This is a genomic window from Mesorhizobium sp. M7A.F.Ca.MR.245.00.0.0 (assembly GCF_003997415.1).
Classification (GTDB): domain Bacteria; phylum Pseudomonadota; class Alphaproteobacteria; order Rhizobiales; family Rhizobiaceae; genus Mesorhizobium.
In genome coordinates this window covers 7032-63678 of the sequence record NZ_RZTE01000032.1, presented here as the reverse complement: position 1 = coordinate 63678, position 56647 = coordinate 7032, and the positions used below count along the sequence as shown (strand labels likewise).

The 56647-nt window shown below is 62.9% G+C and carries 53 protein-coding genes and 5 pseudogenes (2 of these 58 only partly in view); 36 read left to right on the top strand and 22 right to left on the bottom strand.

Features of this window, described 5'->3' with window-relative positions; all coding sequences use genetic code 11:
* The 14 genes from EOB80_RS25710 to EOB80_RS25645 form a co-directional block, all read left to right on the top strand.
* Window positions 1-704, top strand: the 3' end of a protein-coding gene (locus EOB80_RS25710; RefSeq protein ID WP_127330597.1) for an acetoacetate--CoA ligase. The gene continues 1243 nt to the left of window position 1, outside the view; the window shows 704 of its 1947 coding nt (coding positions 1244-1947); the start codon falls outside the window, past its left edge; the stop codon is at window positions 702-704.
* Window positions 701-1852: a thiolase family protein gene (locus EOB80_RS25705; protein ID WP_127330595.1), complete on the top strand. Its 1152-nt coding sequence runs from the start codon at window positions 701-703 to the stop codon at window positions 1850-1852. The genes EOB80_RS25710 and EOB80_RS25705 overlap by 4 nt, the downstream gene beginning before the upstream one ends.
* The gene (locus EOB80_RS25700) at window positions 1852-2292 is read left to right on the top strand and encodes a zinc ribbon domain-containing protein (RefSeq protein WP_127330593.1); all 441 of its coding nucleotides are present in this window, start codon (window positions 1852-1854) and stop codon (window positions 2290-2292) included. The genes EOB80_RS25705 and EOB80_RS25700 overlap by 1 nt, the downstream gene beginning before the upstream one ends.
* Window positions 2289-2741 (top strand): MaoC family dehydratase, encoded by a 453-nt coding sequence (locus EOB80_RS25695; RefSeq protein WP_127330591.1) that lies wholly within the window; start codon window positions 2289-2291, stop codon window positions 2739-2741. Before EOB80_RS25700 ends, EOB80_RS25695 begins: the two co-directional genes overlap by 4 nt.
* Window positions 2742-2746: 5 nt before the next feature.
* A complete protein-coding gene (locus tag EOB80_RS25690) occupies window positions 2747-3982 on the top strand; it encodes an MFS transporter (RefSeq protein WP_245466443.1) in 1236 nt (411 codons plus the stop codon).
* A gap of 72 nt (window positions 3983-4054) precedes the next feature.
* Window positions 4055-4891: a GntR family transcriptional regulator gene (locus EOB80_RS25685; protein ID WP_127330589.1), complete on the top strand. Its 837-nt coding sequence runs from the start codon at window positions 4055-4057 to the stop codon at window positions 4889-4891.
* A gap of 197 nt (window positions 4892-5088) precedes the next feature.
* Window positions 5089-5865 (top strand): glucose 1-dehydrogenase, encoded by a 777-nt coding sequence (locus tag EOB80_RS25680; RefSeq protein ID WP_127330587.1) that lies wholly within the window; start codon window positions 5089-5091, stop codon window positions 5863-5865.
* 27 nt (window positions 5866-5892) lie between these two features.
* Window positions 5893-6552 carry an L-fuculose-phosphate aldolase gene (locus EOB80_RS25675; protein WP_127330585.1) on the top strand — a complete coding sequence of 220 codons (660 nt, stop codon included), beginning with the start codon at window positions 5893-5895 and terminating at the stop codon, window positions 6550-6552.
* Between the two features lie 63 nt (window positions 6553-6615).
* The gene (locus EOB80_RS25670) at window positions 6616-7617 is read left to right on the top strand and encodes a sugar ABC transporter substrate-binding protein (RefSeq protein ID WP_027035479.1); all 1002 of its coding nucleotides are present in this window, start codon (window positions 6616-6618) and stop codon (window positions 7615-7617) included.
* 69 nt (window positions 7618-7686) lie between these two features.
* The gene (locus EOB80_RS25665) at window positions 7687-9213 is read left to right on the top strand and encodes a sugar ABC transporter ATP-binding protein (RefSeq protein WP_164762720.1); all 1527 of its coding nucleotides are present in this window, start codon (window positions 7687-7689) and stop codon (window positions 9211-9213) included.
* Window positions 9210-10241, top strand: a complete 1032-nt coding sequence (locus tag EOB80_RS25660; RefSeq protein WP_127330583.1) for an ABC transporter permease — start codon at window positions 9210-9212, stop codon at window positions 10239-10241. The genes EOB80_RS25665 and EOB80_RS25660 overlap by 4 nt, the downstream gene beginning before the upstream one ends.
* Window positions 10238-11152: an ABC transporter permease gene (locus EOB80_RS25655; RefSeq protein WP_245466442.1), complete on the top strand. Its 915-nt coding sequence runs from the start codon at window positions 10238-10240 to the stop codon at window positions 11150-11152. The genes EOB80_RS25660 and EOB80_RS25655 overlap by 4 nt, the downstream gene beginning before the upstream one ends.
* A 90-nt stretch (window positions 11153-11242) precedes the next feature.
* The gene (locus tag EOB80_RS25650) at window positions 11243-12208 is read left to right on the top strand and encodes a sugar kinase (protein WP_127330581.1); all 966 of its coding nucleotides are present in this window, start codon (window positions 11243-11245) and stop codon (window positions 12206-12208) included.
* Complete coding sequence (locus EOB80_RS25645) at window positions 12205-12972, top strand: SDR family NAD(P)-dependent oxidoreductase (RefSeq protein ID WP_127330579.1); 768 nt, start codon at window positions 12205-12207, stop codon at window positions 12970-12972. Before EOB80_RS25650 ends, EOB80_RS25645 begins: the two co-directional genes overlap by 4 nt.
* A gap of 304 nt (window positions 12973-13276) precedes the next feature.
* Here the strand turns inward: EOB80_RS25645 and EOB80_RS25640 are convergent, their stop codons facing one another.
* The 5 genes from EOB80_RS25640 to EOB80_RS25620 form a co-directional block, all read right to left on the bottom strand.
* The gene (locus EOB80_RS25640; RefSeq protein ID WP_245466441.1) at window positions 13277-13969 is read right to left on the bottom strand and encodes an N-acyl homoserine lactonase family protein; all 693 of its coding nucleotides are present in this window, start codon (window positions 13967-13969) and stop codon (window positions 13277-13279) included.
* 104 nt (window positions 13970-14073) lie between these two features.
* Window positions 14074-14997, bottom strand: a complete 924-nt coding sequence (locus EOB80_RS25635; protein WP_127330577.1) for an NAD(P)-dependent oxidoreductase — start codon at window positions 14995-14997, stop codon at window positions 14074-14076.
* A 73-nt stretch (window positions 14998-15070) separates the two neighbouring features.
* The gene (locus tag EOB80_RS25630) at window positions 15071-17026 is read right to left on the bottom strand and encodes a (Fe-S)-binding protein (RefSeq protein WP_127330575.1); all 1956 of its coding nucleotides are present in this window, start codon (window positions 17024-17026) and stop codon (window positions 15071-15073) included.
* Window position 17027: 1 nt separating this feature from the next.
* Entirely contained in the window at window positions 17028-17996 is a 969-nt protein-coding gene (locus EOB80_RS25625) for an electron transfer flavoprotein subunit alpha/FixB family protein (protein WP_127330573.1), read from the bottom strand.
* Between the two features lie 3 nt (window positions 17997-17999).
* Complete coding sequence (locus EOB80_RS25620) at window positions 18000-18764, bottom strand: electron transfer flavoprotein subunit beta/FixA family protein (protein ID WP_127330571.1); 765 nt, start codon at window positions 18762-18764, stop codon at window positions 18000-18002.
* A 314-nt stretch (window positions 18765-19078) separates the two neighbouring features.
* Here EOB80_RS25620 and EOB80_RS25615 point away from each other — a divergent pair, with 314 nt between their 5' ends.
* The 11 genes from EOB80_RS25615 (at window position 19079) to EOB80_RS25565 (ending at window position 31286) form a co-directional block, all read left to right on the top strand.
* Window positions 19079-20290 (top strand): substrate-binding domain-containing protein, encoded by a 1212-nt coding sequence (locus tag EOB80_RS25615; RefSeq protein ID WP_164762719.1) that lies wholly within the window; start codon window positions 19079-19081, stop codon window positions 20288-20290.
* A gap of 74 nt (window positions 20291-20364) precedes the next feature.
* Window positions 20365-21906 (top strand): sugar ABC transporter ATP-binding protein, encoded by a 1542-nt coding sequence (locus tag EOB80_RS25610; RefSeq protein ID WP_127330567.1) that lies wholly within the window; start codon window positions 20365-20367, stop codon window positions 21904-21906.
* Window positions 21903-22853, top strand: coding sequence for an ABC transporter permease (locus EOB80_RS25605; protein ID WP_127330565.1), 951 nt, complete (start codon window positions 21903-21905; stop codon window positions 22851-22853). Before EOB80_RS25610 ends, EOB80_RS25605 begins: the two co-directional genes overlap by 4 nt.
* Before the next feature lie 2 nt (window positions 22854-22855).
* Entirely contained in the window at window positions 22856-23824 is a 969-nt protein-coding gene (locus tag EOB80_RS25600) for an ABC transporter permease (protein ID WP_127330563.1), read from the top strand.
* Window positions 23825-23860: 36 nt separating this feature from the next.
* Window positions 23861-25534, top strand: coding sequence for a GMC family oxidoreductase (locus tag EOB80_RS25595; RefSeq protein ID WP_127330561.1), 1674 nt, complete (start codon window positions 23861-23863; stop codon window positions 25532-25534).
* A gap of 1 nt (window position 25535) precedes the next feature.
* A complete protein-coding gene (locus tag EOB80_RS25590) occupies window positions 25536-25943 on the top strand; it encodes a hypothetical protein (protein ID WP_127330559.1) in 408 nt (135 codons plus the stop codon).
* Between the two features lie 29 nt (window positions 25944-25972).
* Window positions 25973-26350 carry a carboxymuconolactone decarboxylase family protein gene (locus EOB80_RS25585; protein WP_109661499.1) on the top strand — a complete coding sequence of 126 codons (378 nt, stop codon included), beginning with the start codon at window positions 25973-25975 and terminating at the stop codon, window positions 26348-26350.
* A gap of 35 nt (window positions 26351-26385) precedes the next feature.
* Complete coding sequence (locus EOB80_RS25580) at window positions 26386-27846, top strand: aldehyde dehydrogenase (protein WP_206516846.1); 1461 nt, start codon at window positions 26386-26388, stop codon at window positions 27844-27846.
* A gap of 25 nt (window positions 27847-27871) precedes the next feature.
* Window positions 27872-29374, top strand: a complete 1503-nt coding sequence (locus tag EOB80_RS25575; RefSeq protein WP_127330555.1) for an aldehyde dehydrogenase family protein — start codon at window positions 27872-27874, stop codon at window positions 29372-29374.
* 12 nt (window positions 29375-29386) lie between these two features.
* Complete coding sequence (locus EOB80_RS25570) at window positions 29387-30301, top strand: SMP-30/gluconolactonase/LRE family protein (protein ID WP_127330553.1); 915 nt, start codon at window positions 29387-29389, stop codon at window positions 30299-30301.
* 58 nt (window positions 30302-30359) lie between these two features.
* A complete protein-coding gene (locus EOB80_RS25565) occupies window positions 30360-31286 on the top strand; it encodes a LysR substrate-binding domain-containing protein (RefSeq protein ID WP_112619573.1) in 927 nt (308 codons plus the stop codon).
* A 60-nt stretch (window positions 31287-31346) separates the two neighbouring features.
* On the opposite strand, the gene EOB80_RS34615 is transcribed toward EOB80_RS25565, so the two are convergent.
* From EOB80_RS34615 to EOB80_RS25555, 3 genes are all read right to left on the bottom strand, one after another.
* Window positions 31347-31493 (bottom strand): hypothetical protein, encoded by a 147-nt coding sequence (locus EOB80_RS34615; protein ID WP_164762718.1) that lies wholly within the window; start codon window positions 31491-31493, stop codon window positions 31347-31349.
* 107 nt (window positions 31494-31600) lie between these two features.
* A complete protein-coding gene (locus EOB80_RS25560) occupies window positions 31601-31858 on the bottom strand; it encodes a hypothetical protein (RefSeq protein WP_127330551.1) in 258 nt (85 codons plus the stop codon).
* Window positions 31855-32070 carry a hypothetical protein gene (locus EOB80_RS25555; protein WP_127330549.1) on the bottom strand — a complete coding sequence of 72 codons (216 nt, stop codon included), beginning with the start codon at window positions 32068-32070 and terminating at the stop codon, window positions 31855-31857. Before EOB80_RS25555 ends, EOB80_RS25560 begins: the two co-directional genes overlap by 4 nt.
* Window positions 32071-32151: 81 nt before the next feature.
* Here EOB80_RS25555 and EOB80_RS34610 point away from each other — a divergent pair, with 81 nt between their 5' ends.
* Complete coding sequence (locus EOB80_RS34610) at window positions 32152-32307, top strand: hypothetical protein (protein WP_164762717.1); 156 nt, start codon at window positions 32152-32154, stop codon at window positions 32305-32307.
* Window positions 32308-33300: 993 nt separating this feature from the next.
* On the opposite strand, the gene EOB80_RS35910 is transcribed toward EOB80_RS34610, so the two are convergent.
* The 4 genes and pseudogenes from EOB80_RS35910 to EOB80_RS25535 all read right to left on the bottom strand — a co-directional run bounded on the left by EOB80_RS35910 (window position 33301) and on the right by EOB80_RS25535 (window position 36382).
* The gene (locus EOB80_RS35910; RefSeq protein ID WP_206516844.1) at window positions 33301-33828 is read right to left on the bottom strand and encodes a hypothetical protein; all 528 of its coding nucleotides are present in this window, start codon (window positions 33826-33828) and stop codon (window positions 33301-33303) included.
* Between the two features lie 901 nt (window positions 33829-34729).
* Window positions 34730-35134 (bottom strand): hypothetical protein, encoded by a 405-nt coding sequence (locus tag EOB80_RS35905; RefSeq protein WP_281058094.1) that lies wholly within the window; start codon window positions 35132-35134, stop codon window positions 34730-34732.
* 43 nt (window positions 35135-35177) lie between these two features.
* Window positions 35178-35549 (bottom strand): annotated as a pseudogene (locus EOB80_RS35900) (ribose ABC transporter permease); the annotation flags it as partial.
* 338 nt (window positions 35550-35887) lie between these two features.
* Window positions 35888-36382: an ATP-binding cassette domain-containing protein gene (locus EOB80_RS25535; RefSeq protein ID WP_206516843.1), complete on the bottom strand. Its 495-nt coding sequence runs from the start codon at window positions 36380-36382 to the stop codon at window positions 35888-35890.
* Between the two features lie 240 nt (window positions 36383-36622).
* On the opposite strand from EOB80_RS25535, the pseudogene EOB80_RS25530 reads away from it, so the two are divergent.
* Window positions 36623-36952 (top strand): annotated as a pseudogene (locus EOB80_RS25530) (carbohydrate ABC transporter permease); the annotation flags it as partial.
* A 55-nt stretch (window positions 36953-37007) separates the two neighbouring features.
* On the opposite strand, the gene dhaL (EOB80_RS25525) reads toward EOB80_RS25530, so the two are convergent.
* The 8 genes from dhaL (EOB80_RS25525) to EOB80_RS25490 form a co-directional block, all read right to left on the bottom strand.
* Window positions 37008-37658 carry a dihydroxyacetone kinase subunit DhaL gene (dhaL, locus tag EOB80_RS25525; protein ID WP_127330547.1) on the bottom strand — a complete coding sequence of 217 codons (651 nt, stop codon included), beginning with the start codon at window positions 37656-37658 and terminating at the stop codon, window positions 37008-37010.
* Between the two features lie 58 nt (window positions 37659-37716).
* Window positions 37717-39813, bottom strand: a complete 2097-nt coding sequence (locus EOB80_RS25520; protein ID WP_127330545.1) for a bifunctional sugar-binding transcriptional regulator/dihydroxyacetone kinase subunit DhaK — start codon at window positions 39811-39813, stop codon at window positions 37717-37719.
* A 268-nt stretch (window positions 39814-40081) separates the two neighbouring features.
* On the bottom strand, window positions 40082-40744 hold the full coding sequence (dhaL, locus tag EOB80_RS25515) for a dihydroxyacetone kinase subunit DhaL (RefSeq protein WP_127330543.1): 663 nt from the start codon (window positions 40742-40744) through the stop codon (window positions 40082-40084).
* Between the two features lie 11 nt (window positions 40745-40755).
* Window positions 40756-41748, bottom strand: coding sequence for a dihydroxyacetone kinase subunit DhaK (locus EOB80_RS25510; RefSeq protein WP_127330541.1), 993 nt, complete (start codon window positions 41746-41748; stop codon window positions 40756-40758).
* A gap of 22 nt (window positions 41749-41770) precedes the next feature.
* Entirely contained in the window at window positions 41771-42541 is a 771-nt protein-coding gene (locus tag EOB80_RS25505; RefSeq protein ID WP_127330539.1) for an SDR family oxidoreductase, read from the bottom strand.
* A 60-nt stretch (window positions 42542-42601) separates the two neighbouring features.
* The gene (locus EOB80_RS25500; RefSeq protein WP_127330537.1) at window positions 42602-43588 is read right to left on the bottom strand and encodes a substrate-binding domain-containing protein; all 987 of its coding nucleotides are present in this window, start codon (window positions 43586-43588) and stop codon (window positions 42602-42604) included.
* An 85-nt stretch (window positions 43589-43673) separates the two neighbouring features.
* Window positions 43674-44678 carry an ABC transporter permease gene (locus EOB80_RS25495; protein WP_127330535.1) on the bottom strand — a complete coding sequence of 335 codons (1005 nt, stop codon included), beginning with the start codon at window positions 44676-44678 and terminating at the stop codon, window positions 43674-43676.
* Between the two features lie 40 nt (window positions 44679-44718).
* Window positions 44719-46197, bottom strand: a complete 1479-nt coding sequence (locus EOB80_RS25490) for a sugar ABC transporter ATP-binding protein (protein ID WP_127330533.1) — start codon at window positions 46195-46197, stop codon at window positions 44719-44721.
* Between the two features lie 248 nt (window positions 46198-46445).
* On the opposite strand from EOB80_RS25490, the pseudogene EOB80_RS25485 reads away from it, so the two are divergent.
* A pseudogene (locus EOB80_RS25485) lies at window positions 46446-46622 on the top strand (RpiB/LacA/LacB family sugar-phosphate isomerase); the annotation flags it as partial.
* An 811-nt stretch (window positions 46623-47433) separates the two neighbouring features.
* Here the strand turns inward: EOB80_RS25485 and EOB80_RS25480 are convergent.
* Together EOB80_RS25480 and EOB80_RS25475 are read right to left on the bottom strand one after the other, a co-directional pair.
* A pseudogene (locus EOB80_RS25480) lies at window positions 47434-48425 on the bottom strand (IS481 family transposase).
* A gap of 239 nt (window positions 48426-48664) precedes the next feature.
* Window positions 48665-49339: a GntR family transcriptional regulator gene (locus EOB80_RS25475; RefSeq protein ID WP_127323185.1), complete on the bottom strand. Its 675-nt coding sequence runs from the start codon at window positions 49337-49339 to the stop codon at window positions 48665-48667.
* Window positions 49340-49628: 289 nt separating this feature from the next.
* On the opposite strand from EOB80_RS25475, the gene EOB80_RS25470 reads away from it, so the two are divergent.
* From EOB80_RS25470 to EOB80_RS25435, 8 genes and pseudogenes are all read left to right on the top strand, one after another.
* Window positions 49629-50756: a BMP family ABC transporter substrate-binding protein gene (locus EOB80_RS25470; protein WP_127321987.1), complete on the top strand. Its 1128-nt coding sequence runs from the start codon at window positions 49629-49631 to the stop codon at window positions 50754-50756.
* 29 nt (window positions 50757-50785) lie between these two features.
* On the top strand, window positions 50786-51916 hold the full coding sequence (locus EOB80_RS25465) for an ABC transporter permease (protein WP_127321991.1): 1131 nt from the start codon (window positions 50786-50788) through the stop codon (window positions 51914-51916).
* Window positions 51916-52842 carry an ABC transporter permease gene (locus EOB80_RS25460; RefSeq protein WP_127321988.1) on the top strand — a complete coding sequence of 309 codons (927 nt, stop codon included), beginning with the start codon at window positions 51916-51918 and terminating at the stop codon, window positions 52840-52842. Before EOB80_RS25465 ends, EOB80_RS25460 begins: the two co-directional genes overlap by 1 nt.
* Before the next feature lie 14 nt (window positions 52843-52856).
* Window positions 52857-53558, top strand: a complete 702-nt coding sequence (locus EOB80_RS25455) for an isochorismatase family cysteine hydrolase (protein ID WP_127321989.1) — start codon at window positions 52857-52859, stop codon at window positions 53556-53558.
* Between the two features lie 10 nt (window positions 53559-53568).
* Window positions 53569-55092, top strand: coding sequence for an ABC transporter ATP-binding protein (locus tag EOB80_RS25450; protein WP_127321990.1), 1524 nt, complete (start codon window positions 53569-53571; stop codon window positions 55090-55092).
* Window positions 55092-55760, top strand: a complete 669-nt coding sequence (locus EOB80_RS25445; RefSeq protein WP_127330531.1) for an isochorismatase family cysteine hydrolase — start codon at window positions 55092-55094, stop codon at window positions 55758-55760. The genes EOB80_RS25450 and EOB80_RS25445 overlap by 1 nt, the downstream gene beginning before the upstream one ends.
* Window positions 55753-56103 carry a cupin domain-containing protein gene (locus EOB80_RS25440; protein ID WP_127330529.1) on the top strand — a complete coding sequence of 117 codons (351 nt, stop codon included), beginning with the start codon at window positions 55753-55755 and terminating at the stop codon, window positions 56101-56103. The genes EOB80_RS25445 and EOB80_RS25440 overlap by 8 nt, the downstream gene beginning before the upstream one ends.
* A pseudogene (locus EOB80_RS25435) lies at window positions 56100-56647 on the top strand (allophanate hydrolase); it runs 1222 nt beyond the window's last position. The gene EOB80_RS25440 and the pseudogene EOB80_RS25435 overlap by 4 nt, the downstream one beginning before the upstream one ends.

The following is a 56647-nucleotide window of genomic DNA, read 5'->3' as shown; positions in this document are numbered from 1 at the left end:
GCGGCACCGAGATCATCGGCTGTTTCCTGCTCGGTTCGCCGCTCCACGCCGTTCGCCGTGGCGAACTGACGGTGAAGGGGCTTGGCCTTGCGGTGGCGGTGATGGACGAGCGTAACGCGCCGGTCATCGGCCGGCAGGGCGATCTCGTCTGCACCGAACCGTTCCCGTCCATGCCGCTGACCTTCTGGGGCAAGGACGGCGACGCGCGCTACCACGCCACCTATTTCGCCGCACGCCGGGAAATCTGGACGCATGGCGATGTCGCCGAGGTGAGCCTGCATGGCTCGGGGATCATCCATGGCCGCTCGGACACGACGTTGAAGCCCGGCGGCGTGCGCATCGGCACGGCCGAAATCTACGCCGTCTGCGAAACCTTTGCCGAGATCGAGGATTGCCTGGTGTTCGGCGCGCCGGTCGAAGGCGATGAGGAGATCGTGCTTTGCGTCAAGCTCAGCGACGGTTTTGAGCTGACGCCTGAGTTCGCTGGGCAGATCCGCCGCGCCATTCGTGCGGGCGCATCGCCGCGCCACGTGCCGCACCGCATCCATGCGGTGCAGGCCGTGCCCTACACGCTCAACGGCAAGAGGGTGGAAGGGGCCGCCCGCACCACACTCGAGGGCAAGCCGGTGAAGAATATGGCTTCGCTCGCCAATCCCGCATGCCTCGAGGAATACCGCGCGCTCGACCGGAGCAAGGCGGCATGATCCGGGCCAAGGGAGCGATCGTCGGCATCGGCGAATTGAAACCGCAACGCCTGACCAGCGGCGTGGCGACGCTGGAGATGATCGCCGAGGTCTCCCGTCTGGCCGTGCTCGATGCCGGGCTGGAGCCGGCGGCGATCGATGGGCTGCTGGTCGGGCCGCAGGTCGGCGAGACGCCGCAGCATGTTCCGGCGACCGTCGCTGAGTATCTCGGGCTGGCGCCGGCCATGGCCAATGTCGTCGACCTCGGCGGCGCTTCGGGTGCCGGCATGGTCTGGCGCGCAGCGGCGGCGATCGAGGCCGGCATGTGCGAGACAGTGCTGTGCGTCCTCGCCAACAACCGCGAAGAGGTTGCACCGCGATCGCCCAACCGCAATCCGATCCGCGAGTTCGACGTGCCGTTCGGCGCTTCGGGCGCCAATATCTCCTACGCGCTGCTGATGCAGGCGCATATGGCGGCGCATGGCTCGACCGCCAGGGATTTCGCGCTGATTGCCGCGGCGGCACGGGCCAACGCACAGCTCAACCCAGACGCGATCTTCTTCGGCAAGCCGGCGGATGTGGAGATGGTGCTGGCCTCGCCGATGATCTCTTCGCCGCTGCATCTCTATGAAATCGTCATGCCAGTCGCCGGCGGCGAGGCAGTTGTCGTCACCTCGGCCGAGCGCGCGCGTTCGCTGCGCAAGCGTCCCGTGCATTTGCTGGGGGCCGGCGAGAAGGTCACGCATCGCGCGGTCAGCCAGGCGCCCTGCCTCACCTCCGGTCCGCTGAAGAGCGCCATGGCGCGGGCCTTCGCGCAGTCCGGCACCAGGGCCGATGACATGGATCTCCTGTCGCTCTACGACTGCTACACGATCATGGTCGCCACGACGATCGAGGACGCCGGTCTCTGTGCGCCGGGCCAGTTTGGCGCGTGGCTGCGCGACCACGATCTTTCGCACCAAGGCGACAAGCCGCTCAACACGCATGGCGGCCAGCTCGGCTTCGGCCAGCCCGACCTTGCCGGCGGCATGACGCATGTCGTCGAGGCGGTGCGTCAACTGCGCGGCGAGGCGGGCGAACGCCAGATCGGCAAGGCCGAGCTCGCGCTGGTCACCGGCAATGGCGCGACGATGAGCGAGGCGACCGCGCTCGTGCTGGGAGCCGCCTGATGTCCGTCGATCTCAGTGCACTCAAGACCCCCGGTCCGACGATCACCACGCTGACCCAGCCGTTCTGGGACGCGGCGGCGCAAGGGCAGCTTAAAATCCAGCACTGCGAGGACTGCGGCAAGGCCGTGTTCTATCCGCGCCCGATGTGCCCGCATTGCTGGGGCAAGCGCCTGGTCTGGAAAGAGGCGTCGGGCAAGGGCCGACTGAAATCCTTTTCGCAAGTGGGCAAGCCGGGCCATCCCGGCTGGCTGCCGGCCGCTCCCTATGTGGTCGGGCTGGTCGAATTGGCCGAAGGCCCGACCATGCTGAGCTTCATCCTGACCGGCGCGCAGCCACCACACGTCGGAGACGCGCTGCTGCTCGCACCGACAGCCATCGGCGGTCGCGTGCTGCCAGCCTTCAAATCAGTGGAAACCGCAACAGAGGAGAAGCCGCAATGAGCACCGAGACGAAAGATGGCTGGGTAGGTGTGGTCAAGGGTCGTCCGGAAGTCGGCGCCTTGGCCGAGCGCACGCGCCGCACGCGCGCCAGCGATATCGAGGCCTTCACCGACATCACCGGCGACCGCAATCCGCTGCACTATGACCGCGCGCTGGCCGAGAAATCGGTGTTCGGCAAATTGATCGTCCAGGGCGGCGTCACCTCAGGCATCCTCAATGCGCTGGTCGCCGAAGACCTGCCTGGACCAGGGACCGTGTTCCTTGAAGTCGCCTGGAAGTTCGTCAAGGCCGTAGGCGTTGACGAGGAGATCACCGGACGCGTCGAGGTCAAAGAGGTGCGCCCTGACAAGCCGATCTGCAAGATCGAGACATCAGTGCGCAACGGCCAGGGCGAGCTTTGTCTCACCGGCACGGCCACGGTGTTCACCGTTCCGCTGCTAGGCGCGTGAGTGCGGTGGACGACAGCCGTCCTGGCATGGCGGCCGACAGCGAACGCTGGCGCGTGCTGTCGCTGCTTTGCCTGGCTGTCGTTCTGTCGCTGACCACCTGGTTTTCGGCGACCGCCATCCTGCCCGAGCTGAAGCAGGAACTGGCTATCGGTTCTGGCGCCGAGGCGTGGCTGACCAACGGCGTCCAGGTCGGCTTCGTGATCGGCGCGCTGGCGGCGAGCCTGGTCAACCTTCCCGACCTGGTGCGGCTCAGCCGCCTTATGGCCGCCGCAGCTTTTGTTGCCGCGCTCGCCAATGCCAGTTTGCTGTTTCATCCCGACCCGGGCGGTGCCATCGCCGCGCGCATCGTCACCGGCGCAGCACTTGCCGGGGTCTATCCGCCGGCGTTGAAGCTGGTCGCAACCTGGTTCACGCGCGACAGGGGGCTGGCGCTCGGCGCGGTCATTGGCGCGCTGACCATTGGCTCGGCACTGCCACATCTCTTCCGCGCCGCCTTGAGCGCGCTCGACTGGCGGCCGGTGGTCGCCGCAGCCAGCCTGGCGACGGCGATCGGCGCACTGCTGTTCCTGCAGTTCGCCAGGGAAGGGCCTTATCCCTTCGGCAAGGCGGTGTTCGAGCCGTCGCGCATCGGCCAGGTGTTTCGCGAAAAGCCGCTGCTGCTCGCCAATCTCGGCTATCTCGGACACATGTGGGAACTCTATGCCATGTGGGCGTGGCTGCTTGCCTATACGCGTGCCGCCTTCGAGGCGCAGGCCGTTGGGACGACGGCAGCCGCGTCGCTATCGACCTTCTTCATCATTGCGTCCGGAATTCTCGGCTGCCTGCTCGGAGGCTATCTGTCGGACCGGATCGGCCGAACGGCGACCACAGCCGGCATGATGATCGTCTCGGGAAGCTGCGCACTGCTCATGGGCTTCCTGTTCACAGGGCCGCTCTGGCTGTTCATGCTGGTTGCCATCGTCTGGGGCATTTCGGTGGTCGGCGATTCCGCGCAGTTTTCAGCTGCCGTCACCGAGCTTGCCGACCGCCGCTTCGTCGGCACGGCGCTGTCGGTGCAGCTCGGCGCCGGCTTCGCGCTGACGGTGCTGGCCATCTGGTTGACGCCGCGCTTCGCCGACCTTGTCGGCGGCTGGCGCTGGGCCTTCCTGCTGCTGGTTCCCGGGCCGCTTCTTGGAGCCGTGGCCATGCTGTGGTTGCGAAACTTGCCGGAGAGCGTGAATATGGCTGGCGGGCTCCGTTAGGGAGGACGCTGCCGCTTCTTGAGTCGCGGCAAATCATTTTGCGGCGGGAGCGAAATGGAACAAACGACCAGAATGCGTGGGCGTCCTCGCTACGACCAGGAAGATGCCGGAGCGGCCGAGGCGTTCCGCTCGATCGGCTCCAAGGTCGAGCTCAACCGCGACGAGGCGGCACCGCTGTGGGTGCAATTGCGCAACCAGGTCGAGGAAGCCATCAACACCGGTCTGCTGGCGGCCAATTCGCGCATCCCTTCCGAGCAGGCGCTGTGCGACTTCTTCGGCGTCTCGCGTCCGGTCGTGCGTGCCGCGATCGGCTCGCTGTCCAGCGAAGGCCGCATCATCAAGATGCCGCGCAAGGGCATGTTCGTCGCCGCACCGCGCGAGCATGTCGACTTCATGACCGCCAATCTCGGCGTGTTCGACGACCTGACGGCGAAGGGCCACAAGGTCTCGACGCGCACGCTCGAAATCTACCGGTGCCCGCCGAGCGAGAAAGAGTCCAAAGTCTTCGGCATTCCCGCCAATGGCAGCGTGGTCCGCATCAGCCGCGTCTACATGACCGACGGCGCGCCGATCACCATGACACGCATCAGCCTGCCGGGGCACAGGGTGCCGGGGCTTGAAAACATCCTTTCGGAAAACCAGTCGATTTTCGGCACCATCCGCGCGGTGTTCGGCCTGACGGTGAAGCGCGCCGACCGTTGGCTGCGCGCGGCATTGCCCACCAAGGAAGAGGCCGAGGAGATGGGCGTCGCCGCCAACACACCGCTGATCGAAATCGAGTCGATCGCCTATGATGCCGACGGTGCGGCGCTCGAATATTACGAGGCCTTCTACAACTCTTCCGTCGCCCGCATCCACATGGCGGTCGAGCAGCCGTCGGCGACAGTGAACGGCGTCGATCGCACCTGAATATGATCCGTCAAAACATTCTGTTTTCTGGTTATAACCAGATTGACGAACCCGGGAAGCTTCTGTAACGTCCTTGCCATGGGTCGGGAGGAGCCTGACCCCTAACGCATTATCAGGATCGATCGGCTTGCGACGCCACGTTGGTGTCGAGGGGAAGGTTTTGCCCGCGTTCAAGCCTCGCCTGATGGAGGATTAGCATGGACTACCGGTCGCAATTCGACCTGACGGGCGAGGTTGCCGTCGTCACCGGCGGTGCCAGCGGCATCGGTCTGGAGGCCGCCAAGGCGCTCGGCACCTGCGGCGCGCGCATCGTCCTGCTCGACATGAATATGCAAGGCCTGGATGCAGCCGCCGAGGCGCTTAAGGGGGCCGGTGTCGCCAGCGTCGATGGCCGCGTGCTCGACGTCACCGATCCACGTGCCGTCGAGGCGATAGCCGCCCGGATCGTCAGCGATTTCGGCCAGGTCGACATACTGGTCAACAGCGCCGGCATCGCCCGCCTCAACACCGCGCTCGACACATCCGACGAGGAATGGCGCCAGGTGATGGATGTCAACGTCAACGGCGTCTACTGGGCCTCGCGTGCCTTCGGCCGCTCCATGGTCGCCCGCAAGAAGGGCTCGATCGTCAATCTCGGCTCGATGTCGGGCCTGATCATCAACCGTCCGCAGACCGCGCCCTCCTACATGGTGAGCAAGGGCGCCGTGCACATGATGACCAAGGCGCTTGCCGTCGAATGGGCAAAATCAGGTGTGCGCGTCAACGCGCTCGCGCCAGGTTATGTCGGGACGGAGATGACGCTGAAAATGCGCGAGCGCCCCGAACTCTTCAACACCTGGATCGACATGACGCCGATGGGCCGGCTCGGCGAGCCGCACGAGATCGCTTCGGCGATCCTGTTTCTCGCCTCGCCGGCGTCGAGCTACGTCACCGGCGCGATCCTGTCGATCGATGGCGGCTACACGGCCTGGTGACGGGCCGAGCAAGGATTGGAATATCGCATGATCGTTTCGGACCTAGAGGCACGCCAGGCAATCATCGACGCCTGCCTCGAGATGAATGCGCTGGGCATCAATCAGGGTACGTCAGGCAATGTCAGCCGGCGCCATGGCGAAGGCATGCTGATCTCGCCGACCAGCACGCCTTACGAGACACTGGTGCCCGAGGACATCGTCTTCATGGCCTGGGACGGCGAGGTCGACGGGCGCCTGCCGCCCTCGAGCGAATGGCGCTTCCATCTCGACATCATGAAGGCGCGGCCCGAGGTCAACGCGGTCGTCCACGCGCATCCGACCTACTGCACGACCATCGCCATCATGGGCCGGAAGATACCGGCGATCCACTACATGGTCGCGGTCGCCGGCGGCAGCGACATTCGCTGTGCGCCCTACGCCACCTTCGGCACGGCGGAGCTCTCGGCGCATGCGGTGGAGGCGCTGCGCGACCGCAAGGCCTGCCTGCTTGCACAGCACGGCATGATTTCGGTCGGCTCCAGCCTCAGCCAGGCGATGTGGCTGGCGGTCGAGGTGGAAACGCTGGCGCGCCAGTATCACGGCGCCCTTCAGATCGGCGAGCCGCCGATCCTGTCCGAGGAAGAGATCGAAAACGTCATCAGCCGCATGGCCAGCTACGGCCTGCGCGACAAGGAGGCTGCTGCCTGAGCGGCGGTCATCTGACAGAATCCTCCGGGAAGGTCCGGAGCGATCAACAAGGGAGGAAATGAAATGACCGGATCAATGAAAGGCCTCGTCAAAGCGCTCGCTTTGGGGTTGGCGGCGGCTTGCAGCCTGGCTGCCATCTCGAGCGTGAGTGCCGAGGAACTGTCGCTGAAGGGCAAGCGCATCGGCGTTTCCGCCATCGGCACGGACCATTACTGGGACCTGATGGCGTTTCGCGGCATCCAGGACCGCGTGAAGGAGCTCGGCGGCGAAGTCATCGCGCTCGATGCCGGCCGCAAGGACCAGCAGCAAATCGCGCAGCTGCAGACGCTGATCGCGCAGAAGCCCGACGCCATCATCGAGCAGCTCGGCAACCTCGAAGTGCTGAACCCGTGGCTGCAGAAGATCCGCGACGCCGGCATCCCGCTGTTCACCGTCGACACCGCGACGCCGCACGCGATCAACAACACCACGTCCAACAACTACAATATCGGCGCCGAGATCGCTCTGCAGATGGTCGCCGACATGGGCGGAAAGGGCAATGTGCTGGTCTTCAACGGCTTCTACAGCGTGCCGGTCTGCAAGATCCGCTACGACCAGCTGAAATATGTGCTGACCTCGTTCCCCGATGTGAAGATCGTCGAGCCGGAACTGCGCGACGTCATCCCGAACACCGTGCAGAGCGCCTATTCCAACGTCACCGACATGCTGACCAAATCGCCCGAGAAGGGCTCGATCGGCGCGGTCTGGGCCTGCTGGGACGTGCCGCAGATCGGCGCCACGCAGGCGGTCGAAGCCGCCGGCCGCAACGAGGTCAAGACCTACGGCATCGACGGCAGCCCGGAAGTCATCAAGATGGTGATGGATCCGAAGTCGTCCGCCGGTGCCGTGGCAGCGCAGCAGCCCTATGAAATCGGCAAGACATCGGTCGACAATGCCGCCAGATATCTTGCCGGCCAGAAGGTCGCGCCCTTCACCTTCGTGCCCGCGGTGCTGATCAACAAGGAAAATGCCGCCGAAAAGGGAAAGCCGTTCCTCGACGCGGCCGAGAAGGCTGGCGTTAAATAGGCTGAGCGAAACGGCGGGCGGGCATCCAGCGAAATGGCTGCCCGCCACCATCAACCAGGATTGACGGCCATGCAGACAGCAAAGCGTGAAATTGCTGTATCGATGAGCAATATATCGAAGCGGTTCGGTCCGGTGCGAGCGCTGGAGAACGCGAACCTCGAGATCGTGCGCGGTTCGATCCTCGGCCTTGTCGGCCAGAACGGCGCCGGCAAGTCGACGATCATCAAGGTGCTGGCCGGTATCATCAAACCGGACAGCGGCACTATTGTCATCAATGGCGAGACCGTTACCGCCCTTTCGCCGGCATCGGTCGAAAAACTCGGCGTGCATTTCATCCATCAGGACAGGCTGCTGGTGCCGACCGCAACCGTCGGCGAGGCGGTGTTCCTCGGCCACGAAATCGGCTTCGGCCCCTTCGTCAGCCGCCGCGCCATGGAGCGCAAGGCAGCCGATCTGTTGCAGCGGTTCTTCGGCATGGAATTGCCGGCGGGAACCCTGGTCAAGGACCTGACGACGGCACAGCAAAAAGTGGTGCAGATCACGCGGGCGCTGGCGCAGAAAGCCTCGGTGCTGGTGCTCGACGAACCGACGGCGGCCCTGGTCAAGCGCGAGGTGGACAGCCTGTTCGACGTGCTGCGGCGGCTGCGCGACGACGGCATCGCGGTGGTCTTCATTTCCCACTACATGCAGGAAATCGAGAAGCTCTGCGACCGCGTCACCGTGATGCGCAATGGCACCGACGTCGGCATGGTCGACCCGCGCGAGACATCGATCGATGAGATCATCTCGATGATGATCGCCCGCGATGTCGGCGAGATGTTTCCCAAGCGTTCCGTCGTCTTGGGCGCGCCGGTGCTCGAAGTCGCCAATCTGCGTCTCGGCGGCGGTTTCGAAAACATCGGCTTCAACATTCGCGCCGGCGAGATCGTCGGCCTCACCGGCCTGCTCGGATCCGGCGCCAAGGAAATCGTGCAGTGCCTGTTCGGCCTCAAGACCGCCGAGGGCGGCTCGATCAAGGTCGAGGGCAAGGCGCTGTCGCTGTCGACGCCGGTCAAGGCGGTGCGCAGCGGCATCGCCATGCTGCCCGAGGATCGCCGCGCCCATGGCGTGGCGCTCGGCCTGTCGGTTCGCGAGAATGTTTCGCTGGCCAGCCTGCGCCGCTATTCGAGAAACGGTCTGGTCAGCCGCGGCAACGAGAACCAGGCGGTCGATGGGCTGATCAAGGAGCTGTCGATCAAGACGCCGCATCGCGATGCGCTGGTGCGCGAACTCTCCGGGGGCAACCAGCAGAAGGTGGCGATCGCCAAGTGGCTCAGCTGTCAGTCGCGGGTCTATGTGCTGGACGAGCCGACGGTGGCCGTCGATGTCGGCGCCAAGGTCGAGATTTACAATCTGTTGAGCCGGCTGGCGGGCGAGGGTGCGGCGATCCTGCTTCTATCGTCCGACCTGCTCGAGCTGGTCGGCGTCTGCGACCGCGTGCTGGTCGTCTATCGCGGCCGGCTTGCCGGCACCTTCTCCGGCCCGTCAATGAACAGCGACGCGCTGCTCGCGGCCTCGTCAGGCGCCCGCTCGAATGCTGATGGGTTGGCGGCATGAGCGCGACAACTCTCCACACCGAGGCCGGCGCGTCCGACGAAACCCGCGCCACCGGCAAAAGTGCTGGCCGGCGCTTCGCCACCATCGTCGTGCGTCTCGGCGCGATTGCCGCCTTTGCTGCGATCATGGCCTATTTCGTCGTCTTCGCGCCGGGCTTCACCTCGACCTTCAACCTCATCAACGTGGTCGAGCAGTCGGCGATCCTGGGCGTACTCGCCTATGGCATGACGACCGTCATCATCGGCGGCGGCTCCGATGTCACCGAAGGCGGTATCGACCTGTCGATCGCCGCCAATATGGGGCTGTGCGCCGCCGTCTACGCGACGCTGTTGTCGATGGGCTATGGCGACTTCCTGTCGGTCCTCGCGGCCATCGCCGTCGGCATGGCCGTCGGGGCGCTGAACGCCCTTGCCGTGGTCGGTCTCGGCATCCTGCCGCTGCTGGCGACGCTTGCCGTGCTCAACGTCGCCGCCGGCATGGAACTCACGCTTACCCAGAACACTGTCGTCGGCGCATCCTCCCCGCTGCTCGGCTTCCTGGTCTCGGGGAGCTTCCTCGGCATCTCGGCGCTCGCCTGGGCGCTGATCGTGTTCTCCGCGATCATCATCGCAATCATCCATGTCACGGCATTCGGGCTGCGGCTCTACGCGGTCGGCGGGCACCCCGAGGCTGCACGAGCGGCCGGTCTCAGCGTGCCGTTCTACGTGTCCTTCACCTATGTGCTGAGCGGCTTCTGCGCGGCGGTGGCGAGCATACTCACCGTTTCGCGGCTCTCGGCCAGCACGCCCGGCTCCGGCGAACTGCTTTTGTCGGTGCTGGCGGCCGCCCTGCTCGGCACTGTCTTCTCCCGCCGCTTCGTGCCGACCATGGGCGGCACGCTGCTCAGCGTGTTGTTCATCGGCCTGCTCGCCAACGGCTTCCAACTGCTCAACGTTTCAAGTTACTGGGTAAACGGCGTGCAGGGCGCGCTGATCCTGCTGGTGGTGGCCATCACATCCTTTGCCCGCGGCTCGGAGGGTTCACGATGAGCAACTCGGCCAATGACCGCGCCAAGATGGGCCTGCGCGCCTTCCTTGCCAAATACAGCATGCTCATCGCTTTCGCGGCGATCGTCATCTTCTTCGCGGTGGCGAGCCCGACCTTTCTGACGCCGGCGAACCTCTTCAACGTGCTGGTCAACAACGTCGTCATGCTGGCGATCGTGGCGCTCGGGCTCACCATTGTCATCTCGTCCGGCGGCATCGATCTGTCCATCGGCGTGTCCGTCGACATGGCAAGCATGGTCTTCGTCATGCTGCTCGCCGCCGGCTATGGCGGGGTGGTCGGCGTCGGCGGCGGGCTGGGTGCCGCGCTGGTCGTCGGCATCCTCAACGCAATTCTCATCACCAGGCTCAACATCAGCCCGTTCCTGGCGACGCTTGGCGTGCTGTTCATCGGCCAGAGCACGCAGCAGCTTGCCACCAGCGGCGGCCAGCCGATCTACCTCACCAGCGGCTATGCCGGCGACCAGTTCAACGCCATCGCCCGCACCGCTCTGTTCGGCGTGCCGACACCGGTGATCGTGCTGATCTTATCAGCCATCGCGGTCCACGTGCTGCTGCACCGCTCCGTTTTCGGCCGCTATGTGCAGGCGATGGGCGCGCAGCCCGGCGTCGCCTGGTATTCCGGCATCCGCGTGCCGCGCGAATTGTCGATGGTGCATGTGCTTTGTGCGCTGCTGGCGGGCGTGACCGGCATCCTGCTGTCGGCGACGGTGAAGTCCTACGTGCCCCTGTCGGGCAACGCCTTCCTGCTCGACGCCATCGGCGCCACCTTCATAGGCACGACGCTCAGCCGCGAGCGCAAGCCCTCGGTGGTCGGCACGCTGCTCGGCGTGCTGTTGCTTGCCATCGTCAAGAACGGGCTGCTGCTCGTCGGCTGGAATTTTTACTGGCAGTAGGTCGGCATCGGCGTGCTGGTCTTCCTGGTGCTGGCCGTGAGCTTCGGCCTGCGCCGCGCCACCCATTGAGTTCGAAAGGTCAAGTCAGCCATGCCACAATTCGACATCAGCTCGATCGGCTTCTATGTCCTCGACATTCTGGGACGCCCGGTTTCGCGCATCCCCGAAGGTGGCCGCGCCGACTATATCGAGGAGATCCGCATGACCGTCGCCGGCACGGCCGGTGCGACCGGCATGGACTGCGCCATCCTTGGCCTGAAGACGCGGGCCGTCACCACGCTCGGCACCGACGACATGGGCGACTGGTTCCTCGCCAAGCTCAAGGAATATGGCCTCGAGTGCGGCCTGGTACGCCGCGACGGCAGCCTCCAGACGTCCTCCACCATCCTGCCAGTGCGGCCGAATGGCGAGCGGCCGGCATTGCATGTGCCGGGCACAGCCACTTTGTTCGAGGTCGCCGATGCCGATCTTGATGCCGCACTCGACGCCACCGTCGTCCATGTCGGCGGCACCGGCCTGCTGAAGCGCTTCGACGGCGAGCCCACCGTCAGGCTGCTGAGGCGGGCCAAGGAGCTTGGCCGCGTCACCACCTTCGATCTCATCCAGGCGACGCCGGAAACGTGGCGGCTGGTCGAACCGTGCCTGCCCTATATCGACTATTTCGTGCCGAGCATCGACGAGGCCGGCGAGATGGCGCATGACCGCGATCCGGCCCGCGTCGCAGCCTTCTTCAAGGCCAGGGGCGTGAAGAACTGCATCCTCACGCTTGGCGCCGACGGCGTCCATGTCTCGCCCGAGCATGGCGAGGATTTTCATCTGCCGGCCTTCGAGGTCGAGGTCTTCGACACCACGGGCTGCGGCGACTCCTTCACCGCGGGCATCATCGTCGGCATCGTCAAGGGTTGGGACCTCAAGCAATCCGCGCGTTTTGCGAGCGCCGTCGCCGCCAAGGTGGCGATGGGACTCGGTTCCGACGGCAAACTCGTTTCATTCGACGACACGGTGGCGGCGATGAACTCGCTCCCCGTCAAGACATCAAAGGTGGAAGCAGCATGACCATTCTTCCTGAGGCCAAGGGCAAGACGGCCCTCGTCACCGGCGCGAGCCGCGGTATCGGCAGAGCGCTCGCGAAGGGGCTCTCCGAAGCGGGTTTCGATGTTGCCATCACCGATTTGCCGTCGCAGGCGGCGGAACTCGACGTGACCAGGGGCGAGATCGAGGCGGCCGGCCGCAAGGCCTATGTCTACACGATGGATGTCAGCAAGAAAAAGGAGATCGAAGCGACGGCGCAGGCGTTGCTTAAGGCCGCTGGCAGCATCGACGTGCTGGTCAACAATGCCGGCATCCTGAAGCCCAGCCTGCTCCAGGACCTCGACGAGGCCAACTGGGACGCGCATTTCGATATCAACGCCAAGGGCGTGCTGATGATGTGCCAAGCGGTGCTGCCGCATATGCGCGCCAAGAAATCGGGCCGGGTGATCAACATCGCCTCGATCGCCGGCCGCCAAGGCGTGCCGACGCAGGGCCACTACGCGGCGACTAAGGCGGTGGTGATTACGCTCACCCGCGTGCTCGCACAGGAAGTCGGCATGGACGGCGTCACCGTCAATGCGATTTGCCCTGGCATCATCCTGACCGAGATGGGCAAGAACAATCTGGGCAGCGAGGCCGCGATCCGCCACTGGGAAGAGGTCGCGGCGCTGAAGCGTCTTGGCGCGCCAGAGGATGTCGTCGGGCCGGTACTGTTCTTCGCTTCGGACCTGTCGGCGTTCGTCACCGGACAATCGCTCAATGTCGACGGTGGCATCTACTACCACTGATCCTCGCAGGGCTGGCCTACGTGGTCGCCATGCCGGCCCTGGCGTGACGCCAACGAGACTATGTTGATGTAAGGTCGGTTTTCTGCCCAGATCATCCTGGAAGCTGCCAGTCCGCTCCACGGCCCAAAGGCGTCGGACCGCAATGCGCCTCATTGCAGCCGTTCCGCTGATCCGCGCCATCCTCCAAAAGCGGACGTCGATTGTTTCAATGCACGGACAAGTGTGGAAACTTGTTCATACGAGATCTCTTGGTTGTCCAAAATCTGTGGGATGTGCCGCAGAGACCTCTTGCCACGGCAACGCGTCAGCCTTTGGGTCGGTTTAACGCAACAATGTCCTCTACATCCTGGCGGCTACGCGCGAAGCGCTTCAGCACTAGCGGGTCGTGTCCAGGAACAATGTGAGCGGGGGAACTGGCGAGTTGTTTCATACGCTCGACCCCGAAGATCACATCGCTCAGCCGGTCGAAGACGGGAAAAGGCTTTTCGCGTTCCATGTTGGCGTAGAAATGGGCCGCGTCGGACGCGATCACGACCGCGCCATTGTCGGTTTCCACCCGCACCACCTGCAATCCGCGCGAGTGGCCGCCAACCTTGTGGAGCGTTATGCCGGGCGCGATCTGCGACTCCGGGTCATGAAAGCAGATCTTCCCCGCATACAGTCGCCGCACCATGGTGGTGACGTCTTCGGCCTCGAAGGGATGACGCATCGCATGGTGGCACATGCAGCGGCCGGTCGCGAATTCCATTTCGGCGTCCTGAAGGTGGAAGGTCGCGTTCGGGAACAGGCGATGGTTCCCGCAATGGTCGTAATGCATGTGGGAGATGATGACGTCGCTGACATCCGCATGATTGATGCCGATTGCCGCCAGGCCGTCATCGACGGGTCTGACGACGCTGCGGCCCCGTCTGTCGCCGGTCGGCTTGTCGAAGCCGGTGTCGACGATGAAGGTGCGCTTCTGCCCGACGATCGCCCAGACGAAGTAGTCCAGCGGCATGGGAACGTCATGCGTATCGCCGCCTAGGAAATTCTCGCCCGAGCGGCGCTCGAAATGACCGTAGCGAACGGCATGGATTTCATAACGTTCGGAGTCACCCATGATCAGCTCGCTTTGGCGACATCTGGGGTCTGGGCTGAGCCGACCTCCACATGCGCCCATGTCTCAACCGTTTTGACCATACAGGTAAAATCGGAGTCCGGCCCGTAGAGCTGGTTCGTTACGCTCAGCAACTGGCGCACGGCACTGCCCACCACCATGGGTACGCCCATTGCCTCCGCCTCGTCCACGCACAGCCGGACATCCTTGAAGGACAGGCCTGTGGCGAAACCGAAATCGAAGGTGCGCGGCAGGACGGATTTTGGGAACTTGTCCTCGGTGGCGCTGTTGCGGCCGCTCGAGGCGTTGATGACGTCGATCATCACCTTGGGATCGAGGCCTGCCTTGACGCCCATTACGACCGCTTCGGAGGAGATCGCAAGTGCCGCCGCTGCAAGCAGGTTGTTGGCAAGCTTCATGGTCTGGGCGGAGCCCTGAACCTCGCCCATGAAGAATATCCGGCCGAAATTCTCGATCACCGGGCTCGCCGTTTCAAACGCAGCCTTCGGCCCCGACACCATGACGGCGAGCGTGCCGTTGCGCGCGCCCTTCAATCCACCACTGACGGGCGCGTCGATCATGGCGATGCTCCTGGCTGAAAGGCCTTCGGCAACCTTGGCGGCCATTCGCGGACCCGTCGTCGAGATATCGACGAAGATGCGAACCGCCTTGCCCTCGGCGATACCGCCTTCGCCGAGCACGACCTTTTCCAGGATCTGCGGGCTGGGCAGGCTGGCAAAAACGATCTCCGCAATATCGGCGACATCGCGCGCGCCGGCGGCGGCTTTCGCGCCCGCGTTAGTCAATTCCGCCACGGCTTTGCTGTCGACGTCGTAGACCGTCACTTCGTAACCAGCCTTGATGAGACGGGTCGCCATCGGCGTGCCCATTTTTCCGATGCCAACAAAGCCGATTTTCAGGGTCGACATGATCGCTCTCTCCTCTTTCAGGGCCGATGCCCATGCAATGGTGTTTGGTCTCGATCTCCTGGATCGCATTCTGTCAGGTCGTTTCCACCGTGGGTATTTCGAGCGCCTGGCTTGTACGCGGCACAAGAAGTTCCGCTATGTCCACGGCCTTCAATCTGTCGGCCACGCCGAGCGCATCGATCGCGGCGGTGTACATCACCTTGTCCTTCGGGCAGGCGACGACGAAGTACGCGACGTCGCCCAGGCTCAGCGCTTCACGGATACGATTCTCACTCGGACGCTCGGTCACGCCGTCGTCGCCCTGCCAGATGCGGCCGCCGCCGGCGCCGCAGCAAAAGGAATTCTCGCGGCAGCGCGGCATGTCATGAAGCGTGTAGCCGGCGGCGCGGATCAGATCGCGCGGCGCATCGAAGCCACCATTGTAGCGTCCAAGATAGCAGGGATCATGATAGGTGACCCTGGCGCCATCGGCGACATGCAGGTCGAGTTTTCCCGCCCCGATGAGTTCCGCCAGCAGCGCCGTATAATGCAGCACCTCGAACGCCGCGCCGAAATGCTGATAGTCGTTCTTCAGCGCATTCAGGCTATGCGGATCGGTGGTCATGATTCGGTTGAAGCTGCACGCCTTGATCTCATCGATGTTGGACTGCGCGAGCGTTTCGAACAGACCTTCTTCGCCGGCACGCCGCACATCATTGCCGCTGTTGCGCTCGGCATCGAAAAGAATGCCGAAGTCGACCCCGGCTGCGGTCAGCAGTTCGGCAACCTTGCGGGTGATTTCCTGAACGCGCGGATCGTAGGAGGCGTAGTCCCCGACGAACCATAGAACGTCGACGGGTTCCTCGCGTGCATCCTTGACCGGAAAGCCGAGCTCCCTGGTCCAGCGGGCTCGCATCTTGGAAGGCTTGCCCATGGAATTGCCGAGACGGGTCAGGTTCGATAACGCCTCCTGCAGACCGGGGCCGACACGGCCTTCGTCGACCAGATGACGGCGCATGTCGATGATCTTGGGTAGATGCTCGATCTCGACCGGGCATGCCTCCATGCAGGCACGGCAGGTGGTGCAAGCCCACAGCGTCTCCTCGGAAATCACACCGCCGACCAGCGGGGCCGCCGAAGATCCCGCGGCAAGCGCGTCGCGCATGTCGGTGATCAGCAACTTCGGGCTGAGCGGCAGACCGGCCGCATAGGCTGGGCAGACCGCCTGGCAACGGCCGCATTCGGTGCAGGACAGAAGGTCGAGCTGCTGTTTCCAGTCGAACTGTCCCAGGCTGTCGATGCCCGGAGCCTCGCGTGCTTCCGGGACCGCGGGCGCCAGGCCGCGCGGTTCGAGGCTGCGGAAGTAGATATTGGGCGCGGCAAGAAACATGTGCCGGTGTTTCGAACCGGGGATATAGACAAGGAACGCCAGAATGGCGCCGACGTGAGCCCAGTAGAACAGCTCTTCGCCCTGATGTGCCGGTATGCCGGCACGATTGAGCAATCCAGCCAGCGCCGATGCGACCGGCCGCCACGAGCCGTCTGCGCCACCGGCTATGCGTGCCGCCGCCTCAAGCAACAGGGACGCCACGATCAGGACGATCAACACATAGATGATTGCCGCATCACTGCCGCTCGAGCCGTCGAAGCGGGCAGGCCGCAGCACGTAACGCTGATAGAGCGCAAGTCCGACGCCGACCAGCATCAGCACCGAAAAGATATCCTGCAGAGCGGCAATCCAGGTTTGGCCACCGATGGGCGCAAGTGAGAACCCTGGAAACAGCCGCGAGCCGAAGGCATCGATCGTGGCGGTGAACAGCACGAAGAACGAAATGAAGATGATTGCGTGAAGCACGCCGGAAAGCGGCTTGCGGAGCATTTTCCGGTGCATGCCGATGGCGACCATCACGCCCTGGAGGCGCAGCATCGGGCGGTCGAAGCGGGCCGCTGCCGGTGCATTGGCAAGAGCAAACGCGTAACGGCGCGAGCGCCAAGCCGTCAACGCGAGTGCTGTGATGACCAGGGTCCAGAGTGGCAGGGTCGATGCCATCTCAACGGCCAGAGCCGGCCCGCAGCCTGTCGCTCAGATTGGCGACGAGATCGAACAGGTCACAGGTCGCACCGTAATGCGCGACATTGAAGATAGGGGCCTTTGGATCAGTGTTGACGGCAATGATGAGGTCGGCCTGCGACATGCCCTCGAGATGTTCGGGCGCACCGGACACGCCGAGCGCCAGATAGAGCTTCGGCTTCACCTTCTGGCCGGATTTGCCGACCTGGCGCAGCTTCGGCAGCCAGCCATTGTCGACGACAGGACGGCTGCCGGCGATCTCCGCCCCCAGCATCGTCGCCAGATTGCGCGCAAGGTCGATGCTTGCCTCGTCGCCGATACCGCGGCCCACGCACACGATCCTCTCGGCTGTCGTCAGGTCGACGTCGGCATAATCCGGCACGTCGATGGCCACCATTCTCACCTTGCCGCTGGCGAGCGTGGGTTCGGCATCGATCGTCTGCACGCTCGCGGCGGCGATCGGGCCCGGCGCTGCCTCCGCGAAGGCGCCTGGGTTGATCATCAGAATGGCGGGCAGTTGCACCTCGCAGTCGGCGAGTATCTTGCCGCCATACATCTGCGCGACAACCGTCAGGTTTTCACCGTGCCGCTTGATTTCGTTGACATAGGAGATGAGCGGCCAGCCGGTTCGCGCCGAAATGTCGGCTGCCACGTCCAGCCCGTTTGCCGAATAGGGAACCAGGACCAGGCCGGGGCTCTCGGCGGTGACGACTTCGCGCAGAAGCACCGCATAGGTCTCGGCGGGAATAACATCCGCTTTTGTGGCGCGGGCCACTATCAGGCGATCGGCGGCACCGAAGAGAGAGGATGCGGCTTCCGCTTTACCGCCGGCGAAAAAAGCGACGACCTCGTCGCCGGCCTGGGCGAGTGAACGCGCCGCCGCGATCATTTCGAGGGAGAAGGCTTCGATCTTGCTGGAGTGGCCTTCGGTACAGGCAATCAATTTCATGACTTAATTCCTCGCCAGGCCCTTGGCTGCCAAGATGCCGACCAGCCGATCCGCGACTGTCTCGGCATTGCCGCCAAGGTTCTCGCCGGCGCCGCCCTGGACTGGCAGGCGCAATGTGATGATCTCGGTTGAACGCTCGAAGCCTGACGATTCGGGCGCGGCGCGGCCGATGGGCGTCTTGGATGCTTCGCGAAGCTTGCTGCCGGAGACATAGCGTGGCGCCTTCGACGCTGTCTGAACGCCCAGCACCGCCGGCGTGGCCAACTCATAGGTGACGGCGACACCGGCGCCGCGCTCTTGCGTGACCCGAAGCACGGCGCCGTCCGCAACGATACGGTTGGTTCCCGACACATGCGGCCAGTCGAGCAGCGCGCCGACATAGGGCGCGAGCTGGCCGAAGACATCCTCGCTCGATTGAACGCCGCACAGAACCAGGTCGGCCGACTTTGCCCGCGCCATCGCCGCGATGGAAGCCGCAATCTCACGTGAGGAGATCATGGCACCCTCCTCGGCCTGAAGCGCCACGACTTCGTCGGCGCCGCGTGCGGCAGCCATCTGCAGGACACGGTTGGTGCCTTCGCCGACAGCTACCGCCGTCACCTTCGCGCCGCCGGCTTCCTTGAGCAGGATTGCTTCCTCGAGGGCATGATCGTCGAAATCGTTGAGCTGGAAATCCAGCCATTCCCGATCGATGCTGCGGCCGTCCTCGGCGAGTTGCAGCTCGCCCGCGGAATCCGGGATCATGCGCAAGACAACAAGAATATTCACGGCCTCTCCTCCGACGGAACGCACCTCAAGCGCCCGGCACCGGTTGCTAGATAAGTCGTATTCTTCGCTGCCCCCAATGGTCAAAAAGGTAATAGCAGCTATTACAAGACGGCAGATTGACGATTGTGGGTAATCGACTGCTAATTTGCGCCAAATCGCTTTCAGTCGAATTTTTCTGAATTGGAGGTTGTCAGGAAAATAGTCGTGCGGTTTGCCCGGGATATAGACATCTATTGTTTGTTTATACTGTCTCGCGTGCGAGAATGTCTGAGGAGAATTTAGACGCTCTGTCGAGCGTTCAGGAGGAGGAACCAATGTCAATAAAGACCATATTAGACCACAAGATCTCGCGTAAGAGCTTTATCCGGGGAATGCCAGCCGTGGCGGCAGCCATGGCCGCCGCACCGGCCATCCAGCTCGCCCAGACCAGCGCAGCCGTCGCCGCAGAGCCGGAAACGAAGCCCGGCTACTATGGCGCGCCGCGCACCTGGATGTGGAACCCTAATGCGAACACCATGGTCGACACCTCGAAATGGAAGAAGGCGGGTCCCTATACGATCGGGTTCTCCAATGCTTCGATTTCCAATGCTTGGCGCGTCGCCTTCCAGCATGGCGTGCTCTGGTCCGCCGGCCAGCATCGCGACGAGATCGCCCATCTTCTCGTCACCGACGCCAATGACGACCCCTCCAAGCAGATCGCGGATATCCAGGATCTGATCAGCCAGGGCGTCGACATTTTGCTCATTGCCGCCTCGACCGAGGACGCGCTCGATTCCGTCGTCGGACGCGCAACCGAACAAGGCATCCCCGTTGTCATGGTCGATCGCAAGGTGAAGACGCCGGCCAACTACATCACCTACGTCACGGCATCCGACTGGGCATTGGGCCGTCTCGAGGCGCAGTGGTTGTGCGAGACGCTGGGCGGCAAGGGCAACATCGTTATGCTGCCCGGCATCGCCGGGTCAAGCGTCGCGGAAATCCGCATCAAGGCGAACGAGGAAGTGTTCTCGAAATTTCCCGACATCAAGGTGCTGGAGAAGCAGTATTGCGACTGGAATCCGGCAACAGGCAAGTCGGTGATGGCCGCGCTGATCCAGAAGCACGGCAAGGCCATCAACGGCGTCCTGGCCGACAGTGCGCTTCAGGGCTACGGCGCGATCGAAGCGTTTCTTGACGCCGGTTACAAGGACGGCGAATTTCCACCGATGACCGGCGGCGACGTTGCCCGGATGTATCAGCTGGCCAACCAGCACAACATCAAGATGGTCGGCATCGATTATCCGACGTCGATGGGCATCACCGGCATCGAGACCGCGCTTGACGTGCTCAAGGGCATCTCGGTCCCGGACAAGGTCGAGGTCAGCTTCCAGGTCGTCACGTCGCCGGGTGCGGATACGATCTCGGTCAAGGGCGACAGGCATCTGCTCGACCATGTCAGCATGAGCGATCCGGGCGATCTGTCGCCAAGCAACGGGCTGCCCGCCGGCTATAATCCGAGTACATTCAATCCCGACTATCCGAAGTAAGCTTCCCAAGCGAGCCGGTGCGCGCCCATCCTGGACGCGCACCGGACGTGCATTGAACAGTTCGAGCACCGGATATGTCAGCGTCTGTTATTGAGCTCAGCCAGATCGAGAAGGACTATCCTGGAGTCAAACCCCTGGACAAGGTCGATTTCGCCGTGCAGCCAGGCGAAATTCACGCCCTTCTCGGCGAAAATGGCGCAGGCAAGTCGACGCTGATCCGCGTTATGGGCGGCGTGACCAAACCGAATTCCGGGACCATGACCTATCTCGGCAAGCCGGTTTCCTGGCAGTCGCCGAAGGAAGCACGCGCTGCCGGCATCCACGTGATCCATCAAGAGCTTGCGCTTTTTCCCGAACTTTCGGTCGCCGAGAACATTCTGGTCGATACGCAGCCCCGCGGCAGGTTTGGTCTCATTTCGAACCGCGCCCGCCACGTCCGCGCCGCTGAAATCCTCGCACAACTCGGCGTAGATATTCCAACCCACGCCAGGATTGACGAATTGCCGCTTGCCGATCAGCAAATGGTCGAGATCGCGAAAGCCCTGGTCGGCAGGGTGCGGCTTCTCATCCTGGACGAACCGACAGCGGTCATCGCTGGCCGCGAGGTCGATCTTTTGTTCGAGAACATGCGCAGGCTGCGCAACGAAGGCGTCGGCATCGTCTACGTCTCCCACAGGCTTGAGGAGATATTCGAAATCGCCGACACGGTGACCATACTCAAGGACGGCCAACTCGTCGGCACCAGCTCGGTAAGCGCGCTCACGCGTGAAGAGATGATCACTCGAATGGTTGGCCGCCGGCTCAGCCAGATCTATCCGCCGCGGCGTATGGCACCGGCGGGCGGTCCGGATGTGCTCACAGTTCGCAATCTCAAGGCCGGTCCGCGCGTCCGCGACGTCAGCCTCAACGTCAAGGTTGGCGAAATCGTCGGCGTGGCCGGCATGGTCGGTTCGGGGCGCACAGAGGTTGCCGAGGCTATCTTCGGCACGCGAGCCGTCGAGAGCGGGGTGATCGAATTTGATGGCAAGCCATTTGAGACAATGCTTCCGAAGGGTTCGATAAGGCATGGGCTCGGTTTTCTAACCGAGAGCCGCAAGGACGACGGCCTGTTTCTCGGTCTGCCGATTTCCGCCAATATCGTGGCGCCCGACCTCGACGGCATAACGAAACATGGCCTGATCGACAGGAAGCAGGAACGTGCTGTGGCGATGCAGCAGATCCAGGATTTTTCGGTAGCGACGCCGTCGCCTGACGTGAAGATCGGCAATCTCTCTGGGGGAAACCAGCAGAAGGTGCTGTTCAGCCGCTGGTCGCGGATCGCCAGCAGGCTGCTTATCCTCGACGAACCGACGCGCGGGGTTGATATCGGGGCCAAGGTGGAGATTTACCGCATCGTGCGACGGCTGGCGGATTCTGGCGTCGGTGTGCTGATGATCAGTTCAGAACTGCCCGAAATCGTCGGTCTCTCCGACAGGGTCTTCGTCATGGCGCAAGGCCATGTCGTCGGCGAAATCAAAGGCGATGCACTCGGCGAGGAGGCGATCATGGATCTCGCCGTGCGATCTGTCGGGCACCGCGAGGCGGAAACGGATCAGCGAGCGGAGCCGGTCGGATGAGCGCGATCACGGTGGATCTTCGCCGCAACCGGCTGTTGCTTTCCTATCTGATCGTGGCAGTGCTGCTGGTGCTGCTTGCTGTCGTCGGCGGCTTGTTGTCCGATCGGTTTCTGACCTGGCGCAACATCGGCAATCTGTTCCAGCAGCTCATCGTGCTGGGCATGGTCAGCCTGGGTCAGACGTTCGTCGTGCTGATGGGCGGCATTGATCTGGCGATCGGTTCGCTGGTCGGTGCGCTCACCGTCTTTCTGGCGAACTTCCTCGAATGGCGTCCGGATCTGGTCTGGCTTGCACTGCCGCTGGCATTGCTCGCCGCGACCGCTGTCGGCGCGCTCAACGGATTGCTGACGGTCGTGCTGCGCGTCCATCCCCTGATCGTCACGCTCGGCATGTCCTCGATCATCTTTGGCGCAACGCTGATGTACCGCAAGGAGCCCGGCGGCTCCGTACCGCGCGCCTTCGCGGATATTGCCTATGCAAAGGTCGGCGGTATTCCGTTCAGCGCCATCGTGCTCGTGGTGATTTTCGCGCTCGCCGGGCTTTGGCTGCAGCGCACGCGCACGGGCCGCAGCATCTACTTCGTCGGCGGCGATCGGGAAGCGGCGCGGCTGAATGGGTTGCCGGTCGATCGTATCGTGGTGCTTGCCTACGCGCTGTCGGGCCTGTGCGCCGGCATAGCGGCGATTTTCCTGACCGCCCGCACCGGCGTTGGCGACCCGCGCATCGGCGCCGCGCTGACGCTGCAGTCGGTCACGCCAGTCGTGGTCGGAGGCACCATTCTGGCCGGCGGCAGAGGCGGCGTGCTCGGTACTTTCCTCGGCGTGCTGCTCGTCACCATGCTCAACAGCCTGCTGAACTTCGTCAATGTCTCGTCCTACTATCAGTGGGTCATCCAGGGTCTCATCATCATCATCGCGGTCGGCATCCACACCACAAGGCGGAGATAGTGATGGCGCCTCTTGATACCCCGATGCCGCGATCGCAAGGCATGTCCCTGGCCTCAGTCTTCGAGCGCTACGGGCTGATGATCTTCCTGGCCGTGCTGATGACCGTTGCGGCTCTCGCTTCACCAACCTTTCTGCGGCCGGCCAACCTGGTCAATGTGCTGACGATCGCGGCACCGCTTGGCATGGTCGTCGTCGGCCAGACCTTTGTCATCCTGGTGCGCGGATTGGACCTCTCCGTGGCCTCGCTGATGGCAACGGTGGCCGTGCTGGCGACCGCTTTCAAAGCCACGACCAATGAGGCGATTCCGATGATCTTCATCGCCGCGATCGCCCTGTCGGCCGCGGTGGGTCTGGTGAACGGCTGGCTCGTCGCCAAACGCAATGTCAGCCCGTTTCTCGCAACGCTGGCGATGATGATCATCCTGCAAGGCATTCGTTTCGCCTATACTGGCGGCGCGCCGATCAGCACCTTGCCGCCGGGCATGGGCTTTCTGGCCTCCGGACGGATTTTTGGCGTGCCCGTCAATCTGATCACCCTGGCATTTCTGGCAATTGCGTTCGGCATCGTGCTGCACCGGTCACGCCTCGGCCGTGAGATTTTCATGGTCGGAAGCAATCCGAAGGCCGCGTTCCTCAACGGCGTCGCGCCCGATCGCGTGGTCATCCTCTGCTACGTCATCTGCTCGGTCTGCGCGGGAATAGGCGGACTGTTCCTGCTCGGTTATGTCGGCACCGTTTCGAACTGGGTTGGCCAAGGCTACGAACTGGACTCCATCGTTGCCGCCGTGATGGGCGGGGTCGCGCTTACCGGTGGGCGCGGCAACATCTTTGCGGCGCTGCTTGGCGTGGCCGTTCTGGTGGTGATCAACAATCTCGTGCTGCTGCTCGGATTTCCGATCGAGATGCAGCTCATCATCAAGGGTGTCATCATCATCGGCGCGGCGGCGTTTTACCGGACGCGGCTCGCCTGACCCGATGCTGCCATTGGACCCCAAGGGAGGAAGAAAATGACCGTTGAAGTTCTGGCGGATCGCAATGCACGGGCAAGGCGCGACGAGGAAGTGGATGTCGTGATCGTCGGGGCCGGCCCATCCGGCTCGGTCGCCGCACTTCATCTGGCGCGCGCCGGCATTTCCGTCGTCGTGCTCGAGCAGGGCGAATGGCCGGACTATGCCGCCTATACCGGCGCGCGTCCGGAACACGAGCTTGTCAGCACCAAGCTCTGGCATCCCAATCCCAACGTCCGCGACAATCCCAACGACTATCCCGTCGACACGTCGACGACGGATATCAACCCGTTGATGTTTGCCGGCGTCGGTGGCAGCGCGACCCTCTACGGCGCGCAATGGATGCATTTCCTGCCGTCCGACTTCCGCGTGCGCTCGATGGATGGCGTGGCCGAGGACTGGCCGTTCACCTACGAAGACCTGTTGCCCTACCAGCTCGAGATCGAACGCGAAGTGGGCGTTTCCGGTCTAGCCGGCGATCCGGCCTACCCGCCGCGCGGCGCCTATCCCTTTCCGGCGCTCCCCATGGGCTCCGTCGGCCAGCGCGGTGCGCTGGGTATGGAGAAGATGGGCTGGCACTGGTGGCCCGGCAGCAACGCCATCCCGTCGGAGAAGTTCGGCGAACTCAATCCCTGTGTGCGTCGCGGAACCTGTCTGACGGGCTGTCCGGAGGGCGCGAAATCGACGACCGACCGGTCGCATTGGCCACTGGCCCTGAAGGCCGGCGCGCGGCTCGTCACCCGTGCACGCGTGAAAGAAATCGAGACCAACGACCAGGGGCTGGCGACCGGTGTCGTCTATGTCGATGCAAACGGTCGCGACCGGCGCCAGCGCGCCAAGGTGGTCATCCTGTGCGCCAATGGCGTCGGCACGCCACGGCTGCTGCTGATGTCGGGAGGAGCCGGGAAACCGGACGGCCTTGCCAACTCGTCGGGCATGGTCGGCAAGCGGCTGATGATGCATCCCTTTGCAAGCGTACTGGCCTCTTACCAGGATCCGCTGGATTCCTGGCGCGGTCCCTTCGGCCAGCAGGTCTATTCGCTGGAATTCTACGAGACCGACGAAAGCCGCGGCTTTGTACGCGGCTCGAAATGGAACTGCATGCCGTCGGGCGGACCGGTCGGTGTATCCGGCGCGACCGGGTCCAAGGTCTATGTCGCCGAAAGCGGCCGGTTCCAGGATTTCTGGGGCGCCAACCTGCATGAAAATGTAGCGCGCCGCTTCGGCCACTCGCTGATCTGGGGCATTGTCGGCGAGGATCTTCCGGAGGAGAGCAACCAGGTGGTGCTGTCGAAGGATCTGGTGGATTCCGATGGGCTGCCGGCGCCGCAGATCGTCTACAAGGTCAACGAGAATTCCAACCGGCTGCTGAAGTTCAACATCGACCGCTGCCTGGAATCGGTGCGCGCCGCCGGCGCCATCGAGACGCTGGTTTCGACGCCGGTGCGTGAATCCGGTTGGCATCTCATAGGCACCACCGTCATGGGCGACGACCCGAAGCGCTCGGTCGTCGATCAATGGGGCGCCTGCCACGACGTGCCGAACCTCTATGTCATGGATGCGTCGACCTTCCCGACCTCGGGCGCTACCAACCCGACGGCGACCATCATGGCCGTCGCGCTGCGCAACACGCGCCGCATGATCGCCGAGCGCCGCAACCAGAAGGTGGCCTGACATGTCGAACGAAAACACCTTCTTCGCGCTCGCAGACTTCCTGATCCCCGCGCATGGCAAGATGCCGAAGTTCAGCGACGTCTGCCGCTACGCCGATGTCGAGAAGTCGCTGGATTTTCGTGTTGATCTGAAGCCGGGCTTTGCGCGCGGCATCGCGGTCGGTCCGGCCAACGGCGCCGAGGCTCGTCTGGAAAGCCTCAACAAGGAGGATGGCGAAGCCTTCTCGGCGATCACCACGATTGCCATTGCCACCTACTACATGAGCCCGCGCGTGCGCGAACTGATCGGCTATCCCGGCCAGGAGAACGTCCCCTACGATTCCAAGGCGACGCAGATCTACCTGACCAACGGCTCGCTCGGCCACGTCATCGCGCGGGGCCGCAAATATCGGCCGACACCCGGCCTTTGATCTCCCAAGCAACTGGAAAGGACCATCCAATGGGCAAAGACGTGTTCGACAAGGGTTTTGAAATCCGCAAATCGGTTCTGGGCGCCGAATTCGTCGAGAAATCCTTCGCCAGCGCCGACGATTTCAATCGTCCGCTGCAGGAACTCGTGACGGAATATTGCTGGGGCGCTGTCTGGGGCCGTGACACGCTCGACAAGAAGACCCGCAGCATGCTGAACCTCGCCATGCTTTCCGCGCTCAATCGTCCGCACGAACTGAAGATGCATGTGAAGGGCGCGCTGACCAACGGCGTGACCAAAGACGAGATCCGCGAAGTCCTTCTACAGGTCGTGATCTATGCCGGCGTGCCCGCAGGCGTCGATTCCTTCCGGGTGGCGCGCGAAGCCATGCAGGAAGTCGGAGCATGACAACCCGTCCGCCGCTGGCCACGGAAAAGCTCTCGATGCTGATCGGCGGCCGCGCGGCCGCCGCGCAGTCGGGCGATTTTTTCGAATCCTTCGATCCCTTCACCGGCAAGGCCTGGGCGCTTGTTCCGCGCGCTGGCGTAGCCGATGTCGATGCGGCCGTGCAGGCAGCAGCGGCCGCGTTTCGCGGCGAGTGGCGGACGATGATCCCAAGCGCGCGTGGGCAGATCATGACGCGCTTTGCCGACCTCGTGGCGGAGGAGGCCGAAAACCTGGCCGTTCTCGAAACCCGCGACAACGGCAAGCTGATCAATGAAATGCGGATGCAGTGCAAATACATCCCGCAATGGTTCCGCTTCTTTGGCGGGCTCGCAGACAAGATCGAGGGACGGGTCATCCCGATCGATAAGCCGGGCGTGTTCAACTACACGCGCCGCGAGCCGCTCGGGGTGGTGGCCGCGATCACACCGTGGAACTCACCCTTGATGCTGGCGACGTGGAAGCTTGCTCCAGCGCTCGCGGCCGGCAACACGATCGTCTGGAAGCCGTCGGAATTCTCGTCGGTCTCGGCGTTGTTCTTCGGCCGGCTTTTCGAGAAAGCGGGCTTTCCCAAGGGCGTCGTCAACATCGTCACCGGCTTCGGCCATGAAATCGGTGACCGCCTCGTCACCCATCCAGATGTCGCGAAAGTGGCATTCACCGGTGGTGATGCAACCGGCCGCCGCGTCTATCAGGCTGCCGCCGGCGGCCTCAAGAAGGTCACGCTCGAACTCGGCGGTAAATCCGCCAACATCGTTTTCGCCGACGCCAAGATGGAGGCAGCCATTCCCGGCCTCGTTTCCGGAATCTTTGCCGCGACGGGGCAGACCTGCATTGCAGGTTCTCGCGCGCTTGTGCAGCGCTCCGTCTACGACCAGGTGACGGAAAAGCTGGTCGCCTTCGCAAAGACCGCGAGGATCGGCGATCCGCTCGATCCCGAGACCCAGGTCGGTCCGATCACCACCTTGCCCCAGCGCGCGAAAGTGCTCGACTACATCAGCATCGCCAACGGTGAGGGCGCTGCGCAATTGCTCGGCGGCAAGATACCCGAGGACAAATCGATTGCCGATGGCTGGTTCGTGGAGCCGACGATCTTCGGCAACGTGAAGCAGTCCATGCGCATCGCCCAGGAAGAGGTCTTCGGACCGGTGCTGTCGGTGATTCCCTTCGAGGATGAGGATGAGGCGGTGGCCATCGCCAACGACACCATCTACGGGCTTGCGGCCGGGATGTGGACGCAGGACCTAGGACGTGCAATCCGCTTGCCCGAGCGGCTCGAGGCCGGCAGCGTCTGGGTCAACATGTACCGCGCCACCAGCTATCTCTCGCCTTTCGGCGGCTACAAGCAGTCGGGCATCGGCCGGGAGAACGGCCAGACCGCCATCTACGAATATCTTCAGGAAAAAAGCATCTGGATCGATGCCGGGAATTCCGTTCCCGCGCCGTTCGTCCAGCGCTGATCGAAGAGACCGTTCGGAGGAAGTCATGAACATACGTTTCGATGCCGTGCCACCACTCGATCCCAAGGTGGCGGCGTTCGTCGGCGGCAAGCACGCGATGCTGATCGGCAGCGCATGGCTGCCGGCGGCCTCCGGACGGTCGCTCGACGTCATCGACCCCTCGAATGGCCGGGTCATCGCGCAGGTGCCGGCCGGTGATGGCGCCGATGTCGATCTGGCGGTCAGGGCCGCGCGAACGGCGATCGACGGTCCATGGTCGAAAATGGTGCCGGCCGAGCGCGCCAGGCTGATCTGGAAACTCGCCGATCTGATCGATGCCAATGTCGATATGCTGGCGACGCTCAATTCCTATGAGAGCGGCAAACCGATCGGCGATTCCCGCAATGGCGAGGTGCCGTTCACGGCCGAGACGCTCCGCTACTATGCGGGGTGGGCCACCAAGATCAATGGCGAGACGATGACGGTCAACGCACCGGGCGACTGGCATGCCTACACCCGCCGCGAGCCGGTCGGCGTCGTCGGCCAGATCATCCCGTGGAACTTCCCGCTCAGCATGCTCGCCTGGAAGGTGGGGCCGGCACTGGCGGCCGGCTGCACCATCGTGCTCAAGCCGGCCGAGCAGACGCCGCTCGGAGCGCTCTACTTTGGCAAGCTGGTTCAGGAAGCCGGCTTTCCGGAAGGTGTGGTCAATATCCTGACCGGCTTTGGCGAAACGGTTGGCGCGGCGATGGCGGCCCATCCCGATATCGACAAGGTGGCTTTCACCGGTTCGACCGAAGTCGGTCGGCTGATCGCTCGCGCCGCGACCGGCAATCTCAAGAAGGTCAGCCTTGAGCTTGGTGGCAAGGCGCCGACCATCGTGCTGGGCGACGCCGATATCGACATGGCGGTGGCCGGCGCCTCGAGCGCGGCATTCTTCAATGCCGGGCAGAGCTGCGGCGCGGGAACGCGTTTCTTCGTTCACAAGAAGATCTACGACAAGGTCGTGTCCGGGATCGCGGCGCGCGCCGAAAAGCTGAAGCTCGGCGCCGGGCTTGACCCTGCGACGGAGCTTGGCCCCGTCGTCTCTCAGCAGCAGATGGAACGCATCACCCGACTGATCTCGGAAGGCAGGAGTGACGGCGCCGAGATCGTCACGGGCGGCGGGCGTGCGGGTGACGTCGGCTATTTCGTCAAGCCGACGGTGATTTCCCGGACGCGGCCGGACATGTCGGTGATCCGCGAAGAGATATTCGGACCGGTGGCCTGTGCGATGCCTTTCGACGACGAGGACCTGGACAAACTCGCCAAGGATGCCAACGACACCGAGTATGGCCTTGCCGCATCGATCTGGACCAACAATCTGGGCACCGCGCATCGGCTGGCCGCAAAGATTAAATCCGGCACGGTCTGGGTGAACTGCCACAACTTCAATGACGTCACCATGCCCTTCGGCGGGTTCAAACAATCGGGCTGGGGGCGCGAACTCGGCGAGCAGGCGCTCCAACTCTACACCGAGACCAAGACCGTCGCGATCCGGCTGCCATAGGCGAGGTGGCCGATGTCCTGCTACGAAATGATCGACGCGCGGTTCGGCGACCTGATCGATCCGGTCGCATTCCTCGAAACCATCCATTCGGGAAATCGCTGGGCGGAGGGACCGGTCTATTTCGCCGATCTTCGCTCCCTGATCTGGAGCGATATCCCCAACGACCGCATGCTGCGATGGGACGAGGACACGGGGGCGGTTTCGCTGTTCCGAAGCCATGTCTGCAACCCGAACGGCAGCACACGCGATCGCAACGGAAGGCTGATCACATGCATGCAGGGGGAGCGCCGCGTCGTGCGTACCGAATGGGACGGCTCGATCACCGTGCTGGCCGCCTCTTTCGATGGCAAGCCTTTGAACTCGCCGAACGATGTGGTCGTGAAATCCGACGGCAGCATCTGGTTCACCGATCCTAATTATGGGATCATTTCAGACTATGTCGGGCGCAAGGGCCTACAGGAGCAGGCTGGCTGCCGCGTTTACAGGATCGATCCGCAGTCGGGGATGATCACAGTCGTTGCCGATGATTTCTCCATGCCGAACGGGCTCGCCTTCTCGCCTGACGAGAAGCACCTTTATATTTCGGACTCCGGCTTCCTCACCGACCGCAGCGCTCCACATCACGTCAGGCAGTTTGACGTCGACGGCGACAGATTGGTAAATTCCCGCGTCTTCGCAAACATATCGCCAGGCATTCCAGATGGCTTTCGCGTTGATATCGCGGGTAATCTCTGGATCAGCGCATGGGATGGCGTACAATGCCATACGCCCGAAGGTGAACTCATCGGGAAAATTCAGGTGCCGGAAATGGTTGCGAACCTGGCCTTTGGTGGGCCGCGCAACAATCGGCTGTTCATCACGGCGACAACGTCTGTCTATGCCGTGTTCTTGAATGTCCGAGGCCAGAAGTACCCGTTCGGCATGTGACACGGACGCCGATGGGTCAGCCCGGAGGCTCTGCAGCAGCGGACGGTTGGGGTGAGAGTTGGACACGAAGCAGCTACAGGTATTCATCGCCGTCGGTGCGGCTGGCAGCTTCTCAAAGGCCGCTCTCGACCTCAATGTCACCCAGCCTATGGTCACGCGCCATATTCGCGGGCTTGAGGAGGAGCTCGGCGTTGAGCTGTTTTATCGCAACGGCCGCGGTGTCGTGCTGACCGAGGCGGGCGTGCTTTTGAAGGCTCATGCCGACGAGATCGTCGAGCGGATGCGGCTGGCGCAAAATGCCGTCTCGAACCTCAAATCCTCGCCGAAGGGAAGGTTGGTGCTGGCCGTGCCGCCTTCGGTCGGCACCGTGCTCACGGTGCCGCTGGTCAAGAAGATCAAGAACGAGTTTCCCAATGTCGCGCTGCAAGTCATCGAAGGCTTCAGCGGCCATATCCTGGAATGGCTGATCGCCGGTCGCATCGATGCCGCGGTGCTCTACAATTCGCCGAACCATCCTTCCGTGCTGACCGAACCGCTCGCCGATGACGAACTGTTTCTGATCGGACCGGTCTTGTCCGAGCGCGTGTTGCCGCGCGGGCCAGTCGGCCTCAACATCTTCGCTGAGCTGCCGATGATACTGCCCAGCCGCCCGCACGGGCTGCGGCGGCTCATTGATAATACCCTGGCGGAGCATGGCATCTATCCGCGTGTCGAGATGGAGCTGGAGGCGATGCCTTCAACCTTGCTGCTGGTCGAGGAAGGTACTGGCTATACGGTTCTGCCCTATGCTTCCGTGCATCTCCTTGTCGAGGCTGGCCGCATCGAGGTCTGGCCATTCGACCCGCCGATTACCCGACAGCTGATCCTCGCGACCTCCTCGCAGCGACCAATGTCCTCGAACTTTCGCCCACTCTTCCGCGCGGTACGCACGGAACTGCGAGACATCATTTCCACCCACATCTGGAAACCATTGACGCCATCTTGAAAACCGATGGGCTCGGACTTGCCTGGTGCAGATAGAAGCCTCGGCGGCGACGTTCGGTTATCATTGTTCGTCGATTCGATCGATAAATTCATCCGCCGAAGCGACCGTAGGCGCGGCCAAACAAAGGGCCAATGCGCCCAAGATGAGGGTTTTTATTTCGAATCCCTTAAAAGGAAAAACGCCCTTAGTTGGGTAAACCTTGTTCAACGACTTTCGTTCCGCTGCCATCGTGTCGCGCGCCGGGTCAAGCAGGCTTAAGCGATGCTCGGCGAACGGGGTTGGAATCGCTTCCGCTTCCTCGGCGATCGAGGGACTCAGAGCCCGAGTGTCTGACCCGCTTCGAGGCGAAGGAACGCCGACGAATTCCTGAAAACCGCTTCCTGAAAAGCGTCGACGGCAGAGCCCTGGGTAACATCAACCAGCACGGCGGCCGCACGCTCAACCTTGTCGGCCGCTTCGTCAACCTTGTCGGATCGCATCAGCGTTCGATCATGGAGCATCGACAACCGCGCTGCGTGGTAAAGCACGCTTCGCTTGTGACCGTCCGAGTCCAGTGGTTCGAACAATATCATGGTCTAGACTCCTCAATGGGTGTGATCTTCAGCAGCCGCCGGCGGGCTGCTTGCGCTCGGGCCTGCCCGGCTCTTATGCGGCTGCACAGTGCAAGGCTGATCGCAAGCCCGTGCTTGCCGTCGAGCATCGTCTTCGCCTGATTGAGGGAGAGTTCGGCTCTCTTCGCGCGTTGTCTGGCGACCGCCATTTCCAAATTCAAAAGTTCAACCATTCCTCGGCGTCCTGATTGCCATCCCTCCATTAGCAAACCGTCATTTATCGCTTTGGTTCCGATTCCGGGGAGGGGGGAAGCATGACGGACCCGCTCGGCATCCTCGCCGATCATCTGCAGGGCCTCGCCGATCAGGTAGCTGCTGCTCTACAGCTGCGCCGGCAATGCAGGCTGAACGCAACGAACCTGTCGATTTTCAGCCGCTCAGACATTACCCCGACTTCAGCGACGACCTGACGCGGCTCGTTGACCTTGGCCTGCGGGCCTAAGCCATCCCTCCGACATCGCGCTGTGTCATTCGCCCGCGAAAAAGGGGTGAAGTCCGAACGCGCGAGCTGACTGAGATCGGAATTCCCCGCTGCTATCTCGCCCGCATGTGCGACGGCATGCGACGCTGCCGCGTTGGCTTTGCTGTGCGCCATTGCCGCATATGCCAAGAAACAGAGAGCGCAATAGGTCTGCTAGCCCCCAATTTCGAGCAACTCTGTCGCTTGGCGGCACGGTGCCGCCTATGTCGCACTGCGGCGTTCCCCAAGGGCGTGAATTGATCAGGCTGCCCTATCCATCACTAGGGGGACGCCTGAACTGCAGCCATCTTTGCGATAAGAGTCCAAATCGGCACCCGATCGCTTCGTCACATGGAAAAGCCCGCCCTCCTTGCCAAGTCGTGGACCGATCTCGCCGCGTAGCTGCAAAGTAGCTGCAGAAAAGGCCCGGACCCAAAGGACGGGCCAATCACTACGAGAACACCGGTAAAGCGGTGGCAACTACCGGCTGGCTGGCGGAGCGACGCCGTGGGCCTGTCGTTACCGAGCCACATGACCTGATTTCAGTCACCCATCTTTTTAGCCATCGCGCAGAAATCCGCATGCGACTTGTTAATCGTGGTGTCGCCGCAGGCCGGCTCACCCGTTTGTTGTAGGTGAATGCCTCGTCATCGTTGGACCAAACATTCAACCTCAGGGGCGCCTATCTCGCGCAAGATCTCGATACGCATGTGGCCGTCGACCAGCAGGTACTTTCCCGGCGTGTCTTTGTCCCTTGCGATCACGGGCAGTTCCACAAGTCCGATCTCGACGGACGAGCTGACCTATTGGTATTTGGGAGTTTCCCTGGCGCTTTCGGTGAACAGGTGAAGCGGCTGGATATCTTCAAGCCGAAGGCGAATCGTATCGCGCTCGAAAGCGGATTTTATGTCCGGAATAGTAGGAGTCATGCTTAGGCTCCGATCTACCGGACACTGACGGTCAGGGGCGTCTCCAGCTGATCAGCTACCGATTGCCACCGATCAGCGAAATGGCCGTATGCGGTCTTGATTTGAACACCGACAGGCAGTTCGGGGCATTCATTCTCCCATTGCTGCCCCAGTTCACCCAGCCGGACTGGCGCCGTTGGACGATCTGGAAGGCGCCGGATGGCTGCGACGTCCACCAGACCATGGCGCGGCCGGTAGTCGTGTCGAATTCCACCGTCTTGTCGGCCGGGCCGGGATATCGTTTCGTGCTCGACCGCCGACACGTCGACCGGCCGATCCGTCAGCACCCACTGGCGATCCGTGAGGTCGGCCTTCACATGGCATGCCGCGCGCACGCGGGCCAACCGTTCACGCAGCTCGTCTTCGCCGACTACGCCCTCCCAGTTGCAGAACAGGCGCCAGTAGAGATCCCAATGGGCGGATTCGATGTCGCTGAGGCTGGAACGGAATTCCTCAAATTTCCGGCTCTGGTTGGTCGAATCGGCCACCGTGTCGGCCACCATGGCCACGAGCTCGCCGGCATAAGGGTCCCCCGCGCGGTAGCGCGTCCCGCCATAGGCGGCGAAGCGGTCGAAGACCAGCTTGCCCCTTGCCGCCCTCGAACTCGTCGCCGACGGTGATCTTGTTGGTGACCGAGCAGCCATTGATGACGGTCTGGAAGGGATCGACCTGGTAGCGGCGCTGGAAGAAAGGCGTCCCGTGGGTGAAGATCCAGTCGATCGAAGCGCTTGCCCTTGAGTTCGTCGAGCAGCCCGTCCGGGATCGTGCCGTGCATGCGGTAATGATGGAGAACTGGGCCGCGTTCCAGCGTCTCGATCTCGACGGTCGTGTGCTCGGGAGGGTTGATTAGTCCGTTCTCGGGCGCGAAGAAAGGCCCGTAGAAACCGCCGATGGCATTGTTGCCGGAGGGCAGCAACTCGAAATCGTCTACCAAAGAACGGAAGTGGCGGATACCCCACTTGGAGGAGCCCAGGCCCTGCGCGCTGCCGGAGCAGAGCTCGAGATCGAATGCGCCGGTGTCGAGGCGGACGAAGCAATCAGCCTCCTTGCCTTTTAGGACCTTGATGCCGGGAATGTTGGCTGAATTAGGCTTGCATGGTTCTTCCAGCGCTAGCCGCAACTGGCCGCTGAAACTCACGGTCGCGATGAAACGCATTTCGCCTGCCCTGGTGTCCCGCGTCAGGCGCTGGTAAAGTACCCGGTTGCCGGCCTCGTCGCGCGCCCACCAGAGGGGCTTGCGTAGGTTCGCGGCGACGGAAAAGACGATCGGTTCGCGCTTGCGCTGGCGGGCAAGTGGATCCGTGATGGCGACGGCAAGGGTCATGGAGAATTCTTCCAATTCAAGAGTGTGAGCGGGGAAGGGCAAGGCCGGCCCTGCCAGGCGCGAACGGCGGCGCCTGGACGTTATCGGTCTGATGCGCCGGGAGGTCTGTTCCTGCGGAATTGGAAGAGCCCCGGCCGCTGCTTCAGGCTGTCGATGGCGACGGCTAGGATGATGACCACGCCCTTGATCAGCAACTGGGTGAAGAAGGGCACGTTGAGCAGGATCAGGCCGGTGCCCAGAACGCCGAGGATCACCGATCCGATCAGCGTGCCGACGATCCGGCCGCGGCCGCCGGCGAGGCTGGTGCCGCCGAGCACCACCGCCGCGATCGCGTCGAGCTCGTAACCGGTGCCGGCCGTTGGCTGGGCCGAGATCACGCGGGCGGCGAAAATAACGCCGCAAGTCCGGCACAGGCGCCGGCCAGGACATAGACGGACGTGACGACCCGCTTGACGCGTACGCCGGCGAGCTTGCCGCCTCGGCATTGCCGCCAACGGCATAGACGTGGCGGCCGTAGCGCGTGCGTTCCAGGATGAACCAGACGATCAGGTAGACGACCACCATCACGATGACGGGCACCGGGATGCCCCAGAGGTATCCGTTGCCGATGCCCTTGAAATTCAGGGAGCTGGAGACTATCGGCTGGCCTTCGGTGATGGTGTAGGCGAGGCCACGCAGGAACGTCATCGTGCCGAGTGTGACGATGAACGGCGCGAGCGAAAGATAGGCGGTCAGCACGCCGTTGATAAGGCCGTAGGCCGCGCCGACCGCAAGGCCTATGCAGACGGCGGCGGGCGCCGGCACCCCGGCTATGGCTGCGATGACGGAGACCACGCCGGAAACGGCGACGATCGATCCGACGGAGAGTTCAATGCCACCGGTCAGGATGACAAGCGTCATCCCCGCCGCCAGAATGGCGTTCACCGATATGGAGCGCGCAATGTTGAGGAGGTTATCGACGCGGTTGAAGTTTGGCGCGGTGGCCGACATCAGAATGACCAGCGCGAGCAGCACCATCAGGATGCCGGCGCGATCCCACCAAGTCGAACGGGACGCGTTCGGGAACGGCCGCCTTTGGCTGGGCGATTTCATCTCGAGCGGTGTTCACGGCTGGACTCCTATGTTTCCGCTACGGGCCGCGGTGCCCGTCGCGTAAAGCATCACTTCTTCTTCGGAGGTTTTCTCCGAGATCAGTTCGGACACGATCCTGCCTTGGCGCATGACCAGGAGGCGATCGCTTATGCCGATAGCTTCCGGTAGGTCCACGATATGACGAGGATTGCCTTGCCGGCGCGCGCCAGCTGATCGATCTCCTCGTAGATCTCCCGCTTTGCGCCGATGTCGACGCCGCGGGTGCCCTCAAGGATCAGCACCCTGGAATCGCGAAGCAGCCATCGCGCGAGCGCTGCTTTCTGCTGGTTCCCTCCGGACAGGGCTTTCACCGGCAGCGAGAGAGCGTTGAGCCTGAGACCCAGCCGTTTCATCTGTGTCAGAACTGCATCGCGCCGCTCTGTCCGGTTGACGACGCCTCCCGCCACGAAGCGGTCGAGCGAACTGATCGCAATATTGTCCTCCACCGAATGGTCGAGGAACAACCCTTGCTCCTTGCGGTTCTCTGGCACCATGCCGATGCCGTCGGCTATTGCCTCGAACGGATCCGCAGGACGGCTGGGGCGACCTCCAATGCGGACCGAACCGGCTGTGCGAAGGTCGGCGCCGAACGGCCACCGCATCGGGGCCTCGCTCGGCATGGGCTACATGGAATGCGAGGACGGCGTCGACGATACCTAGCTCGCAGCCGCGCCACTTGAGATCGAAGTCGCGTGGAAGCGATACACCGCTATCGCGCAGCTCACGCCTTGGTACGACCCCAAGGGAGAGCGTTTGAGACTGTAATGCCAAGGCTTGGTCTCGGACACAGGTTTGTTGCAACGACTGAATCGGGGCGCAACGGGGTCTGTGGCCGCGGGTATGTGCCGGCCGAACTCGACGAGGCAGCGAAAGTCGATGGCGCAAGCTCCTTGCAGGTGATGATGATGATCGTCCGGCCGGTGATCCGCCCGGCGCTGGTCACAACCTTCATCTCCGCCTGAAACGAATTCCTCTTCGGCCTTATGCTGACAACCAGTCGTGCCGTCCCGATGACGGTCGGCGCGTCCTTCTTTTTCGCCGCAAGCGGCGGTGGCGTAAAATGGGGAGCCGCTTCCGCGGTCATGATGCTGGGCGCCTTGCCGGCATTGCTGGGGCTTGTGATGTATCGGCAGATATCGGGATCCATGACCGCTGGAGCGGTCAAAGGCTAACTCGGTGACAGGCCATCGTTCGGCGTGCGCCGCCTGCCACGGCCGCCAGAACCGCCTATCCCTGCGGTTCGCCAAAAGTGTCCTTCATCGCGCGCAGGATGATGACGGCCGAGGCGGCACCCGGATCCATGTGTCCCAGGGATCGCTCGCCCAGCCTGGCGGCCCTGCCGCGCGCAGCGACCATGGATCGTGTCGAATTGGCGCCGGCTTCCGCTGCCTCCAGGATGCTTTTCCACATTTCCATGCTTGAAGCTGCGCGGGCTCGCGCACTGGCGGCGGCTTCCGTTGCAGGAATCCATGCATCCAGCATCGTCTTGTCGCCGCGTTGGCCCTTGCCGCGCTCCATGATGCCGGTCGTCATTGCCTCGACAATTGCCGCCTGGCCTGTGGATGAAAGGCAATCTTCCTGCTTGAGGGCTTGCGCTGCTCTCCGGAACGCTGTCGCATAAAGCGGTCCCGTAGATGCGCCGACCGCATCGAGAAAGGCTGACGCTGCCGCAGTCAAAACCTCCGACGGAAGCGTGTCGTCGAGGTTGAGTTTGGCCAGCTCCGCATTCACTGCCATGAAGCCGAGGGACATGGTGATGCCGTGGTCGGCGTCGCCAATGGCACCGTCCAGATCCGAGAGATGGTCTTTTCCCGCCTCGATGGCGATGGAAATGCGATAGAACATCCGGCTCAGTTGCCGCGCCGCGTTGTCCGCCATCGTGTTCCTCCCAGTTCAAGCAGGATGCAGCCCTTCGTGGGGCGCATGTCTTGTGTTCTCAGCCGACCCTCAGGAAGGCGGTATCGCAAGGATGATGCAACAAGTCCGTCAACTCGGTGTCGAGATGCAAGATCGAGATCGACGCACCGACCATGTCGAGCGACGTGCAATAGTGCCCGACCCAGTTCGCCTCTATCTTGATGTCCTTGGCACTCAGCCGCTGCTCGACGCGTCTGAAGAGAATGTAGAGCTCCATCAGTGGCGTCGCCCCAAATGAATTGATCAGCACCGCGACTCGGTCGCCCGATGCCGGTTTCATCTCCGAAAAGATGCGGTCCATCACCCGATCCGTGATCTCATCGGCGCTCATCATCTTTTCGCGGATAACACCACGTTCTCCGTGGATGCCCATGCCGATTTCGATATCGTCGGGACCGATTTCGAAATTGTGGCGGCGGGTCTGCGGCAGGGAGCAGGGCTCCAGCGCGACGCCCATAGTGAATGTCCGTGCATTCGCCTTGCGGGTTGCTGCCTCGCAGGCCTCGAGCGACCAGCCGCGGTCGCAGGCGGCTCCGGCGATCTTGAACATGAAGAAGTTGCCGGCAACGCCGCGGCGTCCCTCCCTGTCCTCCAGCGGCGAGGAGGCAATATCGTCCGTCGTCACGACCGTCCGCACCTCGATGCTGTTTTCCGCCGCCATCTCGGCCGCCATTTCGAAATTCATCACGTCGCCGGCGTAATTGCCGTAGACGAAGAGCACGCCTTGGCCGCCCGACGCGGCCTGGGCGCACTGGAAGATCGGACCCGGAGGAGGCGACGAGAAGATGTTGCCGACCGCCACCGCATCGGCGAGGCCCTTGCCGACATAGCCGAGAAAGCAGGGCTCATGCCCGGTGCCGCCGCCGATGACAAGCCCTACCTTGCCTGGCCTCGGCCCGTTTCGGGCGACAAGGGCACGATGGGACCCCTTGATCGGCTTGATGTAGGCGGCGTGGGCTTTCAACGCGCCGTCAAGCATCTCCTCGACAACATCGTCGGGGTCGTTCAGGAATTTCTTAATATGGGTCCGGAAGTTGCTGGGCAGCGCCACGCTGTTGTCGACCTTCGGGCGTTGCGACAGCTTCTGGTCAAGCTCTGTCACGCCATCGGCGTTCAGGATGCCGCGCCCCGTGGCAGCGTCGGTGATAAGCACATTGACGTAGCCGCCGCGCAGCGCGGCGAGGATTGCCGGCACCTTGTCGAAACCGCCGGCAACCGCGATCCGCAGGCCGATGGACTTCAGCATCTGCAGCGATATCCCGATCGTCCGGTCGTCGAGCGGGCCGACCACCGGATGGCCTTGACCATCGATGAAGCGGCCGGCAACCACGCCCACCGCACCCTTGGCGAGATATTGCTGCAACGAAACCGATTCAAAGAAGCCGCTGGTGTGGATCGTTGAATTTGGCCGTAGCGAAGAGACGCCGAACAGCGCCTTGTTGGCTTTGGAAAGCGCGTCGAACTGGCTTGCAATGAGCGTCTCGCGCAACAGGATGTCGCGCACTTCGGCCGTGGAAACCACCGCAGGCGCTGTGATGTTGATCAGCTTCGCCTTGATCGCGCTGGCGATGGCGGAGGCGCAGAGCTCCGGCGTGTAAGCAAAACTGGCGCTCGTTCCGCCGGTGGCCTGAACGACGGTGACGTCCTGAAGGGCAGGCACCGACGCCTGCTCGCCGATCGCCAGCACCGTTCGTCCCCAGGCAACCGCAAGCGTGTCGCCGGATTTCAAAAGCTTGTTCAGGGCTTGGCCCGCAGCACCGCCAAGGCGATCGATCAGCGGCCGCGCATTGTCGTCGCTCGGCACGACGAGACAGTCATGCAGGCCGAAGTGACGTTTGAGTTCCTGCGCGATCGAGAGTGAACTCAGCCGCGATGGCTCGAGGGAAATGTTGACGATCCCCCTGGCGCGCGCATCAGCCAAATAACTGTTCACCGTCGCCCGCGAAATGCCCATGATGTCGGCGATATCGCCCTGCGTCATGCGATCTTCGTAATAGAGCCAGCAGGCCCAGACATAGGGGTCGTCGCCATAGCGCAACGGAATGGGTTCAGCCGTAGCGTCGGCTCCGGCTCGCACGGTTCCGTTCTTCCGTGCTGATGGTGTCTTGACGGTCATGCTGCCCGGTTTCCCCGAATCCCAAGATCGATCGCCAAGATGAGCGCAAACGGGCGAACTCTCAATCTGGCTCCGATCAGGCACCAGAACCTGCCCCATCCCGATGAGATCTGGATGGGGCTCTGGCTCTGTTTGAGCATGATCTCTGGACAAATGGTTTCCGTTTGTCCGAGAAAACCGAATTCCACTTTTCGGGATCATGCTCTGGCTCGCTCCCGGCTGGAAGGTCAGCCGGGAGCCATTGCTCGGGAGGAGCATACTTCACAATTCAACGACCTGCCGTCGCCGACAGCTGCAGTTTCTGCCTGGCACCAAGCGCCAGGGCCTTCAGGATCAAGGCACAGGATGTGGCGCCGGCATCGAGGACGCCGAGCGAGCGTTCGCCCAGGCGGCTGGCCCGGCCAATCTTCGCCACCAGATCCTTCGTGCCGTCGCGACCCTTTTCGGCCGCGACAACCAGCGCATCCAGGGCTTCCGGGAACGGCTTGCCGTCGGCGTTGGCGCCGTCGAAAGCCTCGATGGCCGGAACGAGGGTATCAAGCAGCGTCTTGTCGCCGACCTTGGCGGATCCGATCGCCTGGACGCCTTCAAGACCGTTGGTTAGCATGGCACTGAAGGTCTTTGCGTCGATGGACGGCGATGTCTCGATGGTTTCGGCGAATTGCGTGAACATGACGCCGTAGAGTGGTCCCATCGAGCCACCGATCTCCGTCATCAACACCGTGCCCAGCGTATCGAGCGCCGTGGCCAGCGACACGTCGTTGCCCCTGATTCGCTCCGCGGCCATGCCGAAGCCCTTGGCCATGTTGACGCCGTGGTCGCCGTCACCGATCTTGCCGTCGATCTCGCTCAGATAGGCCCGATTTTCGATGATCCGATCCGCGATCGAAAGAACGATGTCGCCGGCGGAAGCGTTGTCAAAGTGCTGCATTCGTCTGTCTCCTAGAGCCTTGCGGGGCAATCGACGTCCACGTCCAGCAGCCTTTTCAGTTCGGCGTCGAGCGCCATGACCGTGAGCGTGGCTCCGACCATTTCCAGCGAGGTGAAATAGTTGCCGATGTAGGTTCTGTAGATGTTCAATCCGCGCCCGGCGATTTCCTGTTCGATCGTGCCGTTGAGGATGTAGAGTTCGTTGACCGGCGTTGCGCCGAGGCCGGACACCAGGACCGCAACCTCGGTTCCGGCCGCAAGGTCATGATCGTCCAGGACGATCTTGACCATGTCCCGCGCGATCTCGGCCGCGGGCTTCAGCGGCTCGATCCTGACGCCCGGTTCACCGTGATGGCCGATGCCGACTTCCATCGTGCCCGGTTCGATTAGAAAGTTGGGGTGCCCCACGGCGGGCAGCGTACAAGGGCCAAGGCCAACACCAATCGAGCGGCAGTTGTCGATCGCCCTTTGCGCCACTGCCTGCACGTCCGCGAGATCGGCACTTTCCGCGGCCTTGGCGCCGGCGCATTTCCACATGAAGATCTCGCCGGCAACGCCGCGGCGCTTGTGGCGCTCATCCGGTCCCGCCGAGCACACATCGTCGTTGGCAACGACCGTTGCGATCTCGATGCCGTCCTTGGCGGCGAGCTTGATGGCCATTTTCACATTCATGTTGTCGCCGGCATAATTACCGTACAGGCAGACGACACCCTTGCCGCCATTGGCTTCGCGCGCGGCGTCGAAGAAGCTCTTTGCTGTCGGCGACGAAAACAGCTCGCCGACCGCAACCGCGTCCAGCATGTTGCGTCCGGCATAGCCGATGAAGGCAGGCTCGTGGCCGGAGCCGCCGCCGGTGATGACGCCGACCTTGCCGCTGACCGGCGCCTGGCGGGCGACGATGACGCGGGGATTGTCGCCGAGCCTGACGATGTCGGCATGCGCCTTGACGAAGCCCTTGACCGTATCCTCGACGACCTCGTCGGGATTGTTGATAAACCGCTGCATTGTTGCTCCAATCTTGCGCCGGTCAGATTATGGTGTAGCCGCCATCGACCAGCAGGTCGGCGCCGTTGATCATGTCGGCGGCGTTCGATGCCAGAAACACCGCCGCGGCGGCTATTTCTTCGGGGAAGGCAAAGCGGCCGGTCGGAATGCGTTGCTTCAGCGCCTCGCCACGTGGGCCGTCCCAGGCTTTTTTGCCAAGCTCGGTCAGAACCACGGTAGGCGATATCGTATTCACGGTGATGCCATGCTTGCCCCATTCGGCGGCCAGCGTCTTGGACAGGCCGATGACGCCGAATTTCGAGGCGCAATAGGCAACGTGCTGGTCGATCGCGACGGTGCCGGCCTGCGACGCCATGTTGATGATCTTGCCGCCTTTGCCGGCCTTGATCAGGACGCGTCCCGCGGCCTGGGACACAAGGAACGTTCCCTTAAGATTGATGGCGATGGTCTTGTCCCAGGCATCGAGACTGAGCTCCTCGGCGGGAGCAAGCATAACGACGCCGGCGCTGTTGACGACGATGTCTATGTGACCGAAAGCGGCTTGCGCCGCGGCAAACACGGCCTCCACGGATTGCGGATCGGACACATCGCAGACGAAGGACTTCGCGCCGTTGCCGAGTTCGTCGGCCTTCGATCGCGCAACCGATTCATTGATATCGATCACGCCGACCGCAGCCCCTTTCTCGGCAAATGCCGAGGCAATCGCACTGCCGATGCCGGAGGCGCCGCCGGTGACCAGAGCGACCTTGCCGCCAAGTGAAAAGTTGAGATCAACCCGTACTGAATCCGTCATGGTTCTCTTCTCGGCCTGTTGAAAAGTGGGGTGTGCAAGAAAGCACACCCCAGGGCTGCGTTACTTGCGCGTCGCAAGAAGCTTGTCGACGTTTTCCGCCGTCACCGGCGTCCATGGCACATTGTAGATCTTCTCCTTGCCGTCCTTCCACGGCATGTCCTTGTAGGTTGCCCAGATGTCGGACTGTGGTTTGTAGTCGCCCTTCTTGGCATTGAAGATGGCAAGATCGAGCGCGCCTTGTGCCTGGGCGCGCGCGTCCTGAAGGATCGATGTCATCTCGCCGGCCTTGACGGCGTGGAGCGCATCGGTGATGCCGTCGATGCCGGCAATGGCGAAGCTCTTCACGTCCAGGCCTGCGGCCTTGATCGCCTCGATCGCCCCGAGCGCCATTTCGTCGTTCTGGCCGATCACGCCATTGATCTGCTTGGGGTGCGCGGTGAGCCAGTTTTCCATCAGCGTCTGGGCTTCGGCGCGCGACCAGTTTGCTGTCTGATCTTCGAGGATCTTGACATCCGGGCACTCGGCAAGCGCCTTCTTGTTGCCTTCGAGACGAGAGATCTGCGCGGACTGCCCCACTGGTCCTTCGAGGATGACCACATTGCCCTTGCAGCCGATCTTGTCGAGCACGGTCTTGGCTTCCATGTAGCCAGAGATCGTGTCGTCGGATCCGACATAAGAGGCCAGCAGGTCGGAATTGACGCGGGTGTTCGAGCCGACAACCGGGATGCCGGCATCGGCGGCCGACTGCACGGCAGCCGCGCCCGCGTCGACATCGATCGGCGCGAAGATGATCGCATTGTATTTCTGCGTGACCATCGTCTTGAACTGGTCCTGCTGGACCAGGGCATCATAGCGGCCGTCGAAGATCGTCAGCTCGACTTCACCGCTCTTGACGGCCGGATGATCCTGAAGCGCTGCCGCCCAGATCTGCATGAACTCGGCATTCAATCCGTAAGGCGCCGCGCCGATCTTGATCTTCTCCTGCGCCATGGCCGGCGAGGCCAACAACGCGGTCGCGGATGCGAGCGCTATCATCAATCTTTTCATTTCGTACCTCCACCTTAAGTGAGCGACCGACATGGTTCGCCTATCAACGGACACGCGTTGTGCAGGTCCGATCCCGAAAGGGGGCTTAGGCCCCGTAGTTTCTCTTCTGGTCGAGCATCACGGCGCCGACGATGAGGGCGCCCTTGAGCACTTGCTGGTAATAGGATTGGATTCCCATCAGGTCGAGGCCGTTGTTCATGACGCCGATGATCAGCGCGCCAATCAGCGTGCCGGTCACCCGGCCGACCCCTCCCGAAAGGCTGGTTCCTCCGATCACCACCGCCGCGATCGCGTCCAGTTCATAGGCAATGCCGGCCTGCGGCAGCGCGGAGCCGGTGCGGGCGCTGAGCAGCATTCCGGCGAGGCCGGCAAGACCGCCGGAGATGACATAGACGACGAACTGAATGCGGGTCGTGTTGATGCCCGAGGTCCTGGCGGCGTGAGGGTTGCCGCCAACGGCATAGATGTAACGGCCGAAGCGGGTCCGGTTGAGGATCCACCAGGAGACGGCGAACACCACCACCAGAATGATGACCGGTGCGGGCAAGCCAAGGACGTCGCCCGTGCCGATCCAGCGAAAGGCCGGCGTCAGCGCGGGAACAGGTCGGCCGCCGCCATAGATCAGCGTCAGTCCGCGTGCCGCCGACAGCATGCCGAGCGTCGCCACGAAGGCCGGCACGGAAAACCGCGACACAATCACGCCGGAGACGGCGCCGCAGGCAACGCCGACCAGCAGGCCGATGCCGAGGCCGAAGACGACAGGGTAGGGCGCGCCTGCAATCCCGGCGGTGGCGGATGTGGTGACGAAGCTGGCGCTGATGAGGCCGGCAAGCGCGACGATGGAACCGACCGAAAGGTCGATGCCGCGCGTGAGGATCACGAAGGTCATGCCGATGGCGAGGACACCGTTGATAGAGGTCTGCAACAGCACGTTGGAGATGTTGCCGGCGGTCAAAAAGAACTCGTTGGAGACCGACAGCACGGCCGCCAGGATGAGGAACGCAAGGAAGATGCCGTATTCCTGGATCAGCATCCGGCGCTGCTCCGAACCGAGCCAGCCATTCGTATTCTCCTTGTCGCCAACCGACATTACTGACTCCTCTGCTGCCGGACGGGCACCCAGTCCTTGCTCATGTTGAAAGGTGGACGAGTGATTGGGCATCCGTTTCCTCCCGGCTGTAGATGCCGGCGCTTCGGCCGGCGCGCATCACCATGATCCGATCCGACATGCCCAGAACCTCGTCGATTTCCGACGAGATCATGACCACCGTGCCGCCGACAGCGGCGAATTCGCAGATGATTCGATAGATTTCACGCTTGGCGCCGACGTCGACGCCGCGGGTCGGCTCGTCCAGAAGAAGGACCTTCGGATTTCGAAGGAACCATTTGCCCAGCACCACCTTCTGCTGGTTGCCGCCTGAAAGGCCGGAAACCGGCATCGTGTCGCGCGCCGCCTTGATCTGAAACCGCTCCTGCATCTGCTGGCTTGCCTGCGCCTCCCGGGCGCGATCCATGGCAAAGGCAGGGCTCATTTCCGGCAGGCTCGCCATGCAAATGTTGGCACGAACGGAGGCGCTCGGATTGAGGCCGGTCAGCTTGCGGTCCTCGGTGACCAGTGCCAGCCCATGCGCCATGGCATCCGATGGCTTCGAAACGGCTATCTTCACTCCGTCGACCGAGACGCTTCCCGCCGAAGGCTTGTCGAGCCCGAACAGACAATTGAAGATCTCCGTCCGTCCGGCGCCCATCAGGCCGTAGATGCCGAAGATCTCGCCCTTGCGCACGGAGAAGGAGATATCCTCGATTTTGTTGGGGCAACTCAGCCCGGCAACTTCGAGGCCGGTTTCCAAGGTGGGTGTGTTGGTCTTGATGTATTCTTCCGACAGCTCGCGGCCGACGATCATGCGAATGAGACCGGGTCGGTCGATGTCGGCCAGCGTCCCGCTGCCGACATAGGCCCCGTCGCGAAAGACCGTGTAGGAATCGGCGATCTGGAAGATCTCCGACAGCCGGTGGGAAACATAGACGATGCCGCGGCCCTGGGCCTGCAGGCGGCGGATCGCCGCAAACAGATGCTGCGCCTCGCGCTCGCCGATCGCCGAGGTCGGCTCATCCATGAAGATGACCTCGGCATCGTGGCTGAGCGCCTTGGCAATCTCGACGAGCTGCATCTGCGCGACCGAGAGGGTCATCATGTATTGCGTGGCTCGGATATCGAATTCGAGATCGTCCAGCAGCTTCTGCGCGGACCGGTTCATCGCGCGGAAATCGATGCCGCCGAACCGCGCCGAAGGCTCGCGGCCGAGATAGATGTTCTCCGCAACCGACATGTGAGGGACGGGGCTGAGTTCCTGCTCGATAATGGCAATGCCCGAGGCCAATGCGTCGGCCGGGCCTGCGAATTCCACGTCCTTGCCGCGGCGGCGGATCGAGCCGGCATCGCGCTTGAGGATACCCATCAGGGTCTTGAGAAAGGTCGACTTGCCCGCGCCGTTGCCGCCGCAGAGTGCATGGACGGTGCCGGCGCGAAGTTGAAGGCGGCCCTCGCGCAGGGCTGCGACGCCACCGAAGGACTTCTTCAGCCCTTCCACCTCGAGCAAAAATTCCAATTTCTCTCTCCCATGGACGCCCGGCACCCTCCCTTGGCGCGAGCGGATCGACACGACTGGTCTTCGTTCCTCGATGTCGATTTTTACAATAGTCGACTAGAGATCGACAAATGTCAAGCAGTGGGAGGATATACGAAAGCTCACCGTTGGCCGCAGGTCGAAATGTCTGGTGAGCACGCCCCGAGCAAGGTCCCCAACGCCGTTGAAGGCGTTGAACGGACGAACAGCAAAAACGGAAGGAAGGACCAATGAAGATTGCAGTCGGCGCCGACAGCGCAGGAAAGCCGCTTCTGGATGTGATTGCGGCACATCTGGCCGGCAAGGCCGGCGTCACGGTAACGGATCTTAGCCAGCCTGGCTTTTACGCCGACATCTCGCAGAGGCTTGCTCAACGGGTTGTTGATGGCGAATTCGAGCGCGGTTTGCGGCCGTCAGTCTAGCGCGCTTCCTCGACGATTGCCGAAGTGTCCACTGCTTCATCTCTATCCGTTTCTCAAGTTGTAAGTACGCTGGTCGTTAAAGCTGGCATCCCGAAGCGTTTGGTTCTGGATGCGGTTCGCGAGTCTCCTGGAGAAGGTCTGTTTGTCAGGGAACCGTCTTCTAGGATTTCGATCACCTACGACGCAGGGCATTAGACACGAGGCGCTATTCGGATTCGCACATCGAGCTTTACCGATAGGATCGAAGAACGAAGTCTTGAATAAGGTCACCCGGTCGGGGCGGTGTCCCCCTGAAGATCCTGAGGGGAATGCATCCTGACGACCGTGGCCGCCACCATCGATCGGATCATCCGGCCCTGTCCGCTTGGGGCCAAATGGCGCAAGTTGTGGCGTGAAATGGCCCGCTGACGGTACTTTTCGAAGCGGAGTAGGGCGCTCCGTTAGGCGCGGCAAAGTGCAAAAAAACGTCCGATTGACGTCGATAGTTGGTGAAACCTCAAAATATTTTCTGCGGCGATTTCCCCTTCAAAATCAAAGCGTAACTTTTTGATGGTCTCAATGTTGGAGTTTGCACGGCGCTGAAAAAATGGCTTATACGCTGTTTTAACAATCGAGTGGGAGTGAGGGTACAAACGGCGGCAATAGCGTAGTTTCGGCGGCGAATTTCGCCGTCGCGCAATGTTGTTGCAGTCCGTACCTTACTCCGCAGAGCTGGCGTTCTCCGTTTCTGCCTCGGTGGTTCGATCTGCGCCCAGTTTCCGGATGATGTAAAATCGCTTTAGAGGGCGGGAGTGCTCTAGCTGTTTAGTCCCGGCATTTGCTGGAGCGGATCGAGTTTGAAGCGTTCCGGTTGTGACGCCCACGCCTTGCAGATGAACTCGTAGGGCGTAAGGCCTTTGAGGGTCTGAGCCTGCGACCGAAGTTGTAGGCCGAGATGAAGTCGGCAAGATGCTGGCGGAGTTGGTCGTGGCTCTCGTAATAGAAACGCCTGACGGTTGCATCCTTGATAGTCCGGTTCATCCTCTCGACCTGGCCGTTGGTCCACGGATGCCTTGCCTTGGTCGTTCGGTGCTCGATGTCGTTCGTGGCGCAAGCGTATTCGAAGGCATGGGCCCAGAAGCGTTCGCCGTTTGCGATGGCCTCCTTGATCAATGGCACGGCCGAACCGCCGGCGCCGGGCGTCGTGAACTGGATACCGTTGTCGGTGAGGACAGTGTGGACCTTGTAGGGCACGGCCGCGATCAGGCGCAGTAGGAAGTCTCTCGATATGGCGGTGGTGGCCTTCTCATGCAGTTCGACGAAGGCGAATTTCGAGGTGCGGTCGATAGCGACGAACATGTGCAGCTTGCCCTGTTCTGTGCGCACCTCGGCGACGTCGATGTGGAAGTAGCCGATCGGATAGCTCTTGAACTTCTTCTTCGCCGGCTTGTCGCCTTCTACGTCCGGCAGGCGGCTGATGCCGTGGCGCTGCAGGCAGCGATGCAGTGATGAGCGCGTCAGGTGTGGGATCGTCGGTTGTAAGGCATAGAGGCAGTCATCGAGTGGCAACAGAGTGTAGCGCCGGAAGGCGACTATGACGGCCTCCTCCTCGGGCAAGAGCACTGTCGATCTAGGCTCTCTCGGACCGGTCGGCAAATCTGCCACCGAGGTCCGTTCCCGCCATTTGGCAACAGTCTTTTGGTTGACCCCGTAGCGCTTCGCCAGCGCCCTCAGGCTCTCTTGACTATGCTGTATCGCTCGACGGACCGCCTCTGTCGTCGTGGCGCTCCCATGAAGAACCTGGCCCATAGCGCATCCCTTGATTCGGAGGACAAGGATGCCCATCAAAATCTGGGATCAAACATCTAGTCCCTCATCGCTCACGCCTCGACGTAGAACACCAACTGGGGCACGTATATCGGTCTGGTTGACCATGCTGCTTCAAAGCCTTGCTGCCGAGCAGCGTAGCGCCTCATATCAGCCGTTGCGCGATACTGTGCGCCGCCTGGAAGCAGACCTCGTCCCGAGATTCGGGATGTTCGGAATTTTCAGGCCACGTCCCGCCGAACTGGCTTGCCGCCATCAGCCGCGAACACCGCGCTCGCCTCGCTGACGATAGAGACATGATCCCTGGCGGCCTTGCCCGCAGCAGCGCCGTCTCCGCGCATGATTGCGGTGACGATTAGCTCGTGTTCCTGCCAGGATTTGGCCAACCGTCCGGGCAGCATGAACTGAGCGCGCCGGAAGGGTGCCAACCGGCTGCGGGTCATCACGGTGAGATCGTGGATATGCGGGTTGTGGGCACCACGATAGAGCCGGGTGTGGAATTCGGTATTGAAATACTCGTAGTCCTCCTCGGCGCCCAGTTGCACCATCCGCGCCGAAGCCTGATGCTCGATTTCGAGCGAGCGGCGCTCGGCACTGGTCATGCGCTCGGCCGAGAAGCGCGCGCAGATCGCCTCCAGTTCGGCCATGCTCTCGAACATCGAGGCGAGATGCTCTTGCGTCACGACAGCCACGATAGCACCCCGGTTGGGCCGCCTTTCGACCAGCCCCATGGCGCTGAGGTGGCCGAGCGCCTCCCTGACCGGGGTGCGTGATACGTCGAAGCGGGCGGCGAGGGAGGTCTCGTCGAGCTTTTCGCCGGGGCGTAGGTAGCCGGTGACGATCCGGTCCCCGATCGCCCTCACCATCTGATCCACGGTCTTGCCCGACCTGATCAAGTTGCGCTTCCCCGACAAATCTCCTCCGCCCCGTCTTCTTGTGGAGGGTCGACGCAGCGGCCCATCGACTCAACATACCCCTGTATGCCTCTATTTTAATCTGCCTGTCAAATTGGCTGTTTTCAAGGCAAGAAGTGCATGCAATTGCCCGCTACATAAGCAGGCTCTTTTAAAGGTACGATTGATTCCATTCATTAATTTCGCCAAAGAAACTGGCATGGCGATTGCATGCACTTTGTTGACGGCATGTTAACCGGCCCGGAAAGGGTCCTACAGGGGAGCATTCACAATGACCGCGAGATTCACGCTTAACCGCCGCGAGCTACTCAAGACCTCCGCCGCTGGAGCCGCACTCGGGCTTGCGTCCGCTGCCTTCCCCATCAGCAGGGCCTTTGCCGCTGCCGCCACCGTCGGCTTCATCTATGTCGGGCCGAAGGACGACTACGGCTACAACCAGGCGCATGCCGAAGGGGCGGCGGCGTTGAAGGGTATCGAGGGCATCTCCATCGTCGAGGAGGAGAACGTGCCGGAGACGGTCGACGTCCAGAAGACGATGGAATCAATGATCAATCTCGACGGCGCCTCGCTGATCTTCCCGACCTCGTTCGGCTATTTCGACCCCCACATGCTGGCCATGTGCACGAAATTCCCCGACGTGCAGTTCCGCCATTGCGGTGGCATGTGGGACAAGGCCAAGCACCCGATGAATGCCGGCTCCTATTTCGGCTATATCGGCATGGGCCAGTATCTCAACGGCGTTGTCGCCGGCCACACCTCCAAGACGAAGAAGCTCGGCTTCGTCGCCGCCAAGCCGATCCCGCAGGTGCTGCTCAACATCAATTCCTTCCTGCTCGGCGCGCGCTCGGTTGATCCGACCATCACTTGCCAGGTCATTTTCACCGGCGAATGGTCGCTGGCGGTCAAGGAAGCGGAAGCCACCAACGCACTGGTCGACCAGGGCGCCGACGTTATTAGCTGCCATGTCGATAGCCCGAAAGTGGTGGTCGAGACGACCGCCGGCCGTGGGGCCTTCGTGTGCGGCTATCACGCCAACCAGAGCCCGCTGGCGCCGGAAAAATACCTCACCGGGGCCGAGTGGAACTGGGCCAAGGTCTACAAGATGTTCGTCGACGACCTCATCGCCGGCACGCCACTGCCCAACTTCACGCGCGGTGGCCTGGCCGACGGCTTCGTCAAGATGAGCCCGCTCGGTCCCGCCGTCGGCGAGCCGGCGCGCAAGCAGTTCGACGCCACGCTGGCCGAAATGATGAACGGCGGCTTCGCCGTCATCAAGGGACCGCTGAAGAGCAACAAGGGGGCTGTCGTCGCCACCGCGAGCCAAGCATTCCCGGAGACCGCGATCGAGCTCGAAAGCATGGATTATCTGGTCGAGGGCGTCGTCGGTTCGACCGCCTGATCTGAGGGGGTGGGGCGATGACGGACACGATGACAGGGGCCGGCATGCCGGCACTCTTCAGCGCCAAGGCCTATTCGGCGGCGGTGGAATGGATTGCGCGGCGGGCGGAGGCTTTGGTCATTCCGCTCGCGGCGCTGATCGTCGGCATGGCGCTGTTCAGCCTGTTCATTGTGCTCGTCGGCAAGTCGCCGATCCTGCTCTACGAGACCATGTGGCGCGGCGGCTTCGGCTCCTGGTTCTCGGTCCAGAACTCGCTGTCGCGCGCCGCTCCCCTGCTGCTGGCCGCGCTCTGCGTGGCCCTGCCGGCCCGGCTCGGCCTCGTCGTCATCGGCGGCGAGGGTGCAATCGTGCTCGGCGGCGTCGCCGCTGCGGCAGCCGGCACTGCGCTCAGCGGCGGGCCATCGTCAATCGTCATTCTTGCCATGGGCGTGGCGGGCATGGCCGCCGGCGGCATCTGGATCGGTGCCGTCGGCGCGCTGCGCCATTACCGGGCCGTCAACGAAACCATTTCCAGCCTGCTGATGGCCTACATCGCCATCGCGCTGATGAACCAGCTGGTGGAAGGGCCGTTGCGCGACCCGGCCTCGCTCAACAAGCCGTCAACGCAGCCGCTGGCGGACATCTACCGCATCGGCAACATTCCGGGCATGGACGTGCATTGGGGGCTGGTTGTCGGTGTCGTCGCCTGCATCCTCTCCTGGTTGCTCATCGAAAAGACCCGCTGGGGTTTTGCCGCGCGCATCGCCGGCGGCAATGTGCGGGCAGCACAGGTACAGGGGCTGGCCGTCGGGCCGCTGATCGTCGGCTTCACCGCGCTCGCTGGCGGCTTTGCCGGGCTTGCCGGCATGCTGGAGGTCGCCGCCGTGCAGGGGAGCGCCAACGCCTCGCTTTCCGCCGGCTATGGTTACACCGGCATCCTTGTCGCCTTCCTGGCCCGCCACAATCCGCTGGCCATCATTCCGTTCGCCATCCTGCTTGGCGGCATCGACGCCTCGGGCGGGCTGATACAGCGCCGCATGGACCTGCCCGACGCCACGGTGGTGGTGCTGCAAGGCATGATCTTCATCGTCATCCTGTTCAGCGAAACTCTCTACGGCCGCTTCAAGGCCTTCAATCCCGATCTTTGGAAAAGACCCGATCTCGTGAAGGGAGCCGCCTGATGGACGCGACCGAGATCGGCCTCTGGGGCGTGCCGCTGGCCGTGCTCGGCGGCGCCATCCGCGTGTCGACGCCCTTCATCTTCGTCTCGCTGGGCGAGGCGATCACCGAGCGTTCGGGTCGCATCAATCTGGGGCTCGAAGGCACGCTGGTCTTCGGTGCGATGACCGCCTATGCGGTGGCGGTGATGACGGGCTCGCCATGGCTCGGCCTCATCGCCGCCGCCTTCGCCGGCCTGTGCTTCGGCCTGTTCCATGGCTGGATCTGCAGATTCCCGAAAGTCAACGACATCGCCGTCGGCATCGCGCTGATGCTGTTCGGCTCGGGTCTCGCCTTCTTCTTCGGCAAGCCGTTTATCAAGCCGAAGGCGCCCAATCTGCCGGCCATTCCCTTCGGCGGCTGGTCCGACATTCCGCAGGTGCAAGCCGCACTCGACGTCAACGTGCTGTTCCTGATCGGCGCGGTGCTGTCGGTCATCCTGTGGTGGGCGTTCCGCAACACCCGCGCCGGCCTCATCGTGCGCGTCGTCGGCGACAGTTCGGACGCGGCACGCGCCATGGGCCTCAACCCCGATACGGTGCGGCTGCTCGCCACCGGTGTCGGTGGCGCGCTGGCCGGCATCGGCGGCGCCTACCTGTCGCTCTACTATCCCGGCAGCTGGACCGAACGCATCTCGTCGGGCCAGGGCCTGATGGCGGTGGCGCTGGTCATCTTCGCGCGCTGGAACCCGCTCGGCTGCTTTGCTGCAGCGCTTTTGTTCGGCGGGGCGGGAGCTCTCGGCCCGGCGCTTCAATCGGTCGGCGTCACGCAGGGCTACTACATGTTCTACGCCGCTCCCTACATCCTCACCCTCATCATCATGATCGCCACCTCGTCGCCGACACGAACGCTTGCGGGCGCGCCGGGCGAATTGTCGATCACCAAATGACTGGAGTTTTGCCGATGAACGCCAGAGCCGAAGTCACTCAGCATACGATCGACGCCGAGCCTTATCCTTGGCCCTACAATGGCGACCTGCGGCCCGACAACACGGCGCTGATCATCATCGACATGCAGACCGATTTCTGCGGGCCGGGCGGCTATGTCGACCATATGGGCTACGATCTGTCGCTGGTGCGCGCACCGATCGAGCCGATCAAGTTGGTGCTGTCGACGATGCGAGCCAAGGGCTACACCATCATCCACACGCGCGAGGGGCACAGGCCCGATCTCGCCGACCTGCCGGCCAACAAGCGCTGGCGCTCGCGCCGCATCAATGCCGGCATCGGCGACCCTGGCCCGTGCGGGCGCATCCTGGTGCGCGGCGAGCCGGGCTGGGACATCATCCCCGACCTTTACCCGACCGAGGGCGAGCCGATCATCGATAAGCCCGGCAAGGGCTCGTTCTGCGCCACCGACCTGGAACTCATCCTCAATCAGCGCGGCATCGAGAACATCGTGCTGACCGGCATCACCACGGATGTCTGCGTGCACACCACCATGCGCGAGGCCAACGACCGCGGCTATGAATGCATGATGCTGGAGGATTGCTGCGGGGCGACCGACTACGACAACCATCTGGCGGCGATCAAGATGATCAAGATGCAGGGCGGCGTCTTCGGCACGGTGTCGAATTCCAAGGCGCTTGTCGCGCAGTTGCCATGAGGAGGCCGCGATGAATGACAGGAAAGCGGTCGGCGTCGAGACCATCGGCATGACCATGCGCTTCGGCGCCTTCACGGCGCTGGATGCCGTGTCGGTGAAGGTGCCGGCGGGCTCCTTCCACGCGCTGCTCGGCGAGAACGGCGCCGGCAAGTCGACGCTGGTCAAATGCATGATGGGTTTTTATCACCCGACATCAGGCGACCTGCTGGTCGATGGCCGCGAGGTGGCGATCGCTAGTCCGCGCGACGCCTCGGCGCTCGGGCTCGGTATGGTCTATCAGCATTTTACGCTGGTGCCGTCGCTGACCGGTGCGGAAAACCTCGTCATCTCGCGCGAGAAGGTTCCGGGCATTATCGATTGGCGTAGGGAACGAGCCGACCTTGCCGTGTTCATGGAGCGCATGCCGTTCAAGCTGCCGCTCGACGTTAAGGTGGCGGAACTCGCCGCCGGCGAAAAGCAGAAGCTCGAAATCATCAAGCAGCTCTATCTTGGCCGCAGCTTTCTAGTGCTGGACGAGCCAACCTCGGTGCTGACGCCCGGTGAGGCGCAGGAGGTGCTGGGGCTGGTGCGCGACATGACCAAGGCCGGCGACCTCACCGTGCTGATGATTTCGCACAAATTCCATGAGGTCACCGCCTTCGCCGACGATGTCAGCGTGCTGCGCAAGGGCAGGCTGACGGGAACCGGCCGCGTCGCCGACCTCGACCACAAGGCGATGGCGGCGATGATGATCGGCGACCAGCCGATCGCCGCGCTCGACAGTCGCGCGGCGCCGAAACCCGATGCCGAGATCGTGCTCAAAGTCAAATCGCTGAAGGCGCCGGACCGCACCGGGCTGAAGTCGATCCGCATCGAGAATCTCGGCGTGCGTTCGGGCGAGATCGTCGGCATCGCCGGCATTTCCGGCAATGGCCAGAAGGAATTCCTCGAGGTCCTGGCCGGCCAGCGGCCGCGCGACGGTGGCGAGGTGCTGGTACGAGGCTCCGCCTATGCGGCGACGCGGGCCGAGGCGCGCGCGCTCAATGTGCGGCTCATCCCGGAAGAGCCGCTGAAGAATGCCTGCGCGCCAAAAATGACGGTGGCCGAGAACATCTCCTTCCGCACCTTCGACATCGACGGCAACGGCAGGCCGGTGAACTGGATCAGCGCCAGCGCCATACGCGCGTTCAGCGCCAAGCTGGTCGAGCAGTTCAAGGTCAAGACCGCCTCGCTATCCTCGCCCATCGCCTCGCTGTCGGGCGGCAATGTGCAGCGCGCCGTGCTGGCGCGCGAACTGACCGGCGAGGTCGACCTGCTGATCGTCTCCAACCCGTGCTTCGGCCTCGACTTCTCGGCGGTGGCCGAAATCCGCGCCCGCATCATGAAGGCGCGCAATGCGGGTGCGGCAGTGCTGCTGATGTCGGAGGACCTCGACGAGCTTTTGGAACTGTCCGACCGCATTTTCGTCATGTCGGACGGCGCGCTGGTCTACGAGACGCCGATCGCGCAAGCGAGCGTGCAGACCATCGGCGAGCATATGGCGGGACATCACTGATGGCGGAGATTGATGCGCAGCCGTTCGCCTTCTCCTTCAAGCCGCAGACGATGGCGCTGGTCGTCATCGACATGCAGCGCGATTTCGCCGAGCCCGGCGGCTTCGGCGCCAGCCTTGGCAACGACGTCAGCCGGGTGGCCGCGATCGTGCCGACGGTGAAGAAACTGATCGAAGGTTTTCGCGCCGCCGGCCTGCCGGTGATCCACACGATGGAGTGCCACCGCGCCGACCTGTCGGACCTGCCGCCGGCCAAGCGCAATCGCGGCAATCCGGCGATCCGCATCGGCGATGTCGGGCCGATGGGCCGCGTGCTGATCGTCGGCGAGCCGGGCACCGCAATCCTCGACGAGCTTGCGCCGCTGCCGGGCGAGATCGTCATCGAAAAGCCCGGCAAGGGCGCCTTCTACGCGACCAGCTTCGGTGGCGAGCTGAAGCGGCTCGGCGCACAGCAGCTGGTTTTCGCCGGCGTCACCACCGAGGTCTGCGTGCAGACGACGATGCGCGAGGCCAATGATCGCGGCTATGAGTGCCTGCTCGCCGAAGACGCGACGGAAAGCTATTTTCCCGAATTCAAGGCGGCGGCACTAGCCATGATCCGGGCGCAGAGCGCCATCGTCGGCTGGACGGCAACGACCGACCAGGTGCTCGAGGGAATTGCCAATGCCTAATTTTGCCTTTGCCGGCCTGCTCGACGGCGGCTGGCGCGATCTCGCGTTCGAATATTTCCGCGACGGCATCAGCGTGCACTGGCTGCTGAAGGGCGGGCCGGTCGAGCCGTCGGTCGCGATCCTGAAATACCGGTCCGGCGCCAGCGTGCCGCGACACCGACATGTCGGGCTGGAAACCATCGTCGTGCTGGAAGGCACCCAGAGCGACGAGAACGGCGACTATCCCGCCGGCAGCGTCATCCTGAACCCGGTCGGCACCGAGCATTCGGTGTGGACGAAGGACGGTTGCGTCGTGCTGATCCAGTGGGACCTGCCGGTGATCATTCTGGAGGAGACGAAATGAGCGATATCCATTTCGACATAGCGAGCCTTCACGCAGCCTATCGGGGAGGCCTCGCCGTTGGCGATGTGATCGCGACGATCTTTACCCGCATCGAAGCGGCCGACGACCCGGGCATCTTCATCCATCTCGCCGCCAAGGCGGATTTCCTAGCCCAGGCCGCGGCACTCGGTCCGTTCGACCCGGCGACAAAGCCGCTCTGGGGCATTCCCTTCGCCGTCAAGGACAACATCGACGTCGCCGGCATGCCCACGACGGCCGCCTGCGCCGAATACACCTATTGGCCCGAGAAAGACGCCACCGTTGTGGCGCGGCTGAAAGCGGCCGGTGCGCTGGTCGTCGGCAAGACTAATCTCGACCAGTTCGCCACCGGCCTAGTCGGCGTGCGCACGCCCTGGCCGATCCCGCGCAATGCCATCGACGAGGCGCTTGTGCCAGGCGGCTCCTCCTCGGGGTCGGCGGTGGCGACGGCGCGCGGCATCGTCTCCTTCGCGCTTGGCACCGACACCGCCGGCTCCGGCCGCATTCCGGCCGGCCTCAACAACAT

Excerpts from the sequence above, each read along its gene's own strand:
- EOB80_RS25705 (WP_127330595.1), top strand. The coding sequence starts at position 701 with ATGATCCGGGCCAAGGGAGCGATCGTCGGCATCGGCGAATTGAAACCG.
- EOB80_RS25700 (WP_127330593.1), top strand. The coding sequence starts at position 1,852 with ATGTCCGTCGATCTCAGTGCACTCAAGACCCCCGGTCCGACGATCACC.
- EOB80_RS25695 (WP_127330591.1), top strand. The coding sequence starts at position 2,289 with ATGAGCACCGAGACGAAAGATGGCTGGGTAGGTGTGGTCAAGGGTCGT.
- EOB80_RS25685 (WP_127330589.1), top strand. The coding sequence starts at position 4,055 with ATGCGTGGGCGTCCTCGCTACGACCAGGAAGATGCCGGAGCGGCCGAG.
- EOB80_RS25680 (WP_127330587.1), top strand. The coding sequence starts at position 5,089 with ATGGACTACCGGTCGCAATTCGACCTGACGGGCGAGGTTGCCGTCGTC.
- EOB80_RS25675 (WP_127330585.1), top strand. The coding sequence starts at position 5,893 with ATGATCGTTTCGGACCTAGAGGCACGCCAGGCAATCATCGACGCCTGC.
- EOB80_RS25670 (WP_027035479.1), top strand. The coding sequence starts at position 6,616 with ATGACCGGATCAATGAAAGGCCTCGTCAAAGCGCTCGCTTTGGGGTTG.
- EOB80_RS25665 (WP_164762720.1), top strand. The coding sequence starts at position 7,687 with ATGCAGACAGCAAAGCGTGAAATTGCTGTATCGATGAGCAATATATCG.
- EOB80_RS25660 (WP_127330583.1), top strand. The coding sequence starts at position 9,210 with ATGAGCGCGACAACTCTCCACACCGAGGCCGGCGCGTCCGACGAAACC.
- EOB80_RS25655 (WP_245466442.1), top strand. The coding sequence starts at position 10,238 with ATGAGCAACTCGGCCAATGACCGCGCCAAGATGGGCCTGCGCGCCTTC.
- EOB80_RS25650 (WP_127330581.1), top strand. The coding sequence starts at position 11,243 with ATGCCACAATTCGACATCAGCTCGATCGGCTTCTATGTCCTCGACATT.
- EOB80_RS25645 (WP_127330579.1), top strand. The coding sequence starts at position 12,205 with ATGACCATTCTTCCTGAGGCCAAGGGCAAGACGGCCCTCGTCACCGGC.
- EOB80_RS25640 (WP_245466441.1), bottom strand. The coding sequence starts at position 13,969 with ATGCCGCTGGACTACTTCGTCTGGGCGATCGTCGGGCAGAAGCGCACC.
- EOB80_RS25635 (WP_127330577.1), bottom strand. The coding sequence starts at position 14,997 with ATGTCGACCCTGAAAATCGGCTTTGTTGGCATCGGAAAAATGGGCACG.
- EOB80_RS25630 (WP_127330575.1), bottom strand. The coding sequence starts at position 17,026 with ATGGCATCGACCCTGCCACTCTGGACCCTGGTCATCACAGCACTCGCG.
- EOB80_RS25625 (WP_127330573.1), bottom strand. The coding sequence starts at position 17,996 with ATGAAATTGATTGCCTGTACCGAAGGCCACTCCAGCAAGATCGAAGCC.
- EOB80_RS25615 (WP_164762719.1), top strand. The coding sequence starts at position 19,079 with ATGTCAATAAAGACCATATTAGACCACAAGATCTCGCGTAAGAGCTTT.
- EOB80_RS25610 (WP_127330567.1), top strand. The coding sequence starts at position 20,365 with ATGTCAGCGTCTGTTATTGAGCTCAGCCAGATCGAGAAGGACTATCCT.
- EOB80_RS25605 (WP_127330565.1), top strand. The coding sequence starts at position 21,903 with ATGAGCGCGATCACGGTGGATCTTCGCCGCAACCGGCTGTTGCTTTCC.
- EOB80_RS25600 (WP_127330563.1), top strand. The coding sequence starts at position 22,856 with ATGGCGCCTCTTGATACCCCGATGCCGCGATCGCAAGGCATGTCCCTG.
- EOB80_RS25595 (WP_127330561.1), top strand. The coding sequence starts at position 23,861 with ATGACCGTTGAAGTTCTGGCGGATCGCAATGCACGGGCAAGGCGCGAC.
- EOB80_RS25590 (WP_127330559.1), top strand. The coding sequence starts at position 25,536 with ATGTCGAACGAAAACACCTTCTTCGCGCTCGCAGACTTCCTGATCCCC.
- EOB80_RS25585 (WP_109661499.1), top strand. The coding sequence starts at position 25,973 with ATGGGCAAAGACGTGTTCGACAAGGGTTTTGAAATCCGCAAATCGGTT.
- EOB80_RS25580 (WP_206516846.1), top strand. The coding sequence starts at position 26,386 with ATGCTGATCGGCGGCCGCGCGGCCGCCGCGCAGTCGGGCGATTTTTTC.
- EOB80_RS25575 (WP_127330555.1), top strand. The coding sequence starts at position 27,872 with ATGAACATACGTTTCGATGCCGTGCCACCACTCGATCCCAAGGTGGCG.
- EOB80_RS25570 (WP_127330553.1), top strand. The coding sequence starts at position 29,387 with ATGTCCTGCTACGAAATGATCGACGCGCGGTTCGGCGACCTGATCGAT.
- EOB80_RS25560 (WP_127330551.1), bottom strand. The coding sequence starts at position 31,858 with ATGATATTGTTCGAACCACTGGACTCGGACGGTCACAAGCGAAGCGTG.
- EOB80_RS25555 (WP_127330549.1), bottom strand. The coding sequence starts at position 32,070 with ATGGTTGAACTTTTGAATTTGGAAATGGCGGTCGCCAGACAACGCGCG.
- EOB80_RS34610 (WP_164762717.1), top strand. The coding sequence starts at position 32,152 with ATGACGGACCCGCTCGGCATCCTCGCCGATCATCTGCAGGGCCTCGCC.
- EOB80_RS35910 (WP_206516844.1), bottom strand. The coding sequence starts at position 33,828 with ATGGTGGCCGACACGGTGGCCGATTCGACCAACCAGAGCCGGAAATTT.
- EOB80_RS35905 (WP_281058094.1), bottom strand. The coding sequence starts at position 35,134 with ATGCCGAGGCGGCAAGCTCGCCGGCGTACGCGTCAAGCGGGTCGTCAC.
- EOB80_RS25535 (WP_206516843.1), bottom strand. The coding sequence starts at position 36,382 with ATGCGGTGGCCGTTCGGCGCCGACCTTCGCACAGCCGGTTCGGTCCGC.
- dhaL (WP_127330547.1), bottom strand. The coding sequence starts at position 37,658 with ATGGCGGACAACGCGGCGCGGCAACTGAGCCGGATGTTCTATCGCATT.
- EOB80_RS25520 (WP_127330545.1), bottom strand. The coding sequence starts at position 39,813 with ATGACCGTCAAGACACCATCAGCACGGAAGAACGGAACCGTGCGAGCC.
- dhaL (WP_127330543.1), bottom strand. The coding sequence starts at position 40,744 with ATGCAGCACTTTGACAACGCTTCCGCCGGCGACATCGTTCTTTCGATC.
- EOB80_RS25510 (WP_127330541.1), bottom strand. The coding sequence starts at position 41,748 with ATGCAGCGGTTTATCAACAATCCCGACGAGGTCGTCGAGGATACGGTC.
- EOB80_RS25505 (WP_127330539.1), bottom strand. The coding sequence starts at position 42,541 with ATGACGGATTCAGTACGGGTTGATCTCAACTTTTCACTTGGCGGCAAG.
- EOB80_RS25500 (WP_127330537.1), bottom strand. The coding sequence starts at position 43,588 with ATGAAAAGATTGATGATAGCGCTCGCATCCGCGACCGCGTTGTTGGCC.
- EOB80_RS25495 (WP_127330535.1), bottom strand. The coding sequence starts at position 44,678 with ATGTCGGTTGGCGACAAGGAGAATACGAATGGCTGGCTCGGTTCGGAG.
- EOB80_RS25470 (WP_127321987.1), top strand. The coding sequence starts at position 49,629 with ATGACCGCGAGATTCACGCTTAACCGCCGCGAGCTACTCAAGACCTCC.
- EOB80_RS25465 (WP_127321991.1), top strand. The coding sequence starts at position 50,786 with ATGACAGGGGCCGGCATGCCGGCACTCTTCAGCGCCAAGGCCTATTCG.
- EOB80_RS25460 (WP_127321988.1), top strand. The coding sequence starts at position 51,916 with ATGGACGCGACCGAGATCGGCCTCTGGGGCGTGCCGCTGGCCGTGCTC.
- EOB80_RS25455 (WP_127321989.1), top strand. The coding sequence starts at position 52,857 with ATGAACGCCAGAGCCGAAGTCACTCAGCATACGATCGACGCCGAGCCT.
- EOB80_RS25450 (WP_127321990.1), top strand. The coding sequence starts at position 53,569 with ATGAATGACAGGAAAGCGGTCGGCGTCGAGACCATCGGCATGACCATG.
- EOB80_RS25445 (WP_127330531.1), top strand. The coding sequence starts at position 55,092 with ATGGCGGAGATTGATGCGCAGCCGTTCGCCTTCTCCTTCAAGCCGCAG.
- EOB80_RS25440 (WP_127330529.1), top strand. The coding sequence starts at position 55,753 with ATGCCTAATTTTGCCTTTGCCGGCCTGCTCGACGGCGGCTGGCGCGAT.